Origin of the sequence: Fulvimonas soli (assembly GCF_003148905.1) — a bacterium.
Taxonomy (GTDB): domain Bacteria; phylum Pseudomonadota; class Gammaproteobacteria; order Xanthomonadales; family Rhodanobacteraceae; genus Fulvimonas; species Fulvimonas soli.
Genome location: NZ_QGHC01000006.1, coordinates 93,573 through 148,191, shown reverse-complemented (window position 1 = coordinate 148,191; position 54,619 = coordinate 93,573). Strand labels below are relative to the sequence as shown.

Here is a 54,619-nt window from a genome sequence, read left to right as displayed (position 1 = left end):
AAGGATGTGGGTGGGTCGGCACCGGCTTCTAACCGAGTCCCGGAGCCCGGGTCCCGATTCCCGGTTCCACGACGATGCGCGGCTCGCAGCGCACCGGGAAGTTCACGGAATGGGCGATGAAGCAGGCGTGGTGCGCCGCCTCGTGCGCGGCCTCGGCCTTGGCCGGGTCGCTGGCGGCGCTGATCGTCACCGTGGGGCGCAACACCACCCCGGTGAAGCGGCCGCCGTCGCCCCCGGCCTGCATCGTGCCCTCGGCGGCGTCGGCGTAGGCGGTCACCACCACGCCGGCCACGGTGGCCATGTGCAGGTAGGACAGCATGTGGCAGGCGCAGAGCGCGGCCACCAGCATGTCCTCGGGATTGTGCCGCGCGGCGTCGCCGCGGAAGGCGGGGTCGGAGGAACCGGCGATTTCCGGCTTGCCCTCGATGCGGATCACGTGGTCGCGGCCGTAGGCGCGGTAGCCGGAGGTGCCGCTGCCACGGTTGCCCGTCCATTCCACGTCCACGCGGTAGCGGTGCGGGTGGTTCATGGCGCAGGTGTCTCCCGTTCGGCCATCCATCCGGCGAGCGCCGCGTCGCCGTCCCCGCCGCGCCGGCGCAGGCCGGCGATCACGCCGAGGCGGTTGCGCTCGGGATGGTTCTGGCTCAGCTTGAACTTGCCCTCGATGCGCTCGACGGCGATCTCGATGCCGACGATCGCGCGCAGCAGTTTCTCGACGTGGTCCGCCGGCGCGTCGTCGACGCGCCACGGCTGCGGCTCGCTCGCTTCGTGACGCCCGGTGAGGCGGTCCAGCAGGGCGCGCAGCCAGGCCGCGTCCTCGACCACCTTCAGGTGACCGTGCACGTGCGCCACCGCATAGTTCCAGGTGGGCACCTCGTGCCCGGTCTCGTGCTTGCTCGGGTACCAGTTCGGGCTGACGTAGCCCTGCGCCCCCCGGAAGATCGCCAGCACCTCGGCGCCGTCCAGCCTCGCCAGCTCGTTGCCGCGCGCCACGTGGCCGTGCAGGCTGCCGTCCACCAGCTCGAGCGGCAGGTGGTTGGCGTCGAGCCCCGCCGCGGAGCGCGCCACCACGGTGGCGAACGGGTACGCGCGGATCAGCCCGTGCAGGGCCTCGGCGCGCGTCTCCTCGAAGGACCGGGGCACGTACATGGCGCGGCGCTCAGCCCTGGCCGGCCAGCGCGGCCATCACCGCCTTCTGCACGTGCAGGCGGTTCTCCGCCTCGTCGACCGCGATGCAGTACGGCGCGTCCATCACCGCGTCGGTGGCCTTCACGTTGCGGCGCAGCGGCAGGCAGTGGCTGAACAGGCCGTGGTGGGTCAGCGCCATCTTCGCCTCGTCCACGATGAAGTGCCGGTGCGCCTCGCGGATCGGCTTCTCCTGCTCCCAGCGGCCGAAGAACGGCAGCGCGCCCCAGCTCTTGGCGTAGACCACGTCGGCGCCCGAGTAGGCCTCCTCGATGTCGTGGCTGACCTTCAGCGAGCCGCCGTTGGCCTGCGCGTTCTCGTAGCCGGCCTGCATGTAGCGCTCGTCCAGCACGTAGTCGGGCGTGGGGCACAGCAGGGTCACGTCCATGCCCATCTTGGTGGCGATCAGCAGCGCCGAGTTGGCCACCGCGGTGTTGAGCGGCCTGGGGTGGTAGGTCCAGGTGAGCACGTACTTCTTCCTCGTGAGGTCGCCCAGGCGCTCGCGCAGCGCCAGCGCGTGCGCCAGCTCCTGGCACGGGTGGGTGATCGTCTCCATGTTGATCACCGGCACCGTGGCGTACTGCGCGAAGGCCTTGATCACCTTGTCCTCGCGGTCCACCGACCAGTCCTGGAACTTCGGGAAGGCGCGCACCGCGATCAGGTCCACGTAGCGGCTCAGCACGCGCGCCACCTCGGCGATGTGCTCCTCCGGCTCGCCGTCCATCACCCTGCCCGGCTCGAACTCGATCGGCCAGGCGTCCTTGCCCGGCGACAGCACGATGGCGTGGCCGCCCAGGTGGAACGCGCCCAGCTCGAAGCTGGTGCGCGTGCGCATGGAGGGATTGAAGAACAGCAGCGCCACCGATTTGCCCGCCAGCTGCTGGCCGCGCGGCGAGCGCTTGAAGGCGGCGGCCTGCTCCAGCAGGGCGTCGATCTCGGCGCGGCTGTAGTCCTGGGTGGTCAAGAAGTGTCGAAGTGCCATGCAACGCTGCCCTTTTGTGAGGCCCGCCTCCCGGCGGGAATCGGAAACGAAAAGACCCGGCGCGTCGGCCGGGTCTTTGTCGTCGAAACATGTGAAACGCTGGCGACAGCCTACCCGGCCGGATGTCCGTCCAGCGGTCGGCGCGCACGCGAGGTCATGCCAGCGGCCATGCGGGCGCTGGTGAGCACGGTGGCGGTATGGACGGCTGCGGTCATGGGGGTTCCGGGTGGTGGAGCGCGCATCATGACGTGAATCGCGCTGCTGCGCAACAAGCGCGTCCGGACGGCCAAACCCCGGAAAGCGGACCGCCGCCCAAAGGCGGCGGTCGCGGCAAGGCCGGAAGCGCGGCGCACTCAGTCGGCGGGGGTGACGCTCACCCGCACCCGCAGCCGCTCGCCCGGGTCGTAGTTGAGGCGGGAGACGTAGACCTCGCCGCGATAGCGGTATTCGACGTCGTAGCCCATGATGCGGCGCTGTTCGGACACCGTGCTGACGTTGCGGCAGGTGGTCTGGGTGCCCTCGTAGCTGGAGCCGCGGCGCGCCACGCCGTTGCCGATGGCGCCGCCGGCCACCGCGCCGGCCACGGTGGCGGCCTTGCGGCCGTCGCCCTTGCCCACGGTGTTGCCCAGCACGCCACCGACGATGGCGCCGAGCACGGTGCCGGCCGTGGTGTTGCCAGCCTCCTGGCGCACCACCGGCTGGTCGTAGCATTCCTGCTGCGGCACCTCGGTGCGCGCCACGCCGTAGATGGGGTCCACGCGCAGCACGTCGGCCCAGCCGTAGTGGCTGTTGTCGTCGCTGGCATAGCGCGCGTCCTGCGCGGACGCGCCGGCAGCCGCAAGGGCGAGTACCAGCGCGGGAACGAAAAGCTTGGCCATATGACCTCCGGATCGGGGCATGCTAGGCGCTTCTCTGCGCTTTGCCCGCCATTGCAGCAAATTCACACTGAATCGATGCTTAGAACTCCCGTCGGCCGGCGGGCCGGCTCACGGCTTGTTAAGATGAACGGCTGACCTGCCCGCCGCCCGGACGCTCCGCATGCCGATCCAGCTCTACAACAGCCTCAGCCGCCGCATCGAGCCGTTCGCGCCGCTCGACCCGGAACGGGTGACGATGTACCTGTGCGGGCCCACGGTCTACAACTACGTGCACATCGGCAACGCGCGCGGCCCGGTGGTGTTCGACGTGCTGGTGCGGCTGCTGCGCCGGCGCTACCCGCGCGTGGTCTACGCCCGCAACATCACCGACGTGGACGACAAGATCAACGCCGCCGCGCTGGAGACCGGCGCGCCGATCGGGGAGATCACCCGCCGCTACGCCGCCGTCTACCACCAGGACATGGACGCGCTGGGCGTGGCCCCGCCCGACGTGGAGCCCTACGCCACCGCGCACATCGGCCCGATCGTCGCGATGATCCAGGCCCTGATCGCCGGCGGCCACGCCTATGCGGCCGAGGGCCATGTGCTGTTCGACGTGGGCAGCTACCCCGACTACGGCCGGCTGTCCGGCCGCGACACCGAGGAGCTGATCGCCGGCGCCCGCGTGGAGGTCGCCCCGTACAAGAAGAACCCCGCCGACTTCGTGCTGTGGAAGCCCTCCACCCCGGAGCTGCCCGGCTGGGACAGCCCGTGGGGCCGCGGCCGCCCCGGCTGGCACATCGAGTGCTCGGCGATGAGCGAGGCGCACCTGGGCGAGACCATCGACATCCACGCCGGCGGCGTGGACCTCCTGTTCCCGCACCACGAGAACGAGATCGCGCAGTCCACCTGCGCGCACGGCGGCAAGACCTTCGCGCGCTGGTGGCTGCACAACGGCATGCTCACCTTCGGCGGCGCCAAGATGAGCAAGTCGCTGGGCAACATCGAGAAGGTGCACGACCTGCTGCAGCGCCACGCCGCCGAGGCGCTGCGCTACGCGCTGCTCAGCGCGCACTACCGCCAGCCGCTGGACTGGTCGGCCGATCTGGTCGAGCAGTGCACGCGCACGCTGGACCGGCTGTACGGCACCCTGCGCGACCTCGCCGCCGTCGAGGCGGCGCCGGCGCTGCCCGCCGACGTGGAGCAGGCGCTGGAGGACGACCTCAACACGCCCGCCGCGCTGGCCGCGATCAACGGCTACGCCCGGCAGGCGCGCCACCTGCTCGCCCAGGCGGCCCCGCCGCGCGGCGGACTCGCGGCGGTCAAGTCCGCCCTGCTCGGCGGCGGCGCGGCGCTGGGCCTGCTGCGGCAGGACCCCGAGGCCTGGTTCAAGCAGGCGGCGGGCAACGGCGTCGACGCCGCGCAGGTGGAGGCGCTGCTGGAGGAGCGCCGCGCGGCGCGCGGCGCGCGCGACTTCGCCCGCGCGGACGCGATCCGCGCCGAGCTGGCCGCGATGGGCGTGGTGATCGAGGATGGCGCGCAGGGCACGCGCTGGAGCCTGGCGAAGGGGTGACGAGCGAGGGGTGAGGGGCGAGTAGCGGGGGCGCGACGCCATCTGCCGCGTCGCCCTCGCTACTCGCCCCTCACCCCCTATCGCCCATAATGCGCGCATGAACGACACCGCCACCGCCAGCGCCGCCGAGGCGCAGCAGCAGATCGCCGAGGAGTTCGCCTTCTTCGGCGACTGGACCGAGCGCTACCAGTACCTGATCGACCTGGGCAAGCAGCTGCCGCCCTTACCGGAGCGCCTCAAGACCGAGGACTACCGCGTGCACGGCTGCCAGTCGATGGTGTGGCTGGTGCCCAGCGGCGACGCCGCGCGCATGCACTTCGACGCGGCCAGCGACTCGGCCATCGTCTCCGGCCTGATCGCGCTGGTGCTGCGCGTGTACTCCGACCGCCCGGCGGCGGAGATCCTCGCCACCGAGCCGGAGTTCATCAAGGCGATCGGCCTGGCCAAGCACCTCTCGCCCACCCGCTCGAACGGCCTGGCCGCCATGCTGGCCAGGCTCAAGCAATACGCGGCCGAGGCCCTGCAAAGAGCGCCGTAAGAGCGCGTCACGATCTCCCGCGCCGCGTGCCGGGAGCCGTCCGCGCACGGGTCTGGCAGGAGCGAAGGGGCGCGGGAAAGCGCCAGCTTCGAGGAGAGGGGCGCGTCGGTCCATGGCGGCGCGGCATGCGTCGCGGCCGGAGGCCGCGATCGACCTGGCGCGAGACCGCCACGGCCGGACGCCGCCTCCCTGCCCGCCCCGTGCTTCATCCAGCCGGCCTTGCCGGCGCGCCGCCTCGGAAGATTTCGAACAGGCGCCAAGACCGACGCGCAGCGCGAACCCTGCGGCGAGACGCGGCTGCGCGGCCACGCCGCGCAGCCGCGGCGCTGACACATCCGGAAAAAGCCAAGGCCCCGCGCGGAGGCGGGGCCTTGCCGTCGCAGCGCGGGCGGAACGCCCGCCGCCCTCAGTCGCCCATCTGCTTCTGCAGGTGCTCGCGGCGCTCCTGCGCGTCGAGCGAGAGCGTGGCGATGGGGCGCGCGTCCAGGCGCTCGATGCCGATCTCCTCGTCGGTCTCCTCGCAATAGCCGTAGCGGCCTTCCTCGATCCGGCGCAGCGCCTTGTCGATCTTGGAGATCAGCTTGCGGTAGCGGTCGCGGGTGCGCAGCTCCAGAGAGTTCTCCGTCTCGCGGGTGGCGCGCTCGGCCTCGTCGCCGACGTCGCGGACCTCGTCGCGCAGGTTCTCCATGGTCTGGCGCGACTCCTCCACCAGCTGTTCGCGCCATTCGCGCAGCTTGTTGCGGAAGTACGCCAGCTGGCGCGGGTTCATGTACTCCTCGTCGGGCGAGGGACGGTAGCCCTCGGGCAGGTCGATGTTGACCGTGGCCGGGAGCGCGTAGCGCCCGTCTTCGCGGGTGATGCCGTTGTCGAGTGTGGCGAGGTTGTTCTTCATTGAGGACTGCGGGGATTTCTGCTTCTTGGGTGGGGTGGCCGGCACCGTGGCGGTGGCCACTCGCGGCGTCGCCGGCGCGACCGCGCTGGCGACCTTGCCCCGGAGCGGCGCGGCCGGCGGCGCCGGGGAATGCTGCTGGACGGCCGGCGTCGGCTTCGCGGCGGCCTTGGCCGCCGCGGCCGGCCGCGCGGCCGGTTTCGCCGGCGCCTTGGCGACGGCGGGCTTCCTGGCGGCCGGCTTCGCCACCGGCTTGGCGGCCGCCTTCCTGCTGGCGGGCGCGGCCTTGGCCGGCGCCTTCTTCACGGCGGGCGCCTTCCTGGCGACCGGCGCCTTCTTCGCCGGCTTCGCCGCCGGCTTGCGGACGGCCGGCTTGCCGGCCGCGGCCTTCCTGGCCACGGTCTTCTTCACGGCGGCCTTGGCCGGCGCCTTCTTCGCCGCCGGTTTCCTGGCGGGAGCCGCCTTCTTCGCGGGCCGGGCGACGACCTTGGCGTGGCTGGCGGTGGCGGCCTTCGACTTGCCCGCTGCGGCACCCTTCGCCTTCTGGCTGGCGGGCTTGGCCTTGTGCGCCTTGGCGGCGGTCGAACTACGCGTGGTTTTCGCCATTTCCCTCACCATTTTGGCCGTGGCGGCCGGGTGTTATAGCCCATGAACATCACCCCGGCAACCGTGTTTCTGGAATACTTGCGGTATCCCATGCAGGCTGTTTTTTTCCAGCAGCACGAATGCCGTGACCCGTTTGATACTTCTGTTGCTCGGCCTGTACAAGCGCATCCTCAGCCCGCTGCTCGGGCAACGCTGCCGCTTTTACCCCAGTTGCTCCGATTATGCACGGGTCGCCGTCGCGCGCTTCGGCCCGCTGCGCGGCGGGCTGCTGGGGCTGTGGCGCCTGGCGCGCTGCCAGCCGCTGTGCGCGGGCGGCCCCGACCCGGTGCCCGAACGCTTCCATTTCCCCCGCTGCCGCCCTTCCGGAGAACCGCATGTCCACTGACTGGCTGATCAAGAACGCCGAACTGGTCAACGAGGGGCGCCGCTTCCACGCCGACCTGCGCGTGCGCAGGGGCCGCATCGACGCGATCGGCGGCGACTTGGACGCCAGGCCCGGCGAGCAGGTGGTCGACGCCGCCGGCCTGTGGCTGCTGCCCGGCATGATCGACGACCAGGTGCACTTCCGCGAGCCCGGCCTCACCCACAAGGCCGACATCTGGCACGAGTCGCGCGCCTGCGCCGCCGGCGGCATCACCAGCTTCATGGAGATGCCCAACACCCGGCCGCCCGCGCTGGACCGCGAGGCGCTGGAGGCCAAGTACGCGCGCGCCGCCGAGACCTCGGCGGTGAACTACGCCTTCTACCTGGGCGCCAGCAACGACAACCTGGCGGCGATCCGCGCGCTCGACCCGAAGGCCGCGCCGGGCATCAAGGTGTTCATGGGCGCCTCCACCGGCAACATGCTGGTGGACGACCCGGAGGTGCTGGACGGCATCTTCCGCGAGGCGCCCACGCCGATCATCACGCACTGCGAGGACACGCCGACGATCGACGCCAACCTCGCCGCGGCGCACGCGAAGTACGGCCAGGACATCCCGGCGCGCGAGCACCCGCTGATCCGCTCGCGCGAGGCCTGCATCAAGTCGACGCGGCTGGCGATCTCGCTGGCGAGGAAGCACGGCAGCCGGCTGCACGTGCTGCACATCTCCACCGCCGACGAGCTGGCGCTGTTCGAGCCCGGCCCGGTGAAGGGCAAGAAGATCACCGCCGAGACCTGCGTGCACTTCCTGCACTTCTCCGACGCCGACTACGAGCGCCTCGGCTTCCTCATCAAGTGCAATCCCGCGATCAAGACCGCCGCCGACCGCGAGGCGATCACCCGGGCGCTGGCCGAGGGCCGCCTGGACGTGCTGGCCACCGACCACGCGCCGCACCTGCTGGAGGAGAAGGCGCAGAAGTACGACCAGGCCCCGTCCGGCCTGCCGCTGGTGCAGTTCGCGCTGCAGGCGGCATTGCAGCGCGTCGCCGAGGGCAGGCTGACGCTGGAGCGCGTGGTGGAGGCGGTGAGCCACGCGCCGGCCACGCTGTTCGACGTGAAGGAGCGCGGCTTCCTGCGCGAGGGCTACGCCGCCGACCTGGTGCTGGTCGATCCGCGCAGGCCGCACGCGGTGACGCGCGCCGAGGTGCTGTCCAAGTGCGGCTGGTCGCCGTTCGAGGGCGAGACCTTCGCCCACTCCATCGCCGCCACCTTCGTCAACGGCCGGCGCGTGTGGGACGGCGCGCGCATCGACGAGGGCGTGCGCGGCGAGCGGCTGGCGTTCGCGCGCTGACGCGGCACTCTGGGAGCCTGTTTGCGCTAGCATCGGCCGCTCGTCGATGGCCGCCGCCACCGCCCGGGCGTGGGAGACGCTCCGCGGCCCCGCCGTCGTCCGCGCCACCGCAGGGCCGCCGGCGCCTCTCGACCCAGGGGAAAAACCTGCCATGCCCAAGCTGGACCGCCTTGCCGCCCTCGCGCTCCTGGCGCTCGTGGCCCTGCCCGTCGCCGCGCAGCAGAAGCGCGCGCCGATGACGCCGGAAGAAACCGCCAAGCTGATCGCCAAGCGCAACGACATCGAGCAGGAGCTGGAAAAGCTCGCGGTGATCCAGCGCAAGCTGATGATCCCGATGCGCGACGGCAAGCGCATGCAGGCCGACGTGTACTACCCGAAGCAGGGGCCGGGCCGCTATCCGGTCATCTTCGTGCGCACCCCCTACAACTTCAATTGGTGGGACGTGAAGCTGGGCGCGCCGCGCGACATGACCGGCGAGCTCACCGCGATCAAGAAGGGCTACGCCTTCGTCGAGATGCAGGAGCGCGGCCACTACTTCTCCGAGGGCAACTACGAGATCCTCGGCACGCCGCTCAGCGACGGCGCCGACGAGATCGAGTGGATGGGCTCGCAGCCGTGGTCGAACGGCAAGGTGGGCACCACCGGCTGCTCCTCCACCGCCGAGTGGCAGCTCGCCGTGGTGTCGCAGGCACCCAAGGGCTACGCCGCGTTCAACGTGCAGGGCTTCGGCGCCGGCATCGGCCGCGTCGGCGGCTTCTACGAGCAGGGCAACTGGTACCGCGGCGGCGCCTTCCAGATGCTGTTCGCGCCGTGGATCGCCGGCGAGCAGAACCAGGTGCGGCCGATGTTCCCCGCCGACGCCACCTCCGCGCAGCTCGAGGCGGCCTCGCGCATGTTCGACCTCGCGCCGTCGATGCCGCCGGTGGACTGGGGCAAGGCGCTGTGGCACCTGCCGGTGCAGGACCTGATCGCGGCGGTCGGCGGCCCGCACGGCCAGTTCGCCGACGCCATGCCGATCCCCACCGGCGGCCGGATGATCCAGCGCACGCCGAACGACCCGGCCTGGGCCAAGGGCGGCCTGTGGCGCGACGACATGCCGGTGGACCTGCCCGGCCTGTGGTTCGTGAGCTGGTACGACGTCTCGCAGGGCCCGAACCTGGCCGCCTACAACTGGGTGCGCTCACACGCCAAGGGCGCGGCGGCCGAGCAGCAGTACCTGGTGATCGCCCCCACCCTGCACTGCGCCTACAAGCGCGCCAAGGAGCACACCGTGGTCGGCGAGCGCGACCTGGGCGACGCGCGCTATCCCTACGACGACCTGGTCTACGGCTTCTTCGACAAGTTCCTGAAGGGCGTGGACTCGCCGGTGCTCGCCAAGCAGCCGAAGGTCACCTACTACACGATGGGCGCCAACCAGTGGCGCACCGCCGACACCTGGCCGCCGAAGGGCGTGGAGCCGCTGACCTTCTACCTCGCCAGCGACGGCAAGGCCAACACCCTGCACGGCGACGGCAGGCTGCTGCCGGCGGCGCCGGCGAAGGACCATGCCGACCGCTTCACCTACGACCCGCTGCACCCGGTGCCCACGCTGGGCGGCGGCTTCTGCTGCATGGGCACCGGCGAGCCGGGCGCCATGGACCAGAGCAAGCAGGAGGCCGCGCGCGAGGACATCCTGGTCTACACCAGCGAGCCGTTCGCGCAGGACACCGAGCTGACCGGCAACATCGAGACCACGCTGTACGTGTCCAGCGACGTGAAGGACACCGACGTCACCGTGAAGCTGGTCGACGTGTATCCCGACGGCAAGGCCTACAACCTGGACGACACCATCCAGCGCCTGCGCTACCGCAACGGCTACGACAAGCCGAGCGAGCCGATGAAGCCGGGCAAGGTCTACAAGGTGACGTTCTCGCCGATGGTGACCAGCAACCTGTTCCCGGCCGGCCACCGGCTGCGCATCGAGGTCTCCGGCTCCAACTTCCCGCGCTTCGACCGCAACCTCAACACCGGCGGCCACAACTACGACGAGGACAAGCCGGTGGTCGCGCACACGAAGATCCACCACTCGGCGGAGCATCCGTCGAGCGTCACGGTGAGCGTGTTGCGGCATTGAGCCCGGGAACGCCGCGCTGCCTGGGGGTGGCGCGGCACTCAACGCAACTTCGAGAGCGCGGTGCTTTTGTTCGTCATTCCGGCGAAAGCCGGAATCCAGTCTCAATACGTCCCGCGAAGCGGACAAAACCTATGTTGCGTGCTTCGCACACCATGTTTTGACTGGATTCCGGCTTTCGCCGGAATGACGTCGAGGAGGGTCGAATGACGCGGCGGCCTGGAGCCGTCGGCAAGTCCCGCCAGCCCCGACGCCGCGGCGATCCCGGCCTCAGCCGCCGTACCCGCCCGCCACGCCTTTGCTCGCGTAGGCCACCGCGTCGTGCGGATGCAGGCTCTCCTGGTGCTCCAGCCGCACGTGGAAGTCGGCGATGGCGGCGTCGGCGTCCAGCGCCCGCTGGATGCGCCGCGCGGCATCCTCGCAGAACATCAGGTTGCCGCCGTTGGCCAGCGCGAAGGCCTGCTCGTCCTCGCGCTTCACCGCCGTCTGCACCGGCGTGCCCAGCGCGGCCTCGACGCGGTCGAGCAGGCCGATCAGGTCCAGCTTCGCTCCCGGCACGAAGCGCACCAGCAGGCGCGCCACGCTGCGCTGCGCGTGCGGCGTGGCGACGATGCCCTTGTCGCTGCCCAGCCAGGCCAGCACCGCCTCGCGGTCGAGCGGCCGGCCAGCCTCGAAGTCACGCGCGAACTGCTCCTGGATCAGCTGGCGCGACAGCGCCGCCGAGGCGGGACAGGTGGAGGAATAGACCACCTCGGTGCCCAGCTCCAGCCGGAAGCCCTCGGCACCCAGGCAGGCCTCGATCGACACCGGGTAGGCGCGCCAGCCGCTGTTGGCGCTGCGCAGCGCGGCGCGGCGCACCAGGTGCTCGAAGCGGATGCTGATGCGCGCGCGGTCGGCCAAGTCCTTGTGCGATTCCAGGAAGGCGCGCAGCAGTGCCTCCAGCGTCGTCGCGTCCAGCGCGCGCTTGCTCAGGTACTCGTCCACCAGCAGGTACAGCCGCGACATGTGGATGCCGCGCCGGTCCGGCCGCACCAGGTTGACGAAGGCGCCGACCTGCGCGCTGGCGCGCTGCACCTGGCCGTCGCCCGCGTCGAAACTGACCGGCGCCTCGATGCCGTCCATGCCCACCCAGTCCAGCGCGCCGGCCAGGTGCGGCTGCGCCTGCACGGCGACGTCGGGCAGCAGGCGGGCGGTGTTTTCGTGGCTGTGCATGGGGAAAATCCTGTGGCCGGGCGGTCTGCGCCGCCGCGAGACCGTCTATTTTGGGGCAGCCTGCCGCACCGCAATAGGCGCGCGGCGGAAACGCTGCGTCACGGGGCTCCGCCGGTCGCGGCCTGCCAGCGCCGCGCCGCGTTCCAGGCGGCGAAGGCCACGCCGGGACCGCCGCCCACGCCCCGCTGCAACGCCTGCACCGGCGCGGGCGCGCCCAGCGCGCGGCGCGTCAGCCGCTCGCCCTGGCGCGCCTCCAGCGCGCGGAACACGCTCAGCGGTCCGGGCAGCCGGGCGGCGTCGGCCCAGGCCGTCCGCAGGTCGGCGAGCTGCGCCTTGACCGCTTCGTCGCGCGCCGCGACCGGCCGGCGCAGCTCGGCGCGGCTCAGGCCGAAGCGCGCCAGCCGCGCCATCGGCAGCGGCAGGCGGTCGCGCTCGGCGTCGTCCTCCAGCCGGCGCAGCGCGTGCAGCAGGTGGCCGAGCGTGGCCAGTCGCGCGGCGCGCTGCGGCGAGGCGGACTCGCCGTACCACCAGGCCGTCTCCAGCACCGCCAGCGCGCCGTGCAGCTGCGCCGCGGCGGCGAGCTGCGCGCCGAAGTCGGCCGCGGTGCCCTCCTCCTGCTGCGCCATCGCGGCCAGCACCGGCGCCAGCCAGCGCTCGGCCGGCAGCGCGCGGGCGCGTTCGTCGCCGAACAGCGCGCGGGTCAGCGGGTGGCGGCCGCCGCTGGCGGCGGCCCCGGACAGTTCCTCGGCCCACCAGTTGAGCTTGGCCGCCGCCACCTGCGGCTCGCGGATGCCGTAGGCGGCCGCGAGCAGCTCCTGCTCCAGCGCGGCCAGCGCGACGTGGCCGGGATACTTCGCCGGATCGACGAAGGCCAGCGCGACGCGCTGCTCCGGCTGTACCGCCAGCCACTTGTCGACGTAGCTCTGCAGCGCGCCGTGGGCGAGGTCCACCGTCACGCGGCGACCCCGAGGCCGAGCAGCGCGGCCAGTTGCTCCGGATGGTCGATCACCGCGTCGGCGCCCCAATTGTCCGGGTCGCCGCCGTCGAGATAGCCCCAGCGCACCGCCACGGTGTACAGCCCGGCGGCATGGCCGGCCTGCACGTCGCGCGCGTCGTCGCCGACGAACACGCTGCGCGCCGGGTCGATGCGCGCGTGCTCGCAGGCCAGCCGCACCGGCGCCGGGTCGGGCTTCTTCACCGGCAGCGTGTCGCCGCAGACCACCGCGCTGGCGCGCAGGTCCCAGTCCATGCGCTTGATCAGCTCCTCGGTGAGGAAGGCCGGCTTGTTGGTGACGATGCCCCAGGCCAGCCCCTTCGCCTCCAGCGCCTCCAGCAGCGGCGCGATGCCGGCGAACGGCGCGGTGTGCTGCGCCAGCATGCCGGCGTAGAGCTCCAGGTAGCGCGGCATGCGCCGCAGCAGCGCCGCGTCGTCCTCGGCGAAGGCGCAGCGCAGGATCGCGCGGCTGCCGCGCGAGACCACCTCGCGCACCATGGCGAACGGCGGCACCGGCGCGCCCGCCTCGGCGCAGTAGGCCTGCAGGGCCGCGTGGAGATCGGGGGCGCTGTCGAGCAGGGTGCCATCCAGGTCGAACAGCACGCCTTCGATGGTCGGGGGCAAGGGCTTCACGCGGGCTTCCTGGCGCACAGCAGGTAGTTGACGGCGGTGATGCGACTGAGTGCCGCCTTGCGGGTCAGCGGGTTGTAGGCCAGGCCCGAGATGTCCTCCAGCTCCAGCCCGGCGTGGCGCAGCAGCCGCGCCAGCTCCGACGGCCTGAGGAACTGCGCGTAGTGGTGCGTGCCGCGCGGCAGCAGGCGCAGCGCGTACTCGGCGCCGAGGATCGCCGCGCCGAACGCGGCCGGCGTGCGGTTGAGCGTGGACATGAACAGCCGGCCGCCCGGCTTGAGCATGGCGGCGAGGTCGGCGACCAGCGCGGCCGGGTCCGGCACGTGCTCGACCAGCTCCATGCAGCACGCCGCGTCGAAGCCCCCGGGCTCCGCGGCGGCCAGCGCGGCGGAGGACTGCACGCGGTAGTCGACCTGCAGGTCCGACTCGTACAGGTGCAGCCTGGCCACCTCGATCACCTTCTCGCCGAGGTCGATGCCGACCACCTGCGCGCCGGCGCGCGCCAGCGCCTCGCTGAGCAGGCCGCCGCCGCAGCCGACGTCGGCCACGCGCGCGCCGCGCAGGTCCACCCGCGCGGCGACGTAGCCGAAACGCACCGGGTTGAGGTCGTGCAGCGGGCGCGACTCGCCGTCCGGGTCCCACCAGCGCGCGGCGAGCTTGCCGAAGCGGGCGATTTCCTCGGGGCTGACGTTGGCGGCGTTCGGGGTCATGGGAGGGTCCTCGCCCGCATCACGCGGCAGGGATGGGCCGCAACGGGACGGATGCCCGCTTGCGCGGGAATGGCGGCCGGTGGTCGTGGCGGGTGGTCGGGGTCACGGGGAACGGGGAACTTAGCGCGCCTGCCATTCGCGGACGGTGATGTCCCAGCCGCCGCTGGTGTGCGCCGGGTCGCGGTGGGCGATCGCCAGCGCCTCGTCCAGGTCCGCCGCGCGCAGCAGGTAGGCGCCACCGGACTTGTCGCCGAACGGACCGGCGCGCTCCAGCCGCCCCTGCCCGCGCAGCTCGTCGAGGAACTGCTGGTGCAGCGGCACCACTGCCGGGTCGAACTGCGGGCGGCGCATGGCGAGGACGAGATAACAGTTCATGGCGTGAGTTTATTGAAAAAGTACGGCCAGGGATGGCCGCTTTTCGACTTCCGCGCTCGAGGATGAGCGCAAAAATCAACCGGCCGCGATGCGCTCGCGCCAGGCGCGCGCCTTGGCCAGCACGGCCTCGACGTCGAGGTCCACCAGTTCGCGCGCGGCCAGCTTGCGCCGGCCGGCGATCCACACGTCGCTGACCTGGTGGCGGCCGGTGGCGTAGGCCAGCTGCGAGGCGACGTGGTACAGCGGCTGCGTCTCCAGGTCGGACAGGCGCACGGCGGCGAGGTCGGCCTGCTTGCCCGGCTCGATCGAGCCGATCCGCGCGTCCAGGCCCAGCGCGCGCGCGCCGTCCAGCGTGGCCGCGCGCAGCGCGAAGGCGGCGTCGAACGCCGCCGCGTCCTGCGCCACCGCCTTGGCCAGCAGCGCCGCGGTGCGCAGCTCGCCGAACATGTCCAGGTCGTTGTTGGAGGCGCAGCCGTCGGTGCCGATGGCGAGGTTCACGCCGGCGCGGCGCAGCCTCTCCGCCGGGCAGAAGCCGGAGGCCAGCTTGAGGTTGGACTCCGGGCAGTGCACCACCGACACGCCGGCCTCGGCGCAGGCGGCGATCTCGCCGTCGGTGAGCTGGGTCATGTGCACCGCGATCAGGCGGTCGTTGACCAGGCCCAGCTTCTGCAGCCGCTGGAACGGGCGCAGGCCGGACTTCTTCTTCTCCTCCTCGACCTCGTGCGCGGTCTCGTGCAGGTGCAGGTGCACCGGGATGTCGAGCTGGTCGGCCAGCACGCGGATGCGCCCGAAGCTCTCGTCGGAGACGGTGTACGGCGCGTGCGGCGCGAACGCGGTGCCGACCAGCGCGTCGCCGCGGAACACGTCGTGCACCTCGGCGGCGCGCTCGAAGTATTCGTCCTGGCTCTTGGCCCAGGCGGTGGGGAACTCGATCACCGGCAGGCCGACCACGGCGCGGAAGCCCAGCTTGCGGTAGGTGGCGCCGATGGCGTCGGGGAAGAAGTAGTTCTCGTTGGCGCAGGTGGTGCCGCCGCGGATCATCTCGGCCACCGCCAGCTCCACGCCGTCGCGCACGAACTCGGGGCCGATCACCTTCGCCTCGGCCGGCCAGATGTGCTGCTGCAGCCACACCATCAGCGGCAGGTCGTCGGCCAGGCCGCGCAGCAGGGTCATCGGGTTGTGCGTGTGGGCATTGACCAGGCCGGGGATCAGCGCGTGCTCGCCGAGCTCCACCCGCTCGCGCGGCGCGTAGGCGGCGCGGGCGTCGGCGATCGGCAGCAGCGCCACGATGCGGTCGCCGGCCACCGCTACGGCGTGGTCCTCCAGCACGACGCCGTGCGGCTCGACGGGCACGACCCAGCGGGCTTCGATCAGCAGGTCGACGGGCTGCGGGGTGGTCGGGCTCATCGTGTGCTCGCTTGCGGAGGTTGGGGATACGACAAGGGGCGGTGCCCTGCGGCGGCCGCCCCATGGTCAGATCGTCATTCCGGCGCAAGCCGGAGGCGACTTTCAACGGCGAAGCCGGTCATCCAGTGGCGTTGGTTTACGCCTGCGCGAAGAGGTTTTGTGTGCTTCGCACGGTGTGTTTCACTGGATCCCTGCTTGCGCAGGGATGACGCAACGGCAGCCGCGCGCAGCGCGCGGGCCGTTGCGTCACTTACCCACGCGGCTGACGTACTCGCCGGAGCGGGTGTCCACCTTGATGATCTCGTCCTGCCCCACGAACAGCGGCACGCGCACCACGGCGCCGGTCTCCAGGGTGGCCGGCTTGCCGCCGCCGCCGGAGGTGTCGCCGCGCACGCCGGGGTCGGTCTCCACGATCCGCAGTTCCACGAAGTTCGGCGGCTGCACCGCGATGATCTCGCCGTTGAACAGCGTGACCACGCACTCCTCCTCGCCCTTCAGCCACTTGGCGGCGTCGCCCACGCCGGCCTTGGTGGCCTGGTGCTGCTCGAAGGTCTCCTGCTGCATGAAGTGCCAGAACTCGCCGTCGGAGTACAGGTACTGCATGTCGGTGTCGGTGACGTCGGCGACCTCGAAGGAATCGCTGGACTTCATCGTCTGCTCGGTGGTGCGGCCGGTCTTCAGGTTGCGGATGAAGATGCGGGTGAACGCCTGGCCCTTGCCCGGCTTGATGAAGTCGGCGTCGGTGATGACCCAGGGGTCGCCGTTGTGAAGGATCTTCATTCCCTTCTTGACGTCGTTGAGACCGGCAGTGGCCATGCGCTTGTGCTCCAGAGGTAAATCCGCCCCGCCGGGCGGCTAGAATGGGGGTTTGCCGCAGGCACCAGGCCCGCTCCGTTAGGCCCACCATGATAACCGCAAGCCCCTCCGCCCGCCTATCGCCGCCCGCCGTGGACTGGCGCGAGCCGTGGCGCGACGCCATCACCGACGCCCGCGAGCTGCTCGAAACGCTCGGCCTGGCCCACCTGGCCTCCGCCCTGCCGCCCGGCGACGCCGGCTTCGCGCTGCGCGTGCCGCGCGGTTTCGCGGCGCGCATGCGCCGCGGCGACCCGCGCGACCCGCTGCTGCTGCAGGTGCTGCCGCAGCTGGCCGAGCTGGACGAGGCGCCCGGCTTCGCCGCCGACGCGGTGGGCGACCTCGCCGCGCGCGAGGCGCAGGGCGTGCTGCACAAGTACCATGGCCGCGCGCTGCTGATCGCCAGCGGCAGCTGCGCGGTGAACTGCCGCTACTGCTTCCGCCGCCACTTCCCCTACGGCGAGGAGATGGCCGCCGCCGGCCAGTGGCGGCAGGCGCTGGAGCACCTGCGGCGGGACGCCACGGTCAGCGAGCTGATCCTCTCCGGCGGCGACCCGCTGGCGCTGGCCACGGCCAAGCTGGAGGAGCTCTCGCGCGGCCTGGCCGGCATCCCGCACGTGACCCGCCTGCGCATCCACACCCGCCTGCCGGTGGTGCTGCCCGAGCGCGTCGACGACGCCTTCGCCGCGTGGCTGGCCGCGCTGCCGCTGCAGAAGGTGGTGGTGCTGCACGCCAACCACGCCAACGAGCTCGACGCCGCGGTGGACGCCGCCTGCGCGCGGCTGAAGCAGGCCGGCGCCGTGCTGCTCAACCAGTCGGTGCTGCTGCGCGGGATCAACGACGACCCCGACGCGCTGGCCGCGCTGTCCGAGCGGCTGTTCGCCGCCGGCGTGCTGCCCTACTACCTGCACCAGCTCGACCGCGTGCAAGGCGCCGCGCACTTCGAGGTGGACGACGCGCGCGCGCTGGGCCTGCTGGCGCGGCTGCGCGCCCGCCTGCCCGGCTACCTGGTGCCCCGGCTGGTGCGCGAGGTGGCCGGCGATCCGTCCAAACGCCCGCTCTGACCGGCGGGCGACGGCGATGCGGCAAGAATCACCGGCGCGCGCATTGCCAGTGGCGGCCTGCGGCGGAATCCGCTACAAACCCCCGGTGCAGCCGCGTCATCCGCGGCCGGCCTGCGCGATTCCAGGGAAGTCCGGCGCCCCATGAAAAAAGATTTCGTCATCAGGATCCTCTTCATCGAGAAATCGGTCGAAGAGGCCGAGCAGATCATCAGCCAGCTGCGCAACGCCGGCATCGCCGTGCGTCCCGGGCGCGCCACGGAGATCGGCCAGGTTCCCGCGCTGCTGGACGAGCTGGAGCCGGACATCGTCCTGTTCGACCCTTCCGCCGGCATCCCGCTGCGCGAGCTGGTGCACGCGCTGGACGCGCAGGGGCGCGACCTCGCCGTGGTCGGCCTGGTGGCGCAGATGGACAACCAGACCGTGGCCGACCTGTTCGCCGGCGGCGTGCGCGGCCTGGCGCTGGGCAACCAGCCGCGCCAGCTGATCGCGGTGCTGCAGCGCGAGTTCGACGCGCTGCAGACGCGCCGCCAGGTGCGCCTGCTGGAGGCGGCGCTGCGCGAGTCCGAGCGGCGCTGCGACGCGCTGCTGGATTCCTCCAACGACCCCATCGCCTACGTGCACGAGGGCATGCACGTGCGCGCCAACCAGGCCTACCTGGACACCTTCGGCTACGCCGAGTTCGACGACCTGCTCGGCCTGCCGGTGCTCGACCTGATCGGCACCGCCGACGCCGAGGCCTTCAAGAACCTGCTGCGCGCCCACTCGCGCGGCGAGAAGGCCGAGGCGAGCCTGCCGCTGCAGGCGCGCCGCGCCGACGGCAGCAACTTCCAGGCCACCGTCGAGTTCGCGCGCGCCACCTTCGAGGGCGAGCCCTGCCTGCAGATCGTGTTCCGCCGCCAGCAGGTGGACCCGGCCCTGCTGGAGCAGCTGCAGCGCGACCCCGTCACCGGCCTGTTCAACCGCGCCCGCACGCTGGAATACATCGACGAGGCGGTGGCCGCCGCGGCCAAGGGCAAGAAGGGCCAGACCCTGCTGCTGGTCGAGCCGGACAACTGGCAGAACATCGTCGCCGGCATCGGCCTGAGCCAGGCCGACGAGCTGCTGGCCGCCTTCGCCGCCCGCGTCAGCCAGCGCCTGGGCGCCGAGGACATGGCCGGCCTGCTGGCCGACCACACCCTGGGCGTGCTGCTGGACACGCGCAGCGACGAGGACATCCACCGCTGGATCGCCGACCTGCAGCAGGACGTCGCCAGCGGCATCTTCGACGTGGGCGCGCACTCGATCACCGTCACCGCCAGCATCGGCGGCAGCCTGCTGGGCGAGCGCAACGCCAACGCCGAGCTGCTGCTCAACCAGGCCGGCCAGGCCCTGCGCAACGCGCAGAGCCAGGGCGTGGGCCGCATGGAGCTGCACGACCCGGCCGCGCGCGAGAAGGCCGAGGAGGAGCGCGAGCGCTACTGGCTGCAGCTGCTGCAGCAGGCGCTGGAGCAGGACAGCTTCGTGCTGTACCACCAGCACACCATCAGCCTGCAGGACGCCGAGGGCGAGTACTCGGAGATCCTGCTGCGCATGAACGGCCCGCAGGGCGAGGTGCTGCCCGGCTTCTTCATGCCGATCGCCGAGAAGCACGGCCTCACCGGCGCGATCGACCGCTGGGTGATCGGCCGCGCCATCGACATGCTCAAGGCGCGCGACGGCCAGGGCGTGCAGACCACCTTCTTCGTCAAGCTCACCGCCGCCTCGCTGCAGGACGCGGGCACGCTGCCGTGGCTGGCCCAGCGGCTGAAGCAGGCCAGCCTGCGCCACGGCCAGATCGTGCTGGAGATGACCGAGAGCAAGGTGGTGACCCTGCTGCGCCCGGCGCAGGAGTTCATCACCGGCTGGAAGAAGCTCGGCGGCCGCTTCGCGCTGGAGCAGTTCGGCTCGGGCCTCAACTCCTTCCAGCTGCTGCAGCACATCGACGCCGACTACCTGAAGATCGACCGCACCTACATGGCCCAGCTGCCGCAGCAGCCGGACAACCAGAAGAAGATCGCCGAGATCTGCCGCCAGGCGCGCGAGCTGAAGAAGCAGACCGTGGCCGAATGGGTGGAGGACGCCGCCAGCACCTCGCTGCTGTTCGCCTGCGGCGTGGACTTCGTGCAGGGCAACTTCCTGCAGGAGCCGCAGCGGCTGGTGTGAGCTGGCCTCCTCCCTCCTCCGGGCGAGAGGAAGGCCGGAACCCCACGGAGCGCTCGCTCCGGCGGAGCTCCTATCACTAGCCTCAACGGCCATTCCAGGCCGTGCCTGGCTCCCTCTCCCCTCCGGGGAGAGGGCTGGGGTGAGGGGCCATTCTTGCGACAAGGCCCATCCGGGCCGGCCCTTCGACGAGACGCCGCCGCGAGCCCCGCCCCCTCACCTCGATCCTCTCCCCGCAGGGGAGAGGAAGCAAACCCGAAATGCAAAAGCCGCGCGGATCGCTCCGCGGCCTTTGTCGCCAGCCGTAGCGGGCCGGTCAAGCCGTGCTTGCGCCCTCTCCCCTCCGGGGAGAGGGCTGGGGCGAGGGGCCATTCTTGCGACAAGACCCATCCGGGCCGGCCCTTCGACGAGACGCCGCCGCGAGCCCCGCCCCCTCACCTCGGTCCTCTCCCCACAGGGGAGAGGAAGAAAAAATGGAAAAGCGGAAACGCGAGAGCCCCGCGGATCGCTCCGCGGGGCTCTCGATGCGACGCGGGCGCCGGGATTACTCGGCGGCGGCGTTCTTGGCCGCCTTGGCGGCCGCCGCGGCGGCGACGTCTTCCTTGATGCGGGCCGCCTTGCCCTCCAGGCCGCGCAGGTAGTACAGCTTGGCGCCGCGCACCTTGCCCTTGCGCTTGACCTGCACCGACTCGATCGCCGGGCTGTGCGCCTGGAACACGCGCTCCACGCCGGTGCCGTGCGAGATCTTGCGCACGGTGAAGGCCGAATGCAGGCCGCGGCTGCGCTTGGCGATGACGATGCCCTCGAAGGCCTGCACGCGCTCGCGGTTGCCTTCCTTCACCTTGACGTTGACCACCACGGTGTCGCCGGGGCCGAATTCCGGCAGCTGGCGGGTGATCTGCTCGGCTTCGAACTGTTCGATGATCTTGTTCATGGCAACAACCTCAGTGGTTTTTGCGGCCGTCCCTGGCCGGGAATCATGCAGCGCCCGTCCGTGGCCGCACTTCTCTGGTTTTTTGCGCTCATCCGTGAGCGCGGGTCAAAAAGCGGCCATCCATGGCCGCACTTCTCATTTTTCTCCCGCCGCGCGGTATTCGCGGCGGAATTCGTCCAGCAAGGCGCGGGACTCGGCATCCAGCGCGGCTTGCGCCAACAGGTCCGGACGGCGCAGCCAGGTCCGACCCAGCGACTGCTTCAGGCGCCAGCGGCGGATCGCCGCGTGGTCGCCGGAGAGCAGCACCTCCGGCACGTCGCCGTATGCGTCGTGCACCGGCTTCGCGTAGTGCGGGCAGTCGAGCAGCCCGTTGGAGAACGAATCCTGCTCGGCCGACTGCGCGTCGTTCAGCGCGCCCTCCTGCAGGCGGCCCACGGCATCAATGATAACCGCGGCGCCGAGTTCCCCGCCGGACAGCACGTAGTCGCCGATGGACAGCTCCTCGTCGACCTCGCGCGCCAGCAGGCGCTCGTCCACACCCTCGTAACGCCCGCAGAGCAGGGCGATGCGCGGCAGCCGCGCCAGCGCCTCCACCCGGCCCTGCGTCAGCCGCGCTCCCTGCGGGCTGAGGTAAACCACGTGCGCCGGTTCCGGCGCCGCCTCGCGCATGGCCTTCAGGGCCGCGCGCAGAGGCTCGATCAGCATCACCATCCCGGGCCCGCCGCCGCAGGTGCGGCCGTCCACGGTACGGTAGTTGTCGGTCGCGTAGTCGCGCGGGTTCCAGGCTTCCACCTGCAGCAGCTCGCGCTGCTGCGCGCGTCCCACCACGCCGACGGCGGCGCACTGGCGCACGAAGTCGGGAAACAGCGTGACGACGTCGATGCGCATGGCCCCTCGACTCCGCACGTTCAGAATTCGGGGTCCCAGTCCACCACCATGCGCCCGCCGGACAGGTCCACCGAACGCACGTAAACACCCTGGACGAAGGGGATCAGCCGCTCGCGCCCGCCGTCCCGCACCACCACCACGTCGTTGGCGCCGGTGGCGAACAGGTGGCTGACCCGCCCGAGCGCCGCGCCCTCCGTGGTGACGACCTCCAGTCCCTCGAGGTCGACCCAGTAGTACTCGTCCTTCCCCGGCGGCGGCAGCTGCTCGCGGGCGACGTAGATGTCGTGCCCCACCAGCGCCGCCGCGCCGTCGCGGTCGTCCACGCCGGGCAGGTGGGCGATCAAGCCCTTGCCCTGCGGGCGCCCGGTGACGCCTGCGATCCCCCTCTCCTCGCCCGGCGCCGTCGAGAGCAGCCAGGGCTGGTAGCGGAAGATCTGCGTGCGCGGCTCGGTCCAGGATTCGATCTTGACCCAACCCTGCACGCCGTACAGCCCGACGATGCGCCCGACCAGGACGCGCCGACCGGCTGCGGTCATGCTTAGGCCGCCTGCTGCTTGCCGGCTTCCTTCACGAGCGCGGCGACCTTGTCGCTCAGCTGGGCGCCCTTGGACACCCACTCGTTCACGCGGGCGACATTCAGCTCCAGGCGCTTGTCCTTGCCCGCGGCCGTCGGGTTGTAGTAGCCCAGGTTCTCGATGCTGCGACCGTCGCGCTTGCTGCGCTGGTCGGTCACCACGACGTGGTAGAACGGACGGCCCTTGGCGCCGCCGCGCGAAAGACGAATCTTGACCATAGTAAAAGCTCCAGAGGCCGGCCGGACCGGCGAACGCGCCCCGAACGGAGCGCGGTGAACGCATAATTGTAGCGGAAAGGGAGGAAAAAGAAAGGGGTGCGGGACGAGGGGCGAGCAGCGAGGGCGCGCGAGCCGGCGCCCTCGCCGCTCGCTACTCGTCCCTGGATTTTTCCCCTCACCGCATGGGCGGCAGTCCGCCGCCCATGCCCCCCATCCCCCGCATCGCCCCGCGCATCTGCCGCAGCAGGCCCTTGCTGCCGCCCTTGGAGAGCTTGGACATCATCTTCTCCATCTGCATGTACTGCTTGAGCAGGCGGTTGACGTCGGCCGGCTGGGTGCCCGAGCCACGCGCCACGCGGGCGCGGCGCGAGCCGTTGAGCAGGTCGGGATGGCGGCGCTCCTTCCTGGTCATCGACTGGATGATGGCGATCATCCGCTTGATCTCGCCGTCGTTGACTTTGGACTTCACGCTGTCGGGCAGGCTCGACACGCCCGGCAGCTTGTCCATCAGGCCGGCCAGGCCGCCCATGTTGGTCATCTGCTCCAACTGGTCGCGCATGTCGTTGAGGTCGAAGCGCTTGCCCTTGATGACCTTCTCGGCCAGCTTCTGCGCCTTCTCCTGGTCGACCTTGCGCTCGACCTCCTCGACCAGGCTCAGCACGTCGCCCATGCCGAGGATGCGCTGCGCCACGCGGTCGGGGTGGAACGGCTCCAGCGCGTCGGTCTTCTCGCCGGCGCCGAGGAACTTGATCGGCCGGCCGGTGACGTAGCGCACCGACAGGGCCGCGCCGCCGCGGGCGTCGCCGTCGGTCTTGGTCAGCACCACGCCGGTGAGCGGCAGCGCCTCGCTGAACGCCTTGGCGGTGTTGGCGGCGTCCTGACCGGTCATCGAGTCGACCACGAACAGCGTCTCGACCGGCGCGATCGCGGCGTGCAGCGCCTTGATCTCGGCCATCATCGCCGCGTCCACGTGCAGGCGGCCGGCGGTGTCGACCAGCAGCACGTCCACCACCTCGCGGCGCGCCGCGGCGACGGCGTTGCGGGCGATCTCGACCGGGTCCTGGCCCGCCTCGGACGGGAAGAACTTCACGCCGACCTGCCCGGCCAGCGTGCGCAGCTGCTCGATGGCGGCCGGACGGTAGACGTCGCAGCTCACCACCATCACCTTTTTCTTCTTGCGCTCGGTGAGGAAACGGGCCAGCTTGGCGACCGTGGTGGTCTTGCCCGCGCCCTGCAGGCCGGCCATCAGCACCACCGCGGGCGGCGTGGCGGCAAGGTTGAGCTCGGTGTTGACCGTGCCCATCAGCGCGGTCAGCTCGTCGCTGACCACCTTCACCAGCGCCTGGCCCGGGGTGAGGCTCTTGAGCACCTCCTGGCCGACCGCGCGCGCCTTCACCCGCTCGACCAGCGCCTGCACCACCGGCAGCGCGACGTCGGCCTCCAGCAGCGCGATGCGCACCTCGCGCAGCGATTCGCGGATGTTTTCCTCGGTCAGCCGCCCGCGGCCGCGCAGGCGGTTGACGGTGGCGGAGAGGCGTTGGCTGAGCGACTCGAACATGGCAGTCACGGGCGTGGGGCAAGCGCATGAATATAGCAGAGCCGCCCGCGGCCCGGCCGCAAACGGCTCAGCGCGGCGGCTGCGCGGCGACCCAGGCGGCGATGTCGCGGATCACCGCCGGATCGACGTGCCCGGGCCGCTCCAGGTCGCCCGGTCCCGGCGGCCGGCCCGCGGGCATGAACAGGTGGCTCAACCCCGGATAGGCCCGGACCCGCACGCGCGGATCGCCGGCGAAGGCGGCGCGCCAGCGCTCCAATCCTTCCGCCGGGATCACCTGGTAGTCCGCCTCGCCCTGCAGCACCAGCAGCGGCGCGCGCAGCGATTTCGCGGTCTCGACCGCGTCGTAGTCGCGCAGGCTCAGCCAGTAGCTGGCCGGCGCGTGCGCGAAGCGGCCGGCCGGCGGCTGGGCCGGATCGGCCGCGTCGATCGCCTGGCGCGCGGCGGCCAGGGACTTCAGCTGCGCGTCCAGGGCGACCTGCGGCGCGCCCCCGGACTGGCCGATGTAGCGCACCTGCCGCTCCAGCGTGGCGATGCCGAAGCGCTCCGGCGCGGCGAGCAGGATCGCGCCGGCCGCCCGCGGCGCGCGCTGGACGATGCGCGGCGCCATCAGGCCGCCCAGGCTGTGGCCGAGCACGAACACGCGCCGGGCGTCGACGCCGGGCTGCGCGGCGAGCAGCTTGAGCGCGGCGAGCGCGTCGTCGGTCACCTCGTCGTCGACGGTGACGCGACTGTCGGTCGCCGTCCGCATGCCGTAGGCGTAGCTGCGCTTGTCGTAGCGCAGCGTGGCGATGCCGGCCTGCGCCAGGCCCACGGCCAGGTCGCGGAACGGCTTGTTGGGGCCGACCGTCTCGTCGCGGTCCTGCGGTCCCGAGCCGGCCACCAGCAGCACCGCGGGGAACGGCCCGCGGCCGGCCGGCAGCGTGAGCACGCCGGGCAGCGGCCCGAGCGGCGAGGCCACCTGCAGCGGCCGTTCCTGCGCGCCCGCGGGCAGCGCCAATGGCGCGGCGGGCGCCGCCTCCGCCCGCTCCGCCGGGACGAAGCGGAAGGTCTCGATGCGGCCGTCCGCCCCGCAGCCGACCAGCATGTCCAGCGCGCTCCCGGCGAAGTTCACCCTGGTGACCGCCAGTTCGCGGCCGGCCACGGCCCGCCATTCGGCCGCCCCGTGCGACTGGTAGCGGCCGGCCTGGAGCTGCAGTTGCTCCCATACCTGCCGCAGCCGGCCGGCGTCCAGCGCCTGGGCGACGGCGGCGGAGAAATCCTTGCCGGCGTGCGCGTAGTCGCCCTGCGCCAGCGCCTCGATCAGCGCGGCGGAACGCGCCTGGCAGGCCGCGGCGGCGGTATCGGCCGCGCCGGCGGGCGCCGCCGCCAGCATGCCGGCGCACAGCAGGGGAAACAGACGACGGGCCATGGCGGACTCCTCGCGGATCGGGAAGGGAAGGCCGATGCGGCCGGCGGCGTCAGCCGCCGCGCTGCAGCCGCCGGTACAGCACGAACGAGTAGGCGCAGGGCACCAGCGTCGCCACGGCGACGCAGGCCAGCGGCAGCCAGAACGCACGCAGCCACAGCGCACCCAGCACGATGGCCAGGCCCGCCAGCACGAACAGCCGGCCGCCCAGGCGGTGCGTGCGCTCCCACACCGCGTCGCTGGTCAGCGTCCACGGCGTGCGGATGCCGATGAAGAAGTTGCGGCGCAGCTTGCCCATGTAGTTGCCGACCACCATCAGCAGCGCGCCGACCGCCAGCAGCGCGACCGTCGGCACCGGCACCGCGTGCCCGGCGCCGCGCAGCAGCATCGCCAGCCCCACCACCAGCACCACGCCCTGCCCCGCGAGCATGGCCAGGTGCCATACCCAGGCGAAGGAACCGATCCCGTAGCGGCGCGGCGACATCGCCGGCAGGGCCCAGGCCAGCGCCGCCAGCAGCGCGATCAGCGCCGGCGCGAAGGCTGCCGCCCACGCTCGCGGCCAGTAGCCGTCGATCTGCCCGTGCACGTTCCAGTGCACCGCCACCCGGTCCGGCAGCGCCGGGTACAGCCATGCGGCGGCGACCGCCGCGGCCAGCACGAAGGCGGCCGACACCAGCAGGGCACGTGGGAATCTCATCGCTTGCCTCCTCGGGCGCCGCCCGACGGGAACAGGTCCAGCACCATGCGGGCGAGGTCCTCCACCACGGTGCTGTTGAGGGAATAGACGATGTACTGGCCGCGCCGCTCGGTGCGCACCAGGTCGGCCTGCTTGAGCACCGCGAAGTGGTGCGACAGCGAGGCCGGGGTGATGTCGAACGCCGCGCCGAGCTCGCCCGCGCTCATCGCGCCGCCCTGCAGCCGCTTGAGGATGGCGCGGCGGGTGGGATCGGCCAGGGCGCGGAAGACTTCCTGCTGCTTCATGGGATAGATATTTAGACAAATTTCTAAATATTGCAAGCGCTCGCCGCTTCCGGCGTTCACGCCTTTCCGGTGCCTGTGCCACACTTGCCCGCCATGCTGACGTTCGCCGCCCTCCTCGCCATCGCCTGCTACCTGCTCGCCGCCGGCCTGCTGGCCTGGCCGCTGTTCGGGCGCGCGGACGCGGCCGGCGTGCAGCGCGGCGCGCTGTCCATCGCCGCGCTGGCCGTGCTGGCGCACGCCGGCATGCTGCTGGGCATGCACCGCGGCGCGCTGGACCTGCACTTCTTCGGCGCGCTGTCGCTGACCGCCTGCGTGGTTGCCGCGCTCACCCTGCTGGTCAACCTGAGCCGGCCGGTGGCGGCGATCGGCGTGGTCGTGTTCCCGCTGTCGGCCCTGCTGGTGGCGCTGGACGCCTTCGCCGCGCCGCCGACCGCGCCGCAGCCGATGGACTGGCAGATCAAGCTGCACGTCACCGTGGCGCTGCTCGCCTTCAGCGTGCTGTCGATCGCCGCGGTGCTGGCGATCCTGCTGGCGGTGCAGGAACGCGCGCTGCGCCACCGCCAGTTCGGCCCGTGGCTGCGCGCGCTGCCGCCGCTGACGCTGACCGAGACGCTGCTGTTCCGCCTGATCGGCGCCGGCTTCACGCTGCTCACGCTGACCCTGCTCACCGGCATCCTGTTCGTCGACGACCTGTTCGGCCAGCACCTGGTGCACAAGACCGTGCTGTCGATCGTCGCCTGGCTGGTGTTCGGCGCCCTGCTGGTCGGCCGCTGGCGCTACGGCTGGCGCGGCCGCCAGGCGGTCAACCTGGCCCTGACCGGCATGGCGCTGCTGCTGCTGGCGTTCTTCGGCAGCAAGTTCGTGCTGGAGATGGTGCTGCACCGCACGGCCTAGCAGGCGAGGGATGAGGGACGAGTAGCGAGGGCGCAGAGGTAGCGCGCTTTTAGCGCCTGTGGAGGCTGCGCTCGGCCATTGGTGGTCCCGCGATGCCCAGATCAAGGCCCAGTCCCGCCATGCCGCACCGTCGAAGACCGACGGCCCCCTCCACCCTATCCCTGACCCGCGCGATGGTTCCCGACGCAGTACGGGGAAATCACGAACAGGCTCTTATCGTGAGACCTCCCGTCTTGCCGCAGCGCGCGACTTTGCGCCCTCACTACTCGCTACCCACCACTCACCCCTCCCTACCCCACCGCCTCGATCGCCTGCGCCAGCCGCTCCACGCCGACCACCTCCAGCTCGCCCACGCGCCCCTTCTTCGGCGCGTTCGCCTTCGGCACGATGGCGCGCACGAAGCCGTGCTGGGCGGCTTCCTTCAGCCGCTCCTCGCCGTTGGGCACCGGGCGGATCTCGCCGGACAGGCCGACCTCGCCGAAGGCGATGGTCTTGTCCGGCAGCGGGCGGTCGCGCAGGGAGGACAGCACCGCCAGCAGCACTGGCAGGTCGGCCGCGGTCTCCTGCACGCGGATGCCGCCGACCACGTTGACGAAGACGTCCTGGTCGTAGGCCGCCACCCCGCCATGGCGATGCAGCACCGCCAGCAGCATCGCCAGGCGGTTCTGCTCCAGCCCCAGCGCCACGCGGCGCGGGTTGCCCAGCGAGGACTGGTCGACCAGCGCCTGCACCTCCACCAGCAGCGGCCGGGTGCCTTCGCGCGTGACCATCACCGCGCTGCCCGGCGTGGGGCCGCTGTGCGCGGAGAGGAAGATCGCGGAAGGGTTGGGCACCTCGCGCAGGCCCTTCTCGCCCATCGCGAACACGCCCAGCTCGTTGACCGCGCCGAAGCGGTTCTTGAACGCGCGCAGCACGCGGAAGCGGCTGCCCGACTCGCCCTCGAAGTACAGCACCGCGTCGACCATGTGCTCCAGCACGCGCGGTCCGGCGATGCCGCCCTCCTTGGTCACGTGGCCGACCAGGAACACGCTGGTGCCGGTCTCCTTGGCGTAGCGGGTGAGCTTGGCCGCCGACTCGCGCACCTGGCTCACCGAGCCGGGCGCAGCGGTGAGCAGTTCCGTCCAGATGGTCTGGATCGAGTCGATCACCAGCACGCGCGGCCGCGCCTGCGCGGCCTGCTCCAGGATGCGCTCGATGCCGGTCTCGGCCAGCGCGTGCAGCGGCGCCAGCGGCAGGTCCAGCCGCTGCGCGCGCGCGGCCACCTGCGCCAGCGACTCCTCGCCGGTGACGTAGACGCTGGGCAGCCGCTCGCCCAGCCGCCCCAGCATCTGCAGCAGCAGGGTGGACTTGCCGATGCCCGGGTCGCCGCCGATAAGCACCACCGAGCCTTCCACCAGGCCGCCGCCCAGCACGCGGTCCAGCTCGCCGATGCCGGTGAGCGTGCGTGACTCGGCGGTCACCGCCACCTCGGCCAGCGGCGTCACCCGCGGCGCGCCCGCGGTGCGGCCCGCGTAGCCGCCGCGCGCCGCGCCGGCCGACTTCGCCGCCGGCTGCAGCACGATCTCGGAGAGCGTGTTCCACGCCCCGCAGTCGACGCACTGGCCCTGCCACTTGGAGTGCTCGGCGCCGCAGTCGGTGCAGACGTAGGCGGTCTTGGCCTTGGCCATTGGGGATTCCGGTCCGGCGGATGGGAAGGCGAGCTTAGCCTGCGGCCGTCGCGCGCCGCGAGACGGTTGCGCGCCGGGGCGCGTCCTTCCTCGCGCGGAGGGATCGCGGCCGGAGGCCGCTCCCACAAGGCTTGCCGCAACCCCGTGGGAGCGGCCTCCGGCCGCGGGCCACACACCCAAGCGAAACCGCCCAGCTTCGCGACGACGCCGGGCAAGCCGCCCGCGGCGGCCGCCTCAGCGCTCGTCCTCGACGAACAGCACCCGCCGCGTCATGCCGCAGGTGAGGTCGTAGCTGATCGTGCCGGCCTGCGCCGCGATCGTCTCCACCGGCAGCTCCGGCCCCCACAGCGTCACCCGGTCGCCCACCCTGGCCCGCGGCGCCCCGCGCAGGTCCAGCGTGACCAGGTCCATCGACACGCGGCCGATCAGCGGCACGCGCGCGTCGCCCACCAGCACCGGCGTGCCGGCGGCGGCGCTGCGCGGGTAGCCGTCGCCATAACCGATCGCGGCCACGCCCACCGGCATGTCCTCCGGGCACTGCCAGGTGCCGTTGTAGCCGATGCGCTCGCCCTTGCCGACGCGGTTGACCGCGATCAGCCGCGTGCTCAGCGTCATCGCCGGGCGGAAGCCGAAGTCGGCGCCGCTCCTGCCCTCCACCACCGACAGTCCGTACAGCAGGCCACCGCTGCGCACCCAGTCGGCGCGTGCCTCCGGCCAGCCCAGCACGGCGGCCGAGTTGGACAGCGAGCGCGGGCCGTCGAGCCCGCGCGTGGCCTCGTCGAAGCGCGCGATCTGCGCGGCCGTGGCGCGGCCGTCGAAGTTTTCCGACTCGGCGAAGTGGGTGAGGAGGCCGATCCGCGGATCGACGCCCGGCATCGCCGCCAGCCGCGCGTGCACCTCGGCGACGCGCCCGGGCGGGAAGCCCAGGCGGTGCATGCCGCTGTCCACCTTCAGCCACGCGCGCAGGCGCCCGCGCGCGGGGCTGGCCTCGGCCAGCCAGGCCAGCTGCGCCTCGTGGTGGATCGCCGCCTCCAGCTCCAGCCGCTGCATCTCGGCGATGTCGCCGGGCTGGTCCGGGCCGGACAGCACCACGATGCGCTGGCGGTGCCCGGCCGCGCGCAGGCGCAGGCCGTCGCCCAGCGCGGCCACCGCGAAGGCTTCCGCCTCGGCGTCCAGCGCGCGCGCCACGCGCTCCAGGCCGTGGCCGTAGGCGTCGGCCTTGACCACCGCCATCACCTTCGCCGGCGCGGCCAGCGCCTTGATGCGCGCGAGGTTGTGGCGCAGCGCGCCGAGGTGGATGGTGGCGACGGTGGTGCGGCTCATGGGGGAAGATCAGGGGCGAGGGGCGAGTAGCGAGGACGCGGCGTGGAAACGCCCGGCAACCTGGAGTCCAGCCGCCAACGTCCGGGCTTGCGCCCTCGCTACTCGTCCCTCGCCCCTCACTCGAACGCCCCCACGAACGAATCCGGCGCGTAGTTCTCGAACTTGGTGTAGTGGCCGAGGAAGGTCAGCTTCACCGTGTCGGTGGGGCCGTTGCGCTGCTTGCCGATGATGATCTCGGCCAGGCCCTTGTCGGCCGATTCCTTGTTGTAGTACTCGTCGCGGTAGATGAACATGATCACGTCGGCGTCCTGCTCGATGGCGCCCGATTCGCGCAGGTCGGACATCATCGGGCGCTTGTCGGCGCGCTGCTCCAGCGAGCGGTTCAACTGCGACAGGGCGATCACGGGCACGTTCAGTTCCTTGGCGAGCCCCTTCAGTGAACGCGAGATCTCTGAAATCTCGGTGGCGCGGTTCTCCTTGTTGCCGGGCACCTGCATCAGCTGCAGGTAGTCGATCACGATCAGGCCCAGCCCGCCGTGCTCGCGGTGCAGCCGGCGCGCGCGCGAGCGCAGCTCCACCGGCGACAGGCCGGGCGTGTCGTCGATGAAGATCTTGGCCTCGGAGAGGATCGCGATGGCGTTGGTGACGCGCGGCCAGTCCTCCTCGGAGAGGTCGCCGTTGCGCAGGTGCTGCTGGTGGATGCGGCCGATCGAGGAGATCAGGCGGAAGGCCAGCTGCGAGGCCGACATTTCCATCGAGAACACCACCACCGCCTTCTTGCCGCGCAGCGCGGCGGACTCGGCGATGTTGAGCGAAAACGCGGTCTTGCCCATCGAGGGGCGCGCCGCGATGATGATCAGGTCCGAAGGCTGCAGGCCCGAGGTCAGCTCGTCCAGGTCGGTGAAGCCGGTGGAAATGCCGGTGAGCTGGCCCTTGTTCTCGTAGCGCTCGGAGAGGATGCGGAAGGCGTCCTTGACCGCCTCGCGCATCGACACCGAATCCTTCTTGCCGCGCGCGCCGGACTCGGCGATGTGGAACACGCGCTGCTCGGCCGCCTCCAGCACCTCCTGCACGCTGCGGCCGTCGGGGCGGTAGCCGTCCTCGGTGATCTCGGTGCCGGCGTCGATCAGCTGCCGCAGGATCGACTTCTCGCGCACGATGTCCGCGTAGGCGCCGATGTTGGCCGCGCTGGGCGTGGCGTTGGCCAGTTCGATCAGGTAGCCCGCGCCGCCCACCAGCTCGGCCAGGCCGTTGGCCTCGAACCAGTCGCCCAGCGTCACCGCGTCGCAGGGCATGCCCTTGTTGGCCAGCTCCGTGATCGCACGCCAGATCAGGCGGTGGTCCTTGCGGTAGAAGTCGCCCTCGGCCAGCCGGTCGGCCACCTTGTCCAGCGCGCCGGGGGCCAGCATCAGGCCGCCCAGCACCGCCTGCTCGGCCTCGATCGAGTGCGGCGGCACGCGCAGCGCCTCGACGGCGGAACCATGGCTGCTCTTGCGCTCGGGAACAAAGGGCATGGCGTGACCTCACGAAGGGACAGCCGCGGGGCCGACGGACACCGGCGGCGGACTCTGACAGGGAGCATACGCGGGCGCGTCGCGCGGGACGAGACAACAACCCTGGGGAATGCCTGTGGAAAAGCTGTGCGCGACGGTGGACAACCGGCGCCGCAAAAGCGGACGGGCGCCCGAAGGCGCCCGTCCCGGGTCCAGCCTGGCGCGGGCGCTTACTTCTCGCCGACCACGATCACCTTGATCTGGGTGTGCACGTCGGCGTGCAGGGCGATCTGCACCTCGTACTCGCCGACCTGGCGGATCGGGCCTTCGCCCTGGATCACCTCGCCCTTGCCGACCTTCTGGCCGGCGGCCTCCAGCGCCTCGGCGATCTCGCGCGGGCCGACCGAGCCGTACAGCTTGCCTTCCGGGCTGGCGTGCGCGGTGATGGTCACCTCGACGCCCTCCAGCCTGGCCTTGCGGGCCTCGGCCTCGGACAGCAGCGCGTTGGCCTTGGCCTCGTACTCGGCGCGGCGCTTCTCGAAGGCTTCGAGGTTGGCCGGGGTGACCGGCACGGCCTTGCCCTGCGGCAGGAGATAGTTGCGGCCGTAACCCGGCTTCACCTTGACCTTGTCGCCCAGGTTGCCGAGGTTGCGGACTTTCTCGAGAAGAATCAGTTCCATGGTTTTTTCCTTTCGTTAGCACCGGCGAAGCCGGCGCAGCCGTGGACGGTTGTCCGAAGCGTCGTCTTCAGAACTCCCCCCTCGCGGGGAGAGGGCCGGAATGCGGGGCCGGGGCTTGCAGGATGATCGAACCGGAGCACGCTCCGATGACCGCCCCCGCAAGCCTTGTCCCCTCATCCGCCCCTGCGGGGCACCTTCTCCCCGGCGGGGAGAAGGATCTTCAGCTCAGACGTCGTGGTTGTCGGTGTACGGCAGCAGCGCCAGGAAGCGGGCGCGCTTGATCGCGGTGGCCAGCTGGCGCTGGTAGCGCGCCTTGGTGCCGGTGATGCGGCTGGGCACGATCTTGCCGTTCTCGGTGATGTACTGGCGCAGCGTGTTGAGATCCTTGTAGTCGATCTCCTTCACGTTTTCGGCCGTGAAGCGGCAGAACTTGCGGCGGCGGAAGAACTTGGACATGGGTGCGCTCCTGATCAGTCGTCGCTGTCGTTGTCGTTGCCGCGGTCGGCGTCGTCGTCGCGGCGGCGCGAGGACTTGGCGTCATCCTTCTCCTTGGACTTCAGGATGAAGGACGGCTCGGTCTCGGCCTCGTCGCGCTTGACGATCAGGTGGCGCAGCACCGCGTCGTTGAAGCGGAAGCCCGACTCCAGCTCGTTCAGGACGCCCTGGCTGGCCTCGATGTTCAGCAGCACGTAGTGCGCCTTGGCCAGGTTGATGATCGGGTAGGCCAGCTGGCGGCGGCCCCAGTCCTCCAGGCGGTGGATCTTGCCGCCGTCGCTCTCGATCAGCGCCTTGTAGCGCTCGATCATCGCCGGGACCTGCTCGCTCTGGTCAGGGTGGACCAGGAACACGATTTCGTAATGTCGCAGGGACATCTTGAGGGTAACTCCTTGTGGATGCGGCCTTTTCGGGGCCTGGCAGCCTCCCGTCCGATGCGGTGAGGCAAGGGTCCGTCCGCGCCCATGGAGGGCGGACAGAAGCGGAATTGTATGGCGGGATGGGGGCTTGGGGCAAGCGTGGGGCCGCGCCAGGGGCGAGGGACGAGTGGCGAGGGCGCGAAAACCGGGCGCCGGGGCTGCACCCAGGCCGGGTCAGGGGAACGGCCCCGCTTCGGTCCGCGGGGCGCCACGAACTCGCGCCCTCGCTACTCCCCCCAAGAGCCTGTCCACGATCTCCAAGCCCCCATGAAACGTCGTCCCAGCGAAAGCTGGGATCCAGCGTCGTTGACCTTTCGAGGGAAAGTCACTGGGTTCCTGCTTTCGCAGGAATGACGGAGAGGGAGTGGCCGGACCGACGGGAGATCGTGAACAGGTCCTAACGACTCACCCCACCGTAAAGCTCTCCCCGCACCCGCACTGCCCGGTGGCATTGGGGTTGTGGAACACGAAGCCGGCGTTGAGCCCCTGGCGCTGGAAGTCGATCACGGTGCCGTCCACCAGCGGCAGGCTCCCGGCGTCCACCACCACCGGCACGCCGTCGATCTCGACCACGCTGTCGCCGGCATCCACGCGCTCGGCCAGGTCCACCACGTAGCCGAAGCCGGAGCAGCCGGTGCGCCTGACCCCGAAGCGCACGCCCACGGCAGCGGGAGTCTGCGCGAGGAACTGGCGCATGCGCTGGCTGGCGGCGGGGGTGATCGTGATGGTCATGGCGGCGTGTCGGAAACGGCGGGAAGCGGCGGAAAGTCGCGGCGCGGGCAAGGCCTACATTATCATGCCGGTTTGCCCCGAAGCCGCCGCCGGCGGCCCCTTTCGCCACGATCCCGGCGCCGATGTGCGGCGCCCGCGCAGGAGTTTCAACCCATGACGGTGGTCAGCGTCAAGCAGGCTCTTTCCGGCAAGCTCGAGGCCGGCAGCAAGGTGACGGTACGCGGCTGGGTGCGCACCCGGCGCGATTCCAAGGCCGGCCTGTCCTTCGTCAACGTCAACGACGGCTCCTGCTTCGACCCGATCCAGGCGGTGGTGCCGGCCACCCTGCCCAACTACGAGAGCGAGGTGAAGCACCTCACCGCCGGCGCCGGCGTGATCGTCAGCGGCACGCTGGCACCCTCGCAGGGCAAGGGCCAGGCGTTCGAGCTGCAGGCCGAGCAGGTGCAGGTCACCGGCTTCGTGGACGACCCGGAGACCTATCCGATCCAGCCCAAGCAGCACTCGATGGAGTTCCTGCGCGAGGTGGCGCACCTGCGCCCGCGCACCAACCTGTTCGGCGCGGTCACCCGGGTGCGCCACACCATGATGACGGCGATCCACCGCCACCTCACCGAGCAGGGCTTCTTCTGGATCAACACGCCGATCATCACCACTTCGGACGCGGAAGGCGCCGGCGACATGTTCCGCCTGTCCACCCTGGACCTGGCCAACCTGCCGCGCACGCCGGACGGCAGGATCGACTTCCGCAAGGACTTCTTCGGCCGCGAGGCCTTCCTCACCGTCTCCGGCCAGCTCAACGTGGAGGCCTACTGCCTGGCGATGAGCAAGGTCTACACCTTCGGCCCCACCTTCCGCGCGGAGAACTCCAACACCCCGCGCCACCTGGCCGAGTTCTGGATGGTGGAGCCGGAGATCGCCTTCGCCGACCTCGGCGCCGACGCCGACTGCGCCGAGGCCTTCCTCAAGGCGATCTTCAGGGCGGTGCTGGAGGAGCGCCCGGACGACATGGCGTTCTTCGCCGACCGCGTGCTGCCGGAGGCGGTCACCCGGCTGGAGGCCTTCATCGCCCAGCCGTTCGAGCGCATCGACTACGGCGAGGCGATCGAGATCCTGAAGAAGTCCGGGCAGAAGTTCGAGTACCCGGTCGCCTGGGGCGTGGACCTGCAGACCGAGCACGAGCGCTACCTGGCCGAGAAGCACGTCGGCCGCCCCGTGGTCGTGATGAACTACCCGGAGGCGATCAAGGCCTTCTACATGCGCCTCAACGACGACGGCCGGACGGTGGCCGCGATGGACGTGCTGGCCCCCGGCATCGGCGAGATCATCGGCGGCAGCCAGCGCGAGGAGCGGCTGGACCATCTGGACGCCCGGATGGCCAAATTCGGCCTCGATGCGCGCACGTATGGCTGGTACCGCGACCTGCGCCGCTACGGCACCGTGCCGCACGCCGGCTTCGGGCTTGGCTTCGAGCGCCTGCTGGTCTACGTTTGTGGCCTGTCCAACATCCGCGACGCCATCCCCTACCCACGCGCCGCGGGTTCCGCCGACTTCTAACGCCGATGCCCCATCGCCCACTCCTGCCGTTCGCCGCGTTCGCCCTGGCCCTGCTGCTGGGCGCCTGCCACAGCGTGAAAGTGCTGGTGCCGCCCAACCTGCGGCCGCCGACGGACACCGGCAACGCGCTGGAGCAGGCCAAGCAGCGCCTGCAGCAGGCCACGCCCTGCTGCGGCAGCTTCGCCGACTTCTCCTACCAGACCCAGCTGCCGTGGCACCCGAAGAAGTTCGAGCTGGGCAGCGACGGCCAGGTGGCCAGCCTCAACGGCGTGCGCAGCTACTTCCTCGCCTTCAGCCTGCCCCCCGACGTCCGGCGGCCCTACCAGATAGCGCTGAAGTCGGACTTGAACGGCCGCTGGCTGCATTCGAGCTACCTGTTCGCGCCCACCGTGGTGCTGCTGGACGAGGCCTTCCAGCCGATCGACTCGCAGGACGTGCAGCTGTGCGAGTACATGGGCTGGAGCGACGCCAGCAGCGGCGCCTTCGGCCACGTCACCGTGGAGAGCGACAAGGCGCGCTACCTGGTGATCTACAGCTCCGACAAGCAGCAGGCGGGCGACACCTACTGGGAGCAGTCGCCGGCCTCGTTCTCCGCCGAGGCGCCGGTGCAGATGAACTCCAAGGGCAGCTTCCGCATCCCGCACGGCCCCGACGGCACCCTCTGGGTGGGCCTGATGAGCCACAGCTACCAGAAGGCGGTGGACAACGCGATCTGCGACAAGGCGGCCCAGGGCAACGGCGTGCTGAACACCCTGCGCAGCGCGCTGCCCATGCCGTGGAGCCGGAGCGGAAGTTGAGCCCAGCCCTCGCCCTCTACTTCACCCTGCTCGCCGGCGTCGTCGCCTGCTTCGTGCTGTATTACCTGGCGCAGTACCGCCTGGCCGTGCTGCTGCGCGAGCGCCATCCGCAGCAGTGGAAGATCATCGCCGGCGAGGGACCGGGCGGGCTGCTGCACACCTGGGTCCGCCTGCAGCGCGTGCTGCGCGGCACGCGCCCGCGCCTGCCCGAGCTGCTGCAGGACCCGGCCATCACGCGCTGGTACCGGATCTGGCGCTCGACGCTGTGGCTGGCCTGGGCCTGCCTGCTGGCCGCGCTGTTCCTGCAGCGGCAGGCGCCGCACTGACCCCCCGCGCCTCCGGAGACGCCATGCAACTGGACCTGCGCCATCGCCATGCCCTGGTCTGCGGCGCCTCGCAGGGCATCGGCCGCGCCGCCGCGATCGAGCTGGCCGCGCTCGGCGCCAGCGTCACCCTGCTGGCCCGCTCCGCCGACGCGCTGCGCCCGCTGGCGCAGGAGCTGCCGCGCGCGCACGCCGGGCAGCGGCACGACTGGCGCGCGGTGGACATGCTCGACACCGCCGCGCTGCAGGCCGCCGCCACCGACTTGGCCGCCATCGCGCCGGCGCAGATCCTGGTCAACAACACCGGCGGCCCGCCCGGCGGCCCCGCGCACAGCGCCGAGCCGGAGGCCTTCGAGGCCGCGTTCCGCCAGCACCTGCTGGCCGGCCAGGTGCTGGTGCAGGCGCTGCTGCCGGGCATGCGCGCGGCCGGCTACGGCCGCATCGTCAACGTGATCTCCACCTCGGTGAAGGAGCCGATCGCGGGGCTGGGCGTCTCCAACAGCGTGCGCGCCGCGGTGGCGAGCTGGGCCAAGACGCTGTCGGGCGAGCTGGCCGCCGACGGCATCACCGTCAACAACGTGCTGCCGGGCTACACCCGCACCGCCCGGCTGGCCGGGCTGATCGCCGCGCAGGCGGCCAGGAGCGGGCGCGGCGAGGACGAGATCGCCCGCGGCATGCTCGCCGGCGTGCCGGCCGGCCGCTTCGGCGAGCCGGAGGAGGTGGCCGCGGTGATCGCCTTCCTCTGCACCCCCGCCGCCGCCTACGTCAACGGCGTCAGCATCGCGGTGGACGGCGGGCGCACGCGCGCGCTGAGCTGAAGGCATACGCCCGCGTCCGGTGCATTCGGCGGACGCAGGGCTTAAGCTTGTGCGGATGCCCAGCCTGCATCTCGCCAACCTGATCGACGGTCGCCAGCAGGCCCCGCGCGCCGACCGCTGGCTGGACGTGCACGAGCCGGCCACCGGCGAGGCGTTCGCGCGCTGCCCCGATTCCGACGCGGCCGACGTCGCCGCCGCGAGCGCCGCCGCGCAGCGCGCCGCCCCCGCCTGGGCGGACACGCCCGCGACGCGGCGCGCGCAATTGCTGCGGCGCCTGGCCGACCTGGTCGAGGCGCGGCTGGAGGAGTTCGCCGCGCTGGAGTCGCGCGACAGCGGCAAGCCGCGCGCGCTGGCGCGCAGCCTGGACATCCCGCGCGCGGTGAGCAATCTGCGTTTCTTCGCCGCCGCCGTCGAGGGCTGGGGCAGCGAGTCGCACGCCACCGCGCCGGACGCGATCAACTACACCCTGCGCCAGCCGCTGGGCGTGGTCGGCTGCATCAGCCCGTGGAACCTGCCGCTGTACCTGTTCACCTGGAAGATCGCGCCGGCGCTGGCCGCCGGCAACGCGGTGGTGGCCAAGCCCTCCGAGGTCACGCCCTGCACCGCCGCCCTGCTCGGCGAGCTGAGCATCGAGGCCGGCCTCCCGCCCGGCGCGCTCAACGTCGTGCACGGCCGCGGCCCCACGGTGGGCGAGGCGCTGGTCGCCGACCCGGCGGTGCAGGCGGTGTCCTTCACCGGCAGCACCGCCACCGGCGCGCGCATCGCCGCGCTGGCCGCGCCGCAGTTCAAGAAGCTGTCGCTGGAGATGGGCGGCAAGAACCCGGCCATCGTGTTCGCCGACGCCGAGCTGTCCGACGCCGACCTGGACACCATCGTGCGCTCCGGCTTCGCCAACCAGGGCGAGATCTGCCTGTGCGGCTCGCGCCTGCTGGTGCAGCGCGCGATCTACGAGGCCTTCCGCGAGCGCTACCTCGCGCGCGTGCGCGCGCTGCGCGTGGGCGACCCGGACGACCCGGCCAGCGACCTCGGCGCGCTGGTCTCGCGCGCCCACTTCGACAAGGTGCTGGGCTGCATCGCGCAGGCCCGCGCCGAGGGCGGCCGCGTGCTGTGCGGCGGCGGGGCGGTGCCGGTGCCCGGCCGCTGCGCCGGCGGCTGGTTCGTCGCGCCCACGGTGGTCGAGGGCCTGCCCCGCGGCGCGGCCACCAACCAGACCGAGATCTTCGGCCCGGTGGTGAGCCTGATCCCGTTCGAGGACGAGGCCGAGGCGCTGGCGATCGCCAACGACAGCCGCTACGGCCTGGCCGCCTCGCTGTGGACGCGCGACCTCGCCCGCGCGCACCGCCTGGCCGCGCGGCTGGATTTCGGCATCGTCTGGATCAACTGCTGGCTGCTGCGCGACCTGCGCACGCCGTTCGGCGGCGCCAAGCAGTCCGGGCTCGGCCGCGAGGGCGGCGCCGAGGCGCTGCGCTTCTTCACCGAGCCGAAGAACGTCTGCATCCGCTACTGAGGAAACCCGTCTTGAAAAGCCCGTTGCAGGATCTGATCGACAGCAACCGCCGCTGGTCGGCCGCCGTGACCGCGCAGGACCCGAGCTTCTTCGAGCGCCTGGCGCAGCAGCAGTCGCCCAAGTACCTGTGGATCGGCTGCTCCGACTCGCGCGTGCCGGCCACCCAGATCGTCGACCTGCCGCCCGGCGAGATCTTCGTGCAGCGCAACGTCGCCAACGTGGTCTCGCACACCGACCTGAACTGCCTGAGCACCATCCAGTTCGCGGTGGACGTGCTCAAGGTCGAGCACATCATCGTGGTCGGCCACTACGGCTGCGGTGGCGTGCAGGCGGTGCTGGACGACCGCCGCCTCGGCCTGGTCGACAACTGGCTGCGCCACGTCGCCGACGTCGCGCAGCGGCACGGCGGCCTGCTCGGCGCGCTCGACCTGATGGCCGAGCGCAACCGCCGCCTGTGCGAGCTCAACGCGATCGAGCAGGTGGTCAACGTGTGCCACACCACGATGGTGATGGACGCCTGGGAGCGCGGCCAGAAGCTGTCCGTGCACGCCTGGTGCTACAGCCTGGCCAACGGCCACGTGAACGACCTGGGGCTGCACGTCGATTCGCGCGCCGCGCTGTGGCCGGCCTACGAGGCGGCCGTGCAGCGGCTGACCCGCGAGCCGTGGGTGGAACCGTGAGCGGGGCGGTGCGCACCGAGGCCGCGCCGGCGCCGGTGGGCGCCTATCCGCACGCGCGGCGCGCGGGCGACCTGCTGTTCCTCTCCGGGGTCGGCCCGCGCCGGCCCGGCGACGACGCGATTCCCGGCAACGTCTACGACGCCGGCGGCCGGCTCGTCGCCTACGACATCGAGGCGCAGTGCCGGCAGGTGTTCGCCAACGTGCGCGCGGTGCTGGAGGCGGCCGGCGCGCGCTGGGAGGACCTGGTGGACGTGACCGTGTTCCTCACCGACATGGCGCGCGACTTCCCCGCCTACAACCGCCTGTACGCCGAGCATTTCGCCGGCGTGGACGCCTGCCGCACCACCGTGGGCGTCGGCGCCCTGCCCACGCCGATCGCCATCGAGCTCAAGTGCGTGGCCGCGCTGCGCGCATAAGAAAACCCCGGCGCGACCGCCGGGGTTCCATGGGGTGCGGCTCGTCCGCCGGCTTACTTGCCGCTGCTGCTGGCGCTGGCCGGATTCGCGGTCGAGCTGTCGGCGGCCTTGTGCTTGTGGCCCTTGTGGTGCTTGGTGGCCTTCGGCGCGGCGGCCTGGTCGGCCGTCGACTTGGCGGCGGCCGGAGCCGTGCTCTGCGACGCCGTGTCCTGGGCCAGCACCGTGCCGCCGAAGGCGACGCCCGCCACGAGCAGAGAAGCGATCACAAGTTTACGCATGATGGTAAGCCTCGCATGTCTGGGCCGCGGACCCGGCCGGAACCCGGCGACGCGGGCGGCGCGGCGAAGGCACAGTGGCTCCGCGCCGGCATACCGCGACTGAACGGGCAGGGCCCGCGGCCCCCGCGCCGGGGCGCGCCGGCGCTTGACTTCGCGCAACGGCAATTCCGTGCGTCAGGAACTTGCGGTCACTCCAGGCACAGCCGCAGCAGCCGCCCGATCAGCCGCTGCACCGCGGGCGCCTTGGCCTCGTCGTAGGCGAAGCTCTCCTCGTCCATGTAGCGGTGCTGGGCCAGCTCCAGCTGCACGGCCTGGATGCCCTCCTCCACGCGGTGGTACGCGCGGGTGATGTAGCCGCCCTTGAAGCGGCCGTTCACCACGTGGCTGTAGTCGGACTGCGCCGCCAGGGCGTCGGCGAGGCGCCGCTGCAGCGCGGCCGTGCAGCTGGCGCCGTCGGCCGTGCCGAGGTTGAAGTCCGGCAGCACGCCGTCGAACAGCATCGGCACGCGGCTGCGGATCGAGTGGCCTTCCCACAGCACCACGCGGCCGTGCTCGGCGTGCAGCCTCGCAAGTTCCTGCTGCAAGGCGCGGTGGTAGGGCTGCCAGTAGTCGTTCACCCGCCGTTGCGTTTCGGCCGCGTCCGGCTCGGCTCCGTCGAGGTAGATCGGCTCGCCGTCGAAGCCGAGGGTGGGCACCAGCCCGGTCTCGCGGCGGCCCGGGTAGAGCGCGTGGCCGTCGGCCGGCCGGTTGAGGTCGATCACGTAGCGCGAGGCCAGCGGGCGCAGCAGGCTGGCGCCGAGCGCGCGCGCCAGCGGCGCGTACAGCCGGCCCACGTGCCAGTCGGTGTCCGGCGCGCGGCGCGCGCGCGGGCGCATGCGCGCGGCCAAATCGTCCGGGATGTGGCTGCCGTCGTGCGGCAGGCTGATCAGCAGCGGCGCCGTGCCGCGTTCGAGCGTGTAGGTGTCCATCGCGCTAGTGTCGCGGCCCGTCCTCAGTGCAGCAACAGCAGTTCCTCCGCCGCGGTGGGATGGATCGCCACCGCCGCGTTGAGGTCGCGCCTGCGCAGCCCCTGGCGCAGCGCCACGGCGTAGCCCTGCAGCAGCTCGTCCACGCCCGGCCCCAGCGCGTGGAGGCCGACCACGCGCTCGTCCCCGCCCGCGCAGACCAGCTTCGTCCAGCTGCGCTCCTCGCGCCCGGCCACGGCGAGCTGCAGCGGCACGAAGCTGCGCGTGTAGACGCGCACCGCCTCGCCATGCCGCCCGCGCGCCTGCGCCTCGGTGAGGCCGACGCCGCCCAGCGGCGGGTCGGTGAAGGCCACGCTGGGGATCGCCTCGTAGTCGAAACGCGACTGCGGCTTGCCGCCGAACAGCCGCTCGGCCAGCGCGTAGCCGGCCGCCACCGCCACCGGCGTCAGCGCGCGGCGGCCGGTGACATCGCCCAGCGCGGCGATGCCGGGCACGCCGGTGGCCTGATAGCGGTCCACCTGCACGTGTCCTCCCGCGTCGGTCGCCACGCCGATCCCGTCCAGCCCGAGCCCGTCGCTGTTCGGCACGCGGCCGACCGTCCACAGCACGGCGTCGTAGGGACCGTGCATGGCGCCGGTCTGGTCTTCGAGCCGGACCGCTCCCGCGCTGCCGTGCGCGGCGCGGACCTCGGTCTGCATCACGATGCGGATGCCGCGCGCCAGCATCCGGCCGGCCAGGTGCTGCACCAGCTCGGCGTCGAAGTTCCCGAGCAGTTCGCCGCGGACCAGCAGGTCCACCCCGCAACCCAGCGCGTGCAGCAGGCAGGCGAACTCCATCGCCACGTAGCCGCCGCCGACCACGGCGAGGCGCGCGGGCGCGCGCTCCAGCGCGAACACGTCGTCCGACACCATGCCCAGCCCGAAGCCGGGCAGCTCCAGCCGGCGCGGGCGCGCGCCGGTGGCGATCACCACCTGCGGCGCGGCGAGGCGGCCGCCGCCGGCGAGTTCGAGCAGGTCCGGGGCGAGGAAGCGGGCCGCCTCGCCGATCAGCGCCACGCCGGCCTCCTGCAGGCGCCGGTCGTAGCGCGCGCGGATGCCGGCGATGTAGTCGTCGCGCTGCCGGCGGAAGCGTTTCCAGTCCAGCGCGGCCGGCCGCGCCAGCGCGAAGCCGTAGTCGCGCGCCAGCGCCTGCGACTGCGCCCACTGCGCGGCGAACCACAGCGCCTTCTTCGGCACGCAGCCCCGGTTGACGCAGGTGCCCCCCAGCGCGCCGGGATCGCATACCGCCACGCGGGCGCCGTGCCGCGCCGCGCGCTGCGCCACGGTGAGGCCGGCCGAGCCGGCGCCGAGCACGATCAGGTCGAATCGTCGGGTCATGCGGAACCTCCTGCCGCGCTGCGCCGTTGCCGATGCCGGCCGTCATGCCTGCGCCCGCGCGGGCCGGCGCCGTCAAAGGCCGAAGCGGGCGGGAGCATAGGGCGCCGGATCGATCGCCGGCGCCGCGCCGGTCAGCTGCGCCGCCACCAGCTCGCCGGTCGCCGCCGACATGCTGACGCCCAGCATGCCGTGCGCGGTGGCCAGGTGCAGGTTGGCCAGGCGCGTGCTCGGGCCGATGATCGGCACCTCGTCCACGCTCATCGGCCGCCAGCCCCACCATTCCTCCAGCACCTCGGGGCCCTCGGGCTCGCGCAGGCCCTGCGCCGCGCCGCGGCGCAGCGCGTCCAGGCGGGTGCGGTTGAGCCCCTCGGCGTAGCCGGAGAATTCCATGGTGCTGCCCAGCCGGTAGCCGCTGCTCCAGGTGGTGACGCAGACCGCCGCCTCGCGCAGCACCAGCGCGTGGCGCGGCGCCAGCCGCGGCCGGGCGTAGGTGATCGAGTAGCCCTTGCCCGGCTGCATCGGCAGGCGCAGGCCGAGCTGGCGGCCGAGCAGCGGCGACCAGGCGCCCAGCGCCATCACCACGCGCCCGCCGGCGAAGTCGCCCCGCGTGGTGCGCACGCGCGCGACGCGGCCGGCCTCGGCCTCGATGCGCCCGATGCGCGCATCCGTCTCGATGGCGCCGCCCAGCTCGCGCACGCGGCGGGCCAGCTCCGCCACGTAGCGGTCCGGCCGCAGCCGCGCGTCGCCGGGATGGAACAGGCCGCCCGCGACGCCGGGCTTCAGCGCCGGCTCGCGCGCCTCCACCGCCGCGCCGTCCAGCCGCTCCACCGCCACGCCGAGCCGGTCGAGCACGTCGGCGTGGTGGCGCAGGTCCGCCGCCAGCTGCGCGGCGGTGCGGTAGACGTACAGCTCGCCCTCCTCGGCGAACTCGCAATCCAGCCCCTCGGCACGCACCAGCTCGCCCAGCAGGGCGCGCGAGCGCTGCAGGATCGCCGAGCGCGCCTGCGCGGCGCGGGCGAAGTCGCGCCAGTTGCAGTGCCGGGCGAAGCCCAGCAGCCAGCGCAGGCGCGGCCCGTCGAAGCGCGGGTTGAGGTACAGCGGCGCGTCCGCCCGCAGCATCGAGCGCAGGGCGACGCCGAAGGTGCCCGGCATGGCCAGCGGCGCGGCGTGGCTCGGCGTGATCGTGCCGCAGTTGCCATGCGAGGCGCCGCAGCCGGGCGCCCCCTGCTCCAGCACCCGCACCCCGACGCCGGCCCTGAGCAGGTGCAGCGCGCAGGAAAGGCCGATCACGCCGGCGCCGAGGATCAGGACATCGCTATCCGGCGAATTCATCTTGCCGCCTCTGACGGGCCCGCCGGAAAGAATTCACTTGTGCCCATCCGCAAGCTATGCATAGGCTGCAGCCACCCTCCTGGAACCCGGAACCATGTCCATCCGACTGGCGCACCAGACCCTGTTGGCCATCGCCTTTTTCGGCCTTGCCTGCTGCCTGCCGGCAAAGGAGCAATCCAGGTCGGATCTCTTCCAGGGAGTCATGGAGCACAGCGACGACGAGATGTCCCGCTACCGTTACCTGTTGACCACCCTGCCGCAGCTGTCCCGCGAAGACAAAGCCGTTGCGTTGCAATTCCTGGCAGCTACCGAAAACGAACTGGGACTGTACAGCGAGGCGGTCCGCGACTTTCCCCTGCGCAGCCAGCCCATGCAGCGGGTGGATGTGCCGCGCGCCTCGGACTGGGAGGCCGTGGATGCCGTCGACGCCATCGTCAAACTGGCGGGGGAAAGACGCATCGTCATGGTAAACGAAGCCCACCATGATGCCCACACCCGGATACTCACCCTCGCCCTGCTGCCCAAGCTCAGGGCTGCCGGATTCAATTACTTCGCCGCGGAAGCGCTCGATGGTCAGGACACGGACTTGTCCAGTCGCGGATTTCCGGTCGCGCGCAGCGGCAGCGAGTATCTGCACGAGCCCATCTACGGCGACATCCTGCGCGAAGCCATTCGTCTAGGCTTCAAGATTGTCCCTTACGAAACAGTAGGTCACGCCGGCCAGCAGCGCGAGGACGGGCAAGCCAAGAATCTCTACGAGCGCGTCTTCGCCAAGGACCCTGAAGCCCGTCTTTTCGTACATGCAGGTTATGCGCACATAGACAAGGCCCGCGGCCGCCTTGGCCCGGTCACGCCCATGGCGGAAAGGCTGCAGCAGCTCACCGGAATCCCCCCGCTGAGCATCGATCAGACGGATATCCGCGAAGACGAGCCCGTCAGCGAACTGGATGCCGCCACCCGGGCCGAATCCGAATACATCACCTCGAATTCGTTGCTGAGTGCGCGCGCCACTACGCGCCAGCTTCTGGGCACACCGAGCCAAAAGACCTATCAGCACCCCAACCTCGACATCTACGAGCAGATCCTGAGCCACTTCCATCTGGACAAGCCCTTCGTGCTCCGCAACCGCTCAAGCGGGGCCATCTGGAGCGCACGCCCCAAGGCCTATGACGTCTCCGTCATCCTGCCCATCGGCAACAACCGCATGTCGAGCTATGCGCAAGGGCCCGTGAACCTCAGACTGGGCGACCGGCGGTTCGCCATCATGCCTCCGGCCTCCGCGGGCGAACGGCCCAAGTGGCTGACCCTGGACGGCACGAGGAAACCCGTGCCTGTCAGCACCCAGCCATGCAGGTCGTCCATTCCCTGCCTGGTCGAAGCGCACTACGCTGACGAGCCGGACAATGCCATTGCCGCGGACCGCTATGTTTTCGTCCAGGACAGGCAACAGAACGTGCTCTATCTCCGCCCGGGCAGGTTCCGTATCCGGTATGTCGACGCCGATGGTCACATGCTCGGCGAACTTCAGACCGAAGTAAGCGACTGAGTTGGCGCCAGGGCATGCGCCCGGCCCGCCGCCAAACCTCCAATCCAATGAAGAAAGTTGCCGGAACGGCTTAATTTGAAATGATATTTCTCAGACAGTAATCTTGCAGCGCCTCGACTGCCGGGATTGGCGTATGCAACATCCTCGCTCCAGGGCCAGTTCGGCGATGCCCGCCATGTTGCGGTCCGCGGCCGCATGGCTGGCATCGATGCTGCTGCTCTCCGCCTGCTCGTCCCCTTCCGTACGGCGCGAACCCACCTTCAAGACATCGCATTCCACGTTGGCCGGCCTGCCGGCGCGGGCCCCTTCGGAGGCGAACGCGCAACTGGCCAACGACATCCTGTTCCGCGCCATGGGCCTGGTAGGAACGCCCTATCACTGGGGCGGCAACACCCCCGAGGGCGGCTTCGACTGCAGCGGGCTGGTCGACTACATCTACCGCCAGGCGGCGAACATCGCGCTGCCGCACAGCTCGCGCGAGATGGCCGGCGTGGACGGGCGCAAGATCAAGCGCATGACCGAGCTGGCCAGCGGCGACCTGGTGTTCTTCGGCAACCGCGGCGGCATCGACCACGTCGGCGTGTACGTGGGCCAGGGCCGCTTCGTGCACGCGCCCAACAGCGGCGGCACCGTGCGGCTGGACGACATCGACGGGCCCTACTGGCGCGACCACTTCGCCTACGGCAAGCGGCTGCTCGACTGATACAGCCCGTTCTCTTCCCAGGCGACGGAGAGATCCGCCGCCGGCGCGTATCGCCGGCATGGCATCCGGGGGGCGGCCGTCCTGTGGAGAAAGGCCATCGCGGCCGGAGGCCGCTCCCACAAGGTTGCCGCAAGCCTGTGGGAGCGGCCTCCGGCCGCGATCCATCCACCGCAGCACGGCACGCCCACCATCCACGCCCCCGACACGACGAAGGCGCCACGAGGGCGCCGTCGTCTCATCCGCCGCGAAGCACTGCGCTCAGTGCGCCGCGTCGCCCGGCGGATGCGCGTGGCCGTGCTGGAGCTCCTCCTCGCTGGCCTCGCGCACCTCGTTGACGGTGACGTCGAAGTTCAGCGTCTTGCCGGCCATCGGATGGTTGAGGTCGACGTCCACCGTGGTCATGCCCACCTTCTGCACCACCACCGCGCGATGACCGCCCTGCTTGAGCGCCAGCACGGCGGTCATGCCGGGCTTGAGCTTCGCCGCCTGCTGGAAGTACTTCTTGGGCACGCGCTGGGTGAGCCCTTCCTGGCGCTCGCCGTAGCCGTCGGCGGGGGCGATCCGCGCCTGCAGCGACTCGCCGGCCTCGCGGCCCTCCAGCGCCTTCTCCAGCCCGGGGATCAGCTGGCCGTGGCCCAGCAGCACCCACAGCGGTTCGCCGTGGTCGTGCGAACTCTCGACCTTCTCGCCGTCCACGCTGAGCGTGTAGTGGAGGGAAACCACCTTGTCCTTGCCAGCCTTCATCGCCTTCTCGCCCGCAATCAAAGCGGCGGATTCTATCAGCTGCGCCCTTTCCCGTGGCCCGCGCCCCCGAAGCCGACGCCGTGCGCCTCCGGGCCCAGCCAGGTGAGCGCCGCCAGCAGCACCGCCACCGCGGCGATCCATAGCGACATGGCGAAGGCGTAGTCGCCGCCGTGGCGCGCGGCCAGCCAGCTCTGCGCGGTGGCGGTGACCGCCGCCAGCAGGTTGCCCATCTGGTAGGCGAAGCCCGGCAGGGTGCCGCGCACCGCGTCCGGCGACAGCTCGTTGAGGTGGGTCGGCACCACGCCCCACGCGCCCTGCACCATCACCTGGATCAGGAACGCGCCCAGCCCGAGCAACAGCAGCGAGCCGCCGTAGGCCCACAGCGGGATCACCGGCAGCGCCAGCAGCGCGGCCAGGACGATCGCGCGGCGCCGGCCGATGCGCTCGGACCACGCGCCGAAGCCGAGCCCGCCCACGATCGCGCCGAGGTTGAGCAGCATGGTCAGCACGGTGACCTCGCCGGTGCCGAAATGCAGCTGCGACTTCAGGAAGGTCGGGTAGAGGTCCTGCGAGCCGTGGCTGAACATGTTGAAGGCCATCATCAGCAGCATCAGGTAGAGGAAGCGCCTCCAGTACCCGCGCATCGCCGCGAGTGCGCTCGCGCGGCCGCCGCCGGCCTGCCCGGCCTTCCACACCGGCGACTCCGGCACCTTGCTGCGCACGTACAGCACCAGCAGCGCCGGCAGCGCGCCCACCACGAACATGCCGCGCCAGCCGAAATGGTCGAACACCAGCCAGTAGGCGATCGCGCCCAGGAAGTAGCCGCACGGGTAGCCGCTCTGCAGCAGGCCGGAGACCAGCCCGCGCGCGGACGGCGGGATCGACTCCATCGCCAGCGAGGCGCCGATGCCCCACTCGCCGCCCATCGCGATGCCGAACAGGAAGCGCAGCACCAGCAGCGCGCCCAGCGACGGCGCGAAGGCGCACGCCAGCTCCAGCAGCGAGAACAGCACGATGTCCACCATCAGCACCGGCCGCCGCCCGTAGCGATCCGCCAGGCGGCCGAACAGCAGCGCGCCCAGCGGCCGCGCCGCGAGCGTCAGGAACAGCGCGGTGGTCACCCGCGTGTGGTCGGTGTGGAAATCGCGGGCGATCTCGCCGATCACGAACACCAGCAGGAAGTAGTCGAAGGCGTCCAGCGTCCAGCCGAGGAAGCTGGCGAGCACGGTGTGGCGCTGGTCGTGGTCGAGCTGGCGCAGGGCGGCCGGGAAAAGGTGCATGTGTGATGCCCCGTGAGCTTTAAACAGACATCCACGCTAACACGGAGCTACACTGGGATGCGGGTACTCCGCCCACCACCGGATCGAGGGGACGCATGCCATACAACATTGCCCCCTTGGGTATTGGCGATCCATTTACAGCATGAGGAAAAGACGTATGCGAAAAGGGAACCGCTGCATCATTGCGCTCATCCTCTCCGCCCTGCTGTTCGATACCGTGGCTTCTGCGCAGCAATCGGCGCCTCCGCCTCCGCCACCGCGACCTCAGTCCGCTGGCATGGTGCGTTTAGGCCAGTCATTCGATGCACCGAGCTTCGATTCCCTCGACAAGGAACACCACGGCTATTTGAAACGCAGCGATATTCCCAAGGATGCAGAGGCACTGAAGAACCTACGTGCCCATTTCCCCGATGCAGACAAGGATGGCAATGGGCGCCTGAGCCCGGCTGAATATGCCGCTTACACCCGGGGAGGGCTGCAGGGAGGTAATGCCCAACCCTGACGCCGCCCTCAGGTGGCCGGCCCTTGTCCCCAATTGGCGCAAGGGCCGACCACCATGCCTACGAGAAACCACACGTCTTCCGCATTACCCCGGAATTGGCACTTCCGCATGATGTGCCTAGACAACAATACGCTTCGTCCCATTCCACGTTTTCGTCTCTTTCGCTGTCGGTGCCGATTGCCGCCCATAGCGATTGCTAGGCGGCTGGAAGCGCCCCAGCGGACGCACCACGAGCGTCGGCAACGGCACCGGCCACCCGCGTGTGGCCGGTGTGGAAACCGCGGGCGATCTCGCCGATCACGAGCACCAGCAGGAAGCAGTCGAAGGCGTCCAGCGTCCAGCCGAGGAAGCTGGCGAGCACGGTGCGGCGCTGGTCGTGGTCGAGCTGGCGCAGGGTGGCCGGCAGCAGGGGCATGGGGTCGGCTCCATGAAGGGTTCCACAACGAGGCGGCAAGCTAGCACAGGCGCGCGGCGGACCTTCCATTCGCGCAACGTCCCGCTCACGGCCAGGCCACGCCGCATGCCTACACTCGGCGGGCAAGTCCCCCCACCCCACCGCGAGGAACCGAGCATGCGCAACGCACCGCTTCGTCACTCCATCGTCCTGGCCGGGCTGCTGCTCGCCGGCACGGCGAGCGCCCGGCAGACGACCCCGCCGCCGACCAACCCGCCGTCGCTGCCGCCGCCGGCGCCGGAGCAGCAGCCGATGCCGCAACAGGCCCCTGCCGGCGTGCCCAGCTTCGATTCGCTCGACACGGCGCACCGCGGCTACCTCAAGCGCAGCGACATACCCAGGGACGTGGAGAGCCTGCAACAGCTGCGCGCCCACTTCCCCGAGGCGGACCGCGACGGCAACGGCCGCCTGACCCCGGACGAATACGCCGCCTACACGCAGCAGGCGCCGAACGGCAGCCAGCCGTGACCTCCCGGCCGGCGCGGGACGCCGCGGCGCTTGTCCGCGCCCCCGCGGCCGGCCAGACTTGCGGTCGGACGGGTTTCACGCCCCTGCCCAGGAACGGCCTCCACGCATGACCCGCATCGACCGCGCCGCCCGCCGCGCCATCGCCGCGCGCTTTTCCACCCGCTACCAGCGCGGCTACGTCGGCGGCAAGCTGGCGGGCGACCCGCTCTACGCGGCCATCGCCGGACGGCTGGCGGACGCGCCGGCATTGCCGCTGCTCGACGTGGGCTGCGGGCTGGGCCTGCTGGGCCACTACCTGCACGCGGCCGGCGTGCTGCACGGCTACGTCGGCGTCGACCACGACGAGCGCAAGATCGACGCCGGCCGCGTGGCGGCCGCGGCGCTCGGCGGCGCGCTGGAGCTGCGCCACGCGGACGTGGCCGAGCTGCCCGACTTCCGCGGCCACGTGGCCCTGCTCGACGTGCTGCACTACCTGCCCGCCGGGCGCCAGCCGGTGCTGCTGCGGCAGCTGGCGCCGCACGTCGCCCCCGGCGGGCTGCTGCTGCTGCGCAACGTGCTGCGCGAGCGCCACTGGCGCTTCCACGCCACGGTGCTGGAGGAGCAGTTCCTGTACTACTCCGGCTGGATGCGCGTGCGCCCCACCCACTATCCCTCCGCCGAGGAGATCGCCGCGCCGCTGCGCGCGGCGGGGCTGGAGGTGGCGATCGAGCCGCTGTGGGGGCGCACCCCGTTCAACAGCTACCTGGTCGTGGCGCGCCGCCCCGGCTGAACGGCCCGGACCGCGCCTGGCGCGGTCCGGCCGCGCACCAGCTATACTGCGCGCACGGCGTCCCCGCCGCCGTGGCCAGCGGCCACGCCCATTCCCCATACCGCAACACGGTTCCGCAAGAACGCTCCGGGTTGCACACAGGAGTCGTTCCATGTCTTTCGAATCGCTGGGCCTCGCGCCCGCGTTGCTGCGCGCGCTCGCCGAACAGGGCTACGCCGAACCCACCCCGATCCAGGCCGGCGCCATCCCGCTGGTGCTGGAGGGCCACGACCTGCTCGCCGCCGCGCAGACCGGCACCGGCAAGACCGCCGCCTTCGCGCTGCCGCTGCTGCAGAAGCTCTCGGCCGGCGCGCCCGCCGGCGGCCGGCGGCCGCGCGCGCTGGTGCTCACCCCCACCCGCGAGTTGGCCGCGCAGGTCGACGACAACCTGCGCGACTACGGCCGCCACCTGCGCGTGAGCCGCGCGGTGGTGTTCGGCGGCGTGGGCATGAACCCGCAGGTGCAGGCGCTGCGCCGCGGCGCGGACGTGGTGATCGCCACGCCGGGCCGGCTGATCGACCACCTGCAGCAGCGCACCGCCGACCTCTCCGGCATCGAGGTGCTGGTGCTGGACGAGGCCGACCGCATGCTCGACATGGGCTTCCTGCCGGCGCTCAAGCGCATCCTCGCCGCGCTGCCGAAGCAGCGCCAGACGCTGCTGTTCTCCGCCACCTTCGCGCCGCCGATCAAGGCGCTGGCGCTGGAGTTCATGCGCGCGCCGCGCGAGGTGTCGGTGACGCCGCCGAACAGCGTGGCCGCCACCGTGCGCCACCGCGTGCACCCGGTGGACGCGGCGCGCAAGCGCGAGCTGCTGCTGCACGTGCTGGCGCAGGACAGCCGCCGGCAGACGCTGGTGTTCAGCCGCACCAAGCACGGCGCCGACAAGCTGGTGAAGTACCTGGACCACGCCGGCCTGCGCGCCGCGGCCATCCACGGCAACAAGAGCCAGAACGCGCGCACCCGCGCGCTGGCGGACTTCAAGGGCGGCCGCGTCACCGTGCTGGTGGCCACCGACATCGCCGCGCGCGGCATCGACATCGACCAGCTGCCGATGGTGATCAACTTCGACCTGCCGATGGTCGCCGAGGACTACGTGCACCGCATCGGCCGCACCGGCCGCGCCGGCGCGGAGGGGCTGGCGGTGTCGCTGGTCAGCCACGACGAGTCGGGCCTGCTGCGCGACATCCGCAGGCTGCTCGGGCAGGAGGTCGCGGTGGCCGCCGTCGCGGGCTTCGAGCCGTCCGCGCCGCTGCGGCTGGACGAGGGCGCCCCGCGCCCCGCGCAGGGCCAGCGCCAGCCGCGCGCCCCGCGCGCGCAGGGCGGCCGGCCCGCGCCGGCGCATCGCCCGCACGGGCACGCGCAGGCGCAGGGCGGCGGCGAGCGCCCGGCCGAGGGCAACCGCAAGCGCCGGCGCCGCGCTTCGGCCAAGCCGGGGGCCAATGCCTGATGCCATCGCGGCCGGAGGCCGCGATGACCGCCCCTCCGGAGCCAGCCTTCAGCGCTCCTGGTCGGTCGGCCGCAGCAGCACCTCGTTGACGTTGACGTGCGGCGGCCGGCTCACGCAGAAGGCGATCACCTCGGCCACGTCCTGGCTCTGCAGCTGGCGCATGCCCTCGGCCCAGGCGTTGGTCGCGTCACGCACGGCGGCGTGGCCGATGTGCTCGCGCAGTTCGGTGGCCACCGCGCCCGGCTCGATCACGCTGACGCGGATGTTGTCCTTGTACGCCTCGCGGCGCAGCGCCTCGGAGAACGCCACCACGCCGAACTTGGTGGCCGCGTAGCCGCCCGCGTTCGGGTTGGCGACGCGCCCGGCGGTGGAGGCGATGTTGACGATGTGGCCGTCGCGCCGCGCGCGCATGCCGGCCAGCGCGGCCTGCGTCGCGGCGATCAGGCCCAGCAGGTTGAGCTCCAGCATGTGCCGCCAGCGGCCGAGGTCGGCCTCGGCGACCGGCTCCAGGTACATCACGCCGGCGTTGTTGACCAGGACGTCCAGCCGTCCGTAGTGCGCCTCGGTCTCCTTCACGACGCGCTGCGCCGCGGCCTCGTCGGCCAGGTCGGCGGGCAGCACCAGCGGCGCGGCGCCGAGCGCGTCGAGCTGCTTCGCCAGCGTGTCGAGGCGGTCGCGGCGGCGCGCGGCGACCGCCACCCTGGCGCCCTGCCGCGCCAGTTCCAGCGCGGTGGCCTCGCCGATGCCCGAGGAGGCGCCGGTCACCAGGGCGACGCGGCCGTTCAGTCGGTTCGACATGTCTGCTCCTTCGCGGTGGGAAGATCCATCCCCGCGGCCTGCGCCGGGGGGAAGTTCGCAGACAGTGGGGTCACGCCTTGCTGATACAATGCCATCCACACTCCGCATGCCGCCGTGCATGCCACTCGAGGTTCCCCATGTCCGCCCCCTTCTCCGACCCTGCCCCGGTCCCCGCCGGCTTCGCCGCGCTCGCCCTCTCGCCGGAGGTGCTGCAGGCGCTGGCCGACGTCGGCTACGAGTCGCCCTCGCCGATCCAGGCCGCCACCATCCCGCCGCTGCTGGAAGGCCGCGACGTGCTGGGCCAGGCGCAGACCGGCACCGGCAAGACCGCCGCGTTCGCGCTGCCGATCCTCTCGCGCATCGAGCTCAAGCCCGGCAAGCCGCAGGCGCTGGTGCTGGCGCCCACGCGCGAGCTGGCGATCCAGGTGGCCGAGGCGTTCCAGCGCTACGCCGCGCACCTGCCCGGCCTGCAGGTGCTGCCGATCTACGGCGGCCAGAGCTACGGCCCGCAGCTGCACGCGCTGCGCCGCGGCGTGCACGTCGTGGTCGGCACGCCCGGCCGGGTGATCGACCATCTGGAACGCGGCACGCTCGATCTCTCCGGACTGAAGTTCGTGGTGCTCGACGAGGCCGACGAGATGCTGCGCATGGGCTTCGTCGACGACGTGGAGAAGGTGCTGGAGGCGACCCCGGCGACGCGCCAGGTGGCGCTGTTCTCCGCCACCATGCCGGCGCCGATCCGCAAGATCGCGCAGCGCCACCTGAAGGAGCCGGTGGAGGTGTCGATCAAGGCCGCCACCACCACCGCGGCGAACATCCGCCAGCGCTACTGGTGGGTCAGCGGCCTGCACAAGCTGGACGCGATGACGCGCATCCTGGAGGCCGAGCCGTTCGACGCGATGATCGTGTTCGCGCGCACCAAGCAGGCCACCGAGGAGCTGGCCGAGAAGCTGTCCGCGCGCGGCTTCGCCGCCGCCGCGATCAACGGCGACATGGCGCAGCCGCAGCGCGAGCGGGTGATCCAGCAGCTCAAGGACGGCAAGCTCGACATCCTGGTCGCCACCGACGTGGCCGCGCGCGGCCTGGACGTGGAGCGGATCAGCCACGTGCTGAACTACGACATCCCCTACGACACCGAGAGCTACGTGCACCGCATCGGCCGCACCGGCCGCGCGGGGCGCAGCGGCGAGGCGATCCTGTTCGTCACCCCGCGCGAGAAGGGCATGCTGCGCGCGATCGAGCGCGCCACCCGCCAGCCGATCGAGGAGATGAAGCTGCCCACGGTGGAGGCGGTGAACGACCAGCGCATCGCCCGCTTCAAGCAGCGCATCAGCGACACCCTGGCGGTCGGCGGGCTGGAGCTGTTCCAGCAGCTGATCGAGCAGTACGAGCAGGAGCACGACGTGCCGGCGATCGAGATCGCCGCCGCGCTGGCGCGCATCGCGCAGGGCGAGCAGCCGCTGCTGCTGACGCCGCCGCCCAGGCGCGATCCCGCGCCGCGCGAGCATGACGGCGAGGCGCACGGCAGGCGCGAGCGCAAGCCGCGCGAGCATGCCGCCCGCGAGCAGCCGCGCGAGTTCGCGCCGCGCGCCTTCCGCCCGCACGCCACCGAGCCGGGCAAGAAGACCTACCGCATCGAGGTCGGCCACGAGCACGGCGTGAAGCCCGGCAACATCATCGGCGCCAT

Annotated in this window: 57 protein-coding genes (1 of these 57 running past the window's edge); 22 read left to right on the top strand and 35 right to left on the bottom strand. The window is 71.6% G+C overall.

Annotation, left to right across the window (positions count from 1 at the left end; genetic code table 11):
- Positions 1-28 precede the first annotated feature (28 nt).
- From C7456_RS09375 to C7456_RS09360, 4 genes are all read right to left on the bottom strand, one after another.
- Complete coding sequence (locus C7456_RS09375; RefSeq protein ID WP_109723484.1) at positions 29-529, bottom strand: OsmC family protein; 501 nt, start codon at positions 527-529, stop codon at positions 29-31.
- On the bottom strand, positions 526-1,149 hold the full coding sequence (locus C7456_RS09370) for an FMN-binding negative transcriptional regulator (protein ID WP_109723483.1): 624 nt from the start codon (positions 1,147-1,149) through the stop codon (positions 526-528). The genes C7456_RS09375 and C7456_RS09370 overlap by 4 nt, the downstream gene beginning before the upstream one ends.
- A 10-nt stretch (positions 1,150-1,159) precedes the next feature.
- Complete coding sequence (locus C7456_RS09365; RefSeq protein WP_109723482.1) at positions 1,160-2,167, bottom strand: N-acetylornithine carbamoyltransferase; 1,008 nt, start codon at positions 2,165-2,167, stop codon at positions 1,160-1,162.
- A gap of 353 nt (positions 2,168-2,520) precedes the next feature.
- Positions 2,521-3,045 (bottom strand): glycine zipper 2TM domain-containing protein, encoded by a 525-nt coding sequence (locus tag C7456_RS09360; RefSeq protein ID WP_109723481.1) that lies wholly within the window; start codon positions 3,043-3,045, stop codon positions 2,521-2,523.
- Positions 3,046-3,205: 160 nt separating this feature from the next.
- On the opposite strand from C7456_RS09360, the gene cysS reads away from it, so the two are divergent.
- Positions 3,206-4,597: a cysteine--tRNA ligase gene (gene cysS / locus C7456_RS09355; RefSeq protein ID WP_109723480.1), complete on the top strand. Its 1,392-nt coding sequence runs from the start codon at positions 3,206-3,208 to the stop codon at positions 4,595-4,597.
- 97 nt (positions 4,598-4,694) lie between these two features.
- Entirely contained in the window at positions 4,695-5,135 is a 441-nt protein-coding gene (locus tag C7456_RS09350; RefSeq protein ID WP_109723479.1) for a SufE family protein, read from the top strand.
- Between the two features lie 406 nt (positions 5,136-5,541).
- Here C7456_RS09350 and dksA read toward each other — a convergent pair whose 3' ends face one another.
- The gene (gene dksA, locus C7456_RS17740; RefSeq protein WP_170120197.1) at positions 5,542-6,630 is read right to left on the bottom strand and encodes an RNA polymerase-binding protein DksA; all 1,089 of its coding nucleotides are present in this window, start codon (positions 6,628-6,630) and stop codon (positions 5,542-5,544) included.
- Positions 6,631-6,754: 124 nt separating this feature from the next.
- On the opposite strand from dksA, the gene yidD reads away from it, so the two are divergent.
- The 3 genes from yidD (at position 6,755) to C7456_RS09325 (ending at position 10,455) form a co-directional block, all read left to right on the top strand.
- Complete coding sequence (gene yidD, locus C7456_RS09335) at positions 6,755-7,015, top strand: membrane protein insertion efficiency factor YidD (protein ID WP_109723476.1); 261 nt, start codon at positions 6,755-6,757, stop codon at positions 7,013-7,015.
- Complete coding sequence (locus C7456_RS09330; protein ID WP_109723475.1) at positions 7,005-8,342, top strand: dihydroorotase; 1,338 nt, start codon at positions 7,005-7,007, stop codon at positions 8,340-8,342. The genes yidD and C7456_RS09330 overlap by 11 nt, the downstream gene beginning before the upstream one ends.
- A 151-nt stretch (positions 8,343-8,493) precedes the next feature.
- Positions 8,494-10,455: a CocE/NonD family hydrolase gene (locus C7456_RS09325; RefSeq protein ID WP_109723474.1), complete on the top strand. Its 1,962-nt coding sequence runs from the start codon at positions 8,494-8,496 to the stop codon at positions 10,453-10,455.
- A gap of 267 nt (positions 10,456-10,722) precedes the next feature.
- Here C7456_RS09325 and folE2 read toward each other — a convergent pair whose 3' ends face one another.
- The 7 genes from folE2 to efp form a co-directional block, all read right to left on the bottom strand.
- Entirely contained in the window at positions 10,723-11,664 is a 942-nt protein-coding gene (gene folE2 / locus C7456_RS09320) for a GTP cyclohydrolase FolE2 (RefSeq protein WP_109723473.1), read from the bottom strand.
- A gap of 98 nt (positions 11,665-11,762) precedes the next feature.
- Complete coding sequence (locus tag C7456_RS09315) at positions 11,763-12,620, bottom strand: squalene/phytoene synthase family protein (protein ID WP_109723472.1); 858 nt, start codon at positions 12,618-12,620, stop codon at positions 11,763-11,765.
- Positions 12,617-13,291 carry a phosphoglycolate phosphatase gene (gene gph / locus C7456_RS09310; RefSeq protein ID WP_109723608.1) on the bottom strand — a complete coding sequence of 225 codons (675 nt, stop codon included), beginning with the start codon at positions 13,289-13,291 and terminating at the stop codon, positions 12,617-12,619. The genes C7456_RS09315 and gph overlap by 4 nt, the downstream gene beginning before the upstream one ends.
- The gene (ubiG, locus tag C7456_RS09305) at positions 13,288-13,998 is read right to left on the bottom strand and encodes a bifunctional 2-polyprenyl-6-hydroxyphenol methylase/3-demethylubiquinol 3-O-methyltransferase UbiG (protein ID WP_109723471.1); all 711 of its coding nucleotides are present in this window, start codon (positions 13,996-13,998) and stop codon (positions 13,288-13,290) included. The genes gph and ubiG overlap by 4 nt, the downstream gene beginning before the upstream one ends.
- A 120-nt stretch (positions 13,999-14,118) precedes the next feature.
- Positions 14,119-14,373 (bottom strand): YciI family protein, encoded by a 255-nt coding sequence (locus C7456_RS09300; protein ID WP_109723470.1) that lies wholly within the window; start codon positions 14,371-14,373, stop codon positions 14,119-14,121.
- A 75-nt stretch (positions 14,374-14,448) separates the two neighbouring features.
- Positions 14,449-15,780, bottom strand: a complete 1,332-nt coding sequence (locus tag C7456_RS09295) for a TRZ/ATZ family hydrolase (protein WP_109723469.1) — start codon at positions 15,778-15,780, stop codon at positions 14,449-14,451.
- A 246-nt stretch (positions 15,781-16,026) separates the two neighbouring features.
- Positions 16,027-16,596 carry an elongation factor P gene (efp, locus tag C7456_RS09290; RefSeq protein ID WP_109723468.1) on the bottom strand — a complete coding sequence of 190 codons (570 nt, stop codon included), beginning with the start codon at positions 16,594-16,596 and terminating at the stop codon, positions 16,027-16,029.
- A gap of 89 nt (positions 16,597-16,685) precedes the next feature.
- On the opposite strand from efp, the gene epmB reads away from it, so the two are divergent.
- Together epmB and C7456_RS09280 are read left to right on the top strand one after the other, a co-directional pair.
- On the top strand, positions 16,686-17,696 hold the full coding sequence (epmB, locus tag C7456_RS09285) for an EF-P beta-lysylation protein EpmB (protein WP_109723467.1): 1,011 nt from the start codon (positions 16,686-16,688) through the stop codon (positions 17,694-17,696).
- Between the two features lie 141 nt (positions 17,697-17,837).
- The gene (locus C7456_RS09280; protein ID WP_109723466.1) at positions 17,838-19,877 is read left to right on the top strand and encodes an EAL domain-containing response regulator; all 2,040 of its coding nucleotides are present in this window, start codon (positions 17,838-17,840) and stop codon (positions 19,875-19,877) included.
- Positions 19,878-20,418: 541 nt separating this feature from the next.
- Here C7456_RS09280 and rplS read toward each other — a convergent pair.
- The 8 genes from rplS to C7456_RS09240 form a co-directional block, all read right to left on the bottom strand.
- A complete protein-coding gene (rplS, locus tag C7456_RS09275) occupies positions 20,419-20,808 on the bottom strand; it encodes a 50S ribosomal protein L19 (protein ID WP_109723465.1) in 390 nt (129 codons plus the stop codon).
- A gap of 135 nt (positions 20,809-20,943) precedes the next feature.
- Complete coding sequence (trmD, locus tag C7456_RS09270) at positions 20,944-21,696, bottom strand: tRNA (guanosine(37)-N1)-methyltransferase TrmD (RefSeq protein ID WP_109723464.1); 753 nt, start codon at positions 21,694-21,696, stop codon at positions 20,944-20,946.
- A gap of 20 nt (positions 21,697-21,716) precedes the next feature.
- Positions 21,717-22,232, bottom strand: a complete 516-nt coding sequence (rimM, locus tag C7456_RS09265) for a ribosome maturation factor RimM (protein WP_109723463.1) — start codon at positions 22,230-22,232, stop codon at positions 21,717-21,719.
- Between the two features lie 2 nt (positions 22,233-22,234).
- Entirely contained in the window at positions 22,235-22,489 is a 255-nt protein-coding gene (rpsP, locus tag C7456_RS09260) for a 30S ribosomal protein S16 (protein ID WP_109723462.1), read from the bottom strand.
- A gap of 175 nt (positions 22,490-22,664) precedes the next feature.
- Positions 22,665-24,047, bottom strand: a complete 1,383-nt coding sequence (ffh, locus tag C7456_RS09255; protein WP_109723461.1) for a signal recognition particle protein — start codon at positions 24,045-24,047, stop codon at positions 22,665-22,667.
- 67 nt (positions 24,048-24,114) lie between these two features.
- Positions 24,115-25,455 carry an alpha/beta hydrolase gene (locus C7456_RS09250; protein WP_109723460.1) on the bottom strand — a complete coding sequence of 447 codons (1,341 nt, stop codon included), beginning with the start codon at positions 25,453-25,455 and terminating at the stop codon, positions 24,115-24,117.
- 49 nt (positions 25,456-25,504) lie between these two features.
- On the bottom strand, positions 25,505-26,149 hold the full coding sequence (locus C7456_RS09245; RefSeq protein WP_109723459.1) for an SdpI family protein: 645 nt from the start codon (positions 26,147-26,149) through the stop codon (positions 25,505-25,507).
- Entirely contained in the window at positions 26,146-26,433 is a 288-nt protein-coding gene (locus tag C7456_RS09240; protein ID WP_109723458.1) for an autorepressor SdpR family transcription factor, read from the bottom strand. The genes C7456_RS09245 and C7456_RS09240 overlap by 4 nt, the downstream gene beginning before the upstream one ends.
- 93 nt (positions 26,434-26,526) lie before the next feature.
- On the opposite strand from C7456_RS09240, the gene C7456_RS09235 reads away from it, so the two are divergent.
- Positions 26,527-27,327, top strand: coding sequence for a cytochrome C assembly family protein (locus C7456_RS09235; protein ID WP_109723457.1), 801 nt, complete (start codon positions 26,527-26,529; stop codon positions 27,325-27,327).
- A gap of 290 nt (positions 27,328-27,617) precedes the next feature.
- On the opposite strand, the gene radA is transcribed toward C7456_RS09235, so the two are convergent.
- The 7 genes from radA to C7456_RS09200 form a co-directional block, all read right to left on the bottom strand.
- The gene (radA, locus tag C7456_RS09230; RefSeq protein ID WP_109723456.1) at positions 27,618-28,994 is read right to left on the bottom strand and encodes a DNA repair protein RadA; all 1,377 of its coding nucleotides are present in this window, start codon (positions 28,992-28,994) and stop codon (positions 27,618-27,620) included.
- Between the two features lie 234 nt (positions 28,995-29,228).
- Positions 29,229-30,317: an alanine racemase gene (gene alr, locus C7456_RS09225; protein WP_109723455.1), complete on the bottom strand. Its 1,089-nt coding sequence runs from the start codon at positions 30,315-30,317 to the stop codon at positions 29,229-29,231.
- A 116-nt stretch (positions 30,318-30,433) separates the two neighbouring features.
- On the bottom strand, positions 30,434-31,831 hold the full coding sequence (locus C7456_RS09220; RefSeq protein WP_109723454.1) for a replicative DNA helicase: 1,398 nt from the start codon (positions 31,829-31,831) through the stop codon (positions 30,434-30,436).
- 209 nt (positions 31,832-32,040) lie between these two features.
- Positions 32,041-32,490 (bottom strand): 50S ribosomal protein L9, encoded by a 450-nt coding sequence (rplI, locus tag C7456_RS09215; protein ID WP_109723453.1) that lies wholly within the window; start codon positions 32,488-32,490, stop codon positions 32,041-32,043.
- A gap of 225 nt (positions 32,491-32,715) precedes the next feature.
- Entirely contained in the window at positions 32,716-32,946 is a 231-nt protein-coding gene (gene rpsR / locus C7456_RS09210) for a 30S ribosomal protein S18 (RefSeq protein WP_074552179.1), read from the bottom strand.
- Positions 32,947-32,960: 14 nt separating this feature from the next.
- Complete coding sequence (gene rpsF / locus C7456_RS09205) at positions 32,961-33,362, bottom strand: 30S ribosomal protein S6 (RefSeq protein WP_109723452.1); 402 nt, start codon at positions 33,360-33,362, stop codon at positions 32,961-32,963.
- Between the two features lie 447 nt (positions 33,363-33,809).
- The gene (locus tag C7456_RS09200) at positions 33,810-34,136 is read right to left on the bottom strand and encodes a HesB/IscA family protein (RefSeq protein ID WP_109723451.1); all 327 of its coding nucleotides are present in this window, start codon (positions 34,134-34,136) and stop codon (positions 33,810-33,812) included.
- Between the two features lie 153 nt (positions 34,137-34,289).
- Here C7456_RS09200 and asnS point away from each other — a divergent pair, with 153 nt between their 5' ends.
- From asnS to C7456_RS09165, 7 genes are read left to right on the top strand one after another with little or no spacing between them, the layout of a single operon-like run.
- Entirely contained in the window at positions 34,290-35,690 is a 1,401-nt protein-coding gene (gene asnS / locus C7456_RS09195) for an asparagine--tRNA ligase (protein WP_109723450.1), read from the top strand.
- 5 nt (positions 35,691-35,695) lie between these two features.
- Positions 35,696-36,487, top strand: a complete 792-nt coding sequence (locus C7456_RS09190; protein WP_109723449.1) for a MalM family protein — start codon at positions 35,696-35,698, stop codon at positions 36,485-36,487.
- The gene (locus C7456_RS09185) at positions 36,484-36,813 is read left to right on the top strand and encodes a hypothetical protein (RefSeq protein ID WP_109723448.1); all 330 of its coding nucleotides are present in this window, start codon (positions 36,484-36,486) and stop codon (positions 36,811-36,813) included. The genes C7456_RS09190 and C7456_RS09185 overlap by 4 nt, the downstream gene beginning before the upstream one ends.
- A 23-nt stretch (positions 36,814-36,836) precedes the next feature.
- Positions 36,837-37,628, top strand: a complete 792-nt coding sequence (locus C7456_RS09180; RefSeq protein ID WP_109723447.1) for an SDR family oxidoreductase — start codon at positions 36,837-36,839, stop codon at positions 37,626-37,628.
- A 55-nt stretch (positions 37,629-37,683) separates the two neighbouring features.
- On the top strand, positions 37,684-39,135 hold the full coding sequence (locus C7456_RS09175) for an aldehyde dehydrogenase (RefSeq protein WP_109723446.1): 1,452 nt from the start codon (positions 37,684-37,686) through the stop codon (positions 39,133-39,135).
- A gap of 11 nt (positions 39,136-39,146) precedes the next feature.
- The gene (gene can / locus C7456_RS09170) at positions 39,147-39,815 is read left to right on the top strand and encodes a carbonate dehydratase (protein WP_109723445.1); all 669 of its coding nucleotides are present in this window, start codon (positions 39,147-39,149) and stop codon (positions 39,813-39,815) included.
- Positions 39,812-40,231 (top strand): RidA family protein, encoded by a 420-nt coding sequence (locus tag C7456_RS09165; RefSeq protein ID WP_109723444.1) that lies wholly within the window; start codon positions 39,812-39,814, stop codon positions 40,229-40,231. Before can ends, C7456_RS09165 begins: the two co-directional genes overlap by 4 nt.
- A 53-nt stretch (positions 40,232-40,284) precedes the next feature.
- On the opposite strand, the gene C7456_RS09160 is transcribed toward C7456_RS09165, so the two are convergent.
- From C7456_RS09160 to C7456_RS09145, 4 genes are all read right to left on the bottom strand, one after another.
- The gene (locus C7456_RS09160) at positions 40,285-40,509 is read right to left on the bottom strand and encodes a hypothetical protein (protein WP_109723443.1); all 225 of its coding nucleotides are present in this window, start codon (positions 40,507-40,509) and stop codon (positions 40,285-40,287) included.
- A 188-nt stretch (positions 40,510-40,697) separates the two neighbouring features.
- Positions 40,698-41,477, bottom strand: a complete 780-nt coding sequence (gene hutG / locus C7456_RS09155; protein WP_109723442.1) for an N-formylglutamate deformylase — start codon at positions 41,475-41,477, stop codon at positions 40,698-40,700.
- Positions 41,478-41,500: 23 nt separating this feature from the next.
- Entirely contained in the window at positions 41,501-42,850 is a 1,350-nt protein-coding gene (locus C7456_RS09150) for an FAD-dependent oxidoreductase (protein WP_109723441.1), read from the bottom strand.
- A 72-nt stretch (positions 42,851-42,922) separates the two neighbouring features.
- Positions 42,923-44,182 (bottom strand): NAD(P)/FAD-dependent oxidoreductase, encoded by a 1,260-nt coding sequence (locus tag C7456_RS09145; protein ID WP_109723440.1) that lies wholly within the window; start codon positions 44,180-44,182, stop codon positions 42,923-42,925.
- Between the two features lie 94 nt (positions 44,183-44,276).
- Here C7456_RS09145 and C7456_RS09140 point away from each other — a divergent pair, with 94 nt between their 5' ends.
- Both C7456_RS09140 and C7456_RS09135 read left to right on the top strand, forming a co-directional pair.
- Positions 44,277-45,728 (top strand): hypothetical protein, encoded by a 1,452-nt coding sequence (locus tag C7456_RS09140; protein ID WP_109723439.1) that lies wholly within the window; start codon positions 44,277-44,279, stop codon positions 45,726-45,728.
- Between the two features lie 166 nt (positions 45,729-45,894).
- Entirely contained in the window at positions 45,895-46,431 is a 537-nt protein-coding gene (locus C7456_RS09135; protein WP_109723438.1) for a C40 family peptidase, read from the top strand.
- Positions 46,432-46,689: 258 nt separating this feature from the next.
- Here the strand turns inward: C7456_RS09135 and C7456_RS09130 are convergent, their stop codons facing one another.
- Entirely contained in the window at positions 46,690-47,175 is a 486-nt protein-coding gene (locus C7456_RS09130) for an FKBP-type peptidyl-prolyl cis-trans isomerase (protein WP_109723437.1), read from the bottom strand.
- Positions 47,176-47,210: 35 nt separating this feature from the next.
- Positions 47,211-48,455, bottom strand: a complete 1,245-nt coding sequence (locus C7456_RS09125) for an MFS transporter (protein WP_109723436.1) — start codon at positions 48,453-48,455, stop codon at positions 47,211-47,213.
- A gap of 157 nt (positions 48,456-48,612) precedes the next feature.
- Between C7456_RS09125 and C7456_RS16830 the strand changes: the two genes are divergently transcribed.
- The gene (locus tag C7456_RS16830; RefSeq protein WP_139942921.1) at positions 48,613-48,957 is read left to right on the top strand and encodes an EF-hand domain-containing protein; all 345 of its coding nucleotides are present in this window, start codon (positions 48,613-48,615) and stop codon (positions 48,955-48,957) included.
- A 196-nt stretch (positions 48,958-49,153) separates the two neighbouring features.
- Here C7456_RS16830 and C7456_RS09120 read toward each other — a convergent pair whose 3' ends face one another.
- On the bottom strand, positions 49,154-49,372 hold the full coding sequence (locus C7456_RS09120; RefSeq protein ID WP_109723435.1) for a hypothetical protein: 219 nt from the start codon (positions 49,370-49,372) through the stop codon (positions 49,154-49,156).
- Between the two features lie 156 nt (positions 49,373-49,528).
- Between C7456_RS09120 and C7456_RS09115 the strand changes: the two genes are divergently transcribed.
- The 3 genes from C7456_RS09115 (at position 49,529) to C7456_RS09105 (ending at position 52,134) form a co-directional block, all read left to right on the top strand.
- On the top strand, positions 49,529-49,879 hold the full coding sequence (locus tag C7456_RS09115) for an EF-hand domain-containing protein (RefSeq protein WP_109723434.1): 351 nt from the start codon (positions 49,529-49,531) through the stop codon (positions 49,877-49,879).
- Positions 49,880-49,985: 106 nt separating this feature from the next.
- A complete protein-coding gene (locus C7456_RS09110; RefSeq protein ID WP_109723433.1) occupies positions 49,986-50,648 on the top strand; it encodes a class I SAM-dependent methyltransferase in 663 nt (220 codons plus the stop codon).
- 151 nt (positions 50,649-50,799) lie between these two features.
- A complete protein-coding gene (locus C7456_RS09105; RefSeq protein WP_109723432.1) occupies positions 50,800-52,134 on the top strand; it encodes a DEAD/DEAH box helicase in 1,335 nt (444 codons plus the stop codon).
- A gap of 48 nt (positions 52,135-52,182) precedes the next feature.
- Here C7456_RS09105 and C7456_RS09100 read toward each other — a convergent pair whose 3' ends face one another.
- The gene (locus tag C7456_RS09100) at positions 52,183-52,932 is read right to left on the bottom strand and encodes an SDR family NAD(P)-dependent oxidoreductase (RefSeq protein WP_109723431.1); all 750 of its coding nucleotides are present in this window, start codon (positions 52,930-52,932) and stop codon (positions 52,183-52,185) included.
- Between the two features lie 137 nt (positions 52,933-53,069).
- Here C7456_RS09100 and C7456_RS09095 point away from each other — a divergent pair, with 137 nt between their 5' ends.
- Positions 53,070-54,619 carry the 5' portion of a DEAD/DEAH box helicase gene (locus C7456_RS09095; RefSeq protein ID WP_109723430.1) on the top strand. It continues 253 nt past the right edge of the window, so 1,550 of the gene's 1,803 nt are visible here — the first part of the coding sequence; it begins with the start codon at positions 53,070-53,072; the stop codon falls past the right edge of the window.

Excerpts from the sequence above, each read along its gene's own strand:
- hutG (WP_109723442.1), bottom strand. The coding sequence starts at position 41,477 with ATGGACACCTACACGCTCGAACGCGGCACGGCGCCGCTGCTGATCAGC.
- C7456_RS09300 (WP_109723470.1), bottom strand. The coding sequence starts at position 14,373 with ATGAACTGTTATCTCGTCCTCGCCATGCGCCGCCCGCAGTTCGACCCG.
- efp (WP_109723468.1), bottom strand. The coding sequence starts at position 16,596 with ATGGCCACTGCCGGTCTCAACGACGTCAAGAAGGGAATGAAGATCCTT.
- C7456_RS09100 (WP_109723431.1), bottom strand. The coding sequence starts at position 52,932 with ATGTCGAACCGACTGAACGGCCGCGTCGCCCTGGTGACCGGCGCCTCC.
- rpsP (WP_109723462.1), bottom strand. The coding sequence starts at position 22,489 with ATGGTCAAGATTCGTCTTTCGCGCGGCGGCGCCAAGGGCCGTCCGTTC.
- cysS (WP_109723480.1), top strand. The coding sequence starts at position 3,206 with ATGCCGATCCAGCTCTACAACAGCCTCAGCCGCCGCATCGAGCCGTTC.
- folE2 (WP_109723473.1), bottom strand. The coding sequence starts at position 11,664 with ATGCACAGCCACGAAAACACCGCCCGCCTGCTGCCCGACGTCGCCGTG.
- trmD (WP_109723464.1), bottom strand. The coding sequence starts at position 21,696 with ATGCGCATCGACGTCGTCACGCTGTTTCCCGACTTCGTGCGCCAGTGC.
- C7456_RS09150 (WP_109723441.1), bottom strand. The coding sequence starts at position 42,850 with ATGACCCGACGATTCGACCTGATCGTGCTCGGCGCCGGCTCGGCCGGC.
- C7456_RS09365 (WP_109723482.1), bottom strand. The coding sequence starts at position 2,167 with ATGGCACTTCGACACTTCTTGACCACCCAGGACTACAGCCGCGCCGAG.
- C7456_RS09370 (WP_109723483.1), bottom strand. The coding sequence starts at position 1,149 with ATGTACGTGCCCCGGTCCTTCGAGGAGACGCGCGCCGAGGCCCTGCAC.
- C7456_RS09140 (WP_109723439.1), top strand. The coding sequence starts at position 44,277 with ATGTCCATCCGACTGGCGCACCAGACCCTGTTGGCCATCGCCTTTTTC.
- asnS (WP_109723450.1), top strand. The coding sequence starts at position 34,290 with ATGACGGTGGTCAGCGTCAAGCAGGCTCTTTCCGGCAAGCTCGAGGCC.
- C7456_RS09120 (WP_109723435.1), bottom strand. The coding sequence starts at position 49,372 with ATGCCCCTGCTGCCGGCCACCCTGCGCCAGCTCGACCACGACCAGCGC.
- C7456_RS09220 (WP_109723454.1), bottom strand. The coding sequence starts at position 31,831 with ATGCCCTTTGTTCCCGAGCGCAAGAGCAGCCATGGTTCCGCCGTCGAG.
- C7456_RS09375 (WP_109723484.1), bottom strand. The coding sequence starts at position 529 with ATGAACCACCCGCACCGCTACCGCGTGGACGTGGAATGGACGGGCAAC.
- C7456_RS09130 (WP_109723437.1), bottom strand. The coding sequence starts at position 47,175 with ATGAAGGCTGGCAAGGACAAGGTGGTTTCCCTCCACTACACGCTCAGC.
- C7456_RS09200 (WP_109723451.1), bottom strand. The coding sequence starts at position 34,136 with ATGACCATCACGATCACCCCCGCCGCCAGCCAGCGCATGCGCCAGTTC.
- C7456_RS09105 (WP_109723432.1), top strand. The coding sequence starts at position 50,800 with ATGTCTTTCGAATCGCTGGGCCTCGCGCCCGCGTTGCTGCGCGCGCTC.
- C7456_RS09190 (WP_109723449.1), top strand. The coding sequence starts at position 35,696 with ATGCCCCATCGCCCACTCCTGCCGTTCGCCGCGTTCGCCCTGGCCCTG.
- C7456_RS09240 (WP_109723458.1), bottom strand. The coding sequence starts at position 26,433 with ATGAAGCAGCAGGAAGTCTTCCGCGCCCTGGCCGATCCCACCCGCCGC.
- rpsR (WP_074552179.1), bottom strand. The coding sequence starts at position 32,946 with ATGTCCAAGTTCTTCCGCCGCCGCAAGTTCTGCCGCTTCACGGCCGAA.
- ubiG (WP_109723471.1), bottom strand. The coding sequence starts at position 13,998 with ATGACCCCGAACGCCGCCAACGTCAGCCCCGAGGAAATCGCCCGCTTC.
- C7456_RS09245 (WP_109723459.1), bottom strand. The coding sequence starts at position 26,149 with ATGAGATTCCCACGTGCCCTGCTGGTGTCGGCCGCCTTCGTGCTGGCC.
- ffh (WP_109723461.1), bottom strand. The coding sequence starts at position 24,047 with ATGTTCGAGTCGCTCAGCCAACGCCTCTCCGCCACCGTCAACCGCCTG.
- C7456_RS09115 (WP_109723434.1), top strand. The coding sequence starts at position 49,529 with ATGCGCAACGCACCGCTTCGTCACTCCATCGTCCTGGCCGGGCTGCTG.
- epmB (WP_109723467.1), top strand. The coding sequence starts at position 16,686 with ATGATAACCGCAAGCCCCTCCGCCCGCCTATCGCCGCCCGCCGTGGAC.
- C7456_RS09250 (WP_109723460.1), bottom strand. The coding sequence starts at position 25,455 with ATGGCCCGTCGTCTGTTTCCCCTGCTGTGCGCCGGCATGCTGGCGGCG.
- C7456_RS09235 (WP_109723457.1), top strand. The coding sequence starts at position 26,527 with ATGCTGACGTTCGCCGCCCTCCTCGCCATCGCCTGCTACCTGCTCGCC.
- C7456_RS09110 (WP_109723433.1), top strand. The coding sequence starts at position 49,986 with ATGACCCGCATCGACCGCGCCGCCCGCCGCGCCATCGCCGCGCGCTTT.
- rplI (WP_109723453.1), bottom strand. The coding sequence starts at position 32,490 with ATGGAACTGATTCTTCTCGAGAAAGTCCGCAACCTCGGCAACCTGGGC.
- rpsF (WP_109723452.1), bottom strand. The coding sequence starts at position 33,362 with ATGTCCCTGCGACATTACGAAATCGTGTTCCTGGTCCACCCTGACCAG.
- C7456_RS09330 (WP_109723475.1), top strand. The coding sequence starts at position 7,005 with ATGTCCACTGACTGGCTGATCAAGAACGCCGAACTGGTCAACGAGGGG.
- dksA (WP_170120197.1), bottom strand. The coding sequence starts at position 6,630 with ATGGCGAAAACCACGCGTAGTTCGACCGCCGCCAAGGCGCACAAGGCC.
- C7456_RS09360 (WP_109723481.1), bottom strand. The coding sequence starts at position 3,045 with ATGGCCAAGCTTTTCGTTCCCGCGCTGGTACTCGCCCTTGCGGCTGCC.
- alr (WP_109723455.1), bottom strand. The coding sequence starts at position 30,317 with ATGAGCCGCACCACCGTCGCCACCATCCACCTCGGCGCGCTGCGCCAC.
- rplS (WP_109723465.1), bottom strand. The coding sequence starts at position 20,808 with ATGAACAAGATCATCGAACAGTTCGAAGCCGAGCAGATCACCCGCCAG.
- C7456_RS09175 (WP_109723446.1), top strand. The coding sequence starts at position 37,684 with ATGCCCAGCCTGCATCTCGCCAACCTGATCGACGGTCGCCAGCAGGCC.
- C7456_RS09350 (WP_109723479.1), top strand. The coding sequence starts at position 4,695 with ATGAACGACACCGCCACCGCCAGCGCCGCCGAGGCGCAGCAGCAGATC.
- C7456_RS09325 (WP_109723474.1), top strand. The coding sequence starts at position 8,494 with ATGCCCAAGCTGGACCGCCTTGCCGCCCTCGCGCTCCTGGCGCTCGTG.
- C7456_RS09280 (WP_109723466.1), top strand. The coding sequence starts at position 17,838 with ATGAAAAAAGATTTCGTCATCAGGATCCTCTTCATCGAGAAATCGGTC.
- C7456_RS16830 (WP_139942921.1), top strand. The coding sequence starts at position 48,613 with ATGCGAAAAGGGAACCGCTGCATCATTGCGCTCATCCTCTCCGCCCTG.
- radA (WP_109723456.1), bottom strand. The coding sequence starts at position 28,994 with ATGGCCAAGGCCAAGACCGCCTACGTCTGCACCGACTGCGGCGCCGAG.
- C7456_RS09135 (WP_109723438.1), top strand. The coding sequence starts at position 45,895 with ATGCCCGCCATGTTGCGGTCCGCGGCCGCATGGCTGGCATCGATGCTG.
- C7456_RS09160 (WP_109723443.1), bottom strand. The coding sequence starts at position 40,509 with ATGCGTAAACTTGTGATCGCTTCTCTGCTCGTGGCGGGCGTCGCCTTC.
- C7456_RS09295 (WP_109723469.1), bottom strand. The coding sequence starts at position 15,780 with ATGAGCCCGACCACCCCGCAGCCCGTCGACCTGCTGATCGAAGCCCGC.
- C7456_RS09145 (WP_109723440.1), bottom strand. The coding sequence starts at position 44,182 with ATGAATTCGCCGGATAGCGATGTCCTGATCCTCGGCGCCGGCGTGATC.
- C7456_RS09125 (WP_109723436.1), bottom strand. The coding sequence starts at position 48,455 with ATGCACCTTTTCCCGGCCGCCCTGCGCCAGCTCGACCACGACCAGCGC.
- rimM (WP_109723463.1), bottom strand. The coding sequence starts at position 22,232 with ATGACCGCAGCCGGTCGGCGCGTCCTGGTCGGGCGCATCGTCGGGCTG.
- C7456_RS09180 (WP_109723447.1), top strand. The coding sequence starts at position 36,837 with ATGCAACTGGACCTGCGCCATCGCCATGCCCTGGTCTGCGGCGCCTCG.